At 66.5% G+C, this 56,095-nt stretch carries 48 protein-coding genes and 3 tRNA genes (2 of these 51 only partly in view); 28 read left to right on the top strand and 23 right to left on the bottom strand.

Annotation, left to right across the window (positions count from 1 at the left end; genetic code table 11):
• From J8I82_RS11295 to J8I82_RS11255, 9 genes are all read left to right on the top strand, one after another.
• Window positions 1-570, top strand: the 3' portion of a protein-coding gene (locus J8I82_RS11295; protein ID WP_209757289.1) for an RES family NAD+ phosphorylase. 183 nt of this gene lie to the left of the window's left edge; only the last 570 of its 753 coding nucleotides appear in the window; the start codon falls outside the window, past its left edge; its stop codon occupies window positions 568-570.
• 122 nt (window positions 571-692) lie between these two features.
• Window positions 693-769 (top strand) — tRNA-Met (locus J8I82_RS11290).
• A gap of 244 nt (window positions 770-1,013) precedes the next feature.
• The gene (locus J8I82_RS11285) at window positions 1,014-1,598 is read left to right on the top strand and encodes an NUDIX hydrolase (RefSeq protein ID WP_209757287.1); all 585 of its coding nucleotides are present in this window, start codon (window positions 1,014-1,016) and stop codon (window positions 1,596-1,598) included.
• Window positions 1,599-1,638: 40 nt separating this feature from the next.
• Window positions 1,639-2,391: a leucyl/phenylalanyl-tRNA--protein transferase gene (gene aat / locus J8I82_RS11280; RefSeq protein WP_209757285.1), complete on the top strand. Its 753-nt coding sequence runs from the start codon at window positions 1,639-1,641 to the stop codon at window positions 2,389-2,391.
• Between the two features lie 67 nt (window positions 2,392-2,458).
• Window positions 2,459-3,256, top strand: a complete 798-nt coding sequence (locus J8I82_RS11275) for an arginyltransferase (protein WP_209757283.1) — start codon at window positions 2,459-2,461, stop codon at window positions 3,254-3,256.
• A gap of 79 nt (window positions 3,257-3,335) precedes the next feature.
• Window positions 3,336-4,370, top strand: a complete 1,035-nt coding sequence (locus J8I82_RS11270) for a quinone-dependent dihydroorotate dehydrogenase (protein ID WP_209757353.1) — start codon at window positions 3,336-3,338, stop codon at window positions 4,368-4,370.
• A 440-nt stretch (window positions 4,371-4,810) separates the two neighbouring features.
• A complete protein-coding gene (locus tag J8I82_RS11265) occupies window positions 4,811-5,788 on the top strand; it encodes an ABC transporter substrate-binding protein (RefSeq protein WP_209757281.1) in 978 nt (325 codons plus the stop codon).
• 168 nt (window positions 5,789-5,956) lie between these two features.
• The gene (locus J8I82_RS11260) at window positions 5,957-6,853 is read left to right on the top strand and encodes an ABC transporter permease (RefSeq protein WP_209757279.1); all 897 of its coding nucleotides are present in this window, start codon (window positions 5,957-5,959) and stop codon (window positions 6,851-6,853) included.
• 1 nt (window position 6,854) lies between these two features.
• Window positions 6,855-7,649, top strand: a complete 795-nt coding sequence (locus tag J8I82_RS11255; protein ID WP_063238620.1) for an ABC transporter ATP-binding protein — start codon at window positions 6,855-6,857, stop codon at window positions 7,647-7,649.
• Window positions 7,650-7,732: 83 nt separating this feature from the next.
• On the opposite strand, the gene J8I82_RS11250 is transcribed toward J8I82_RS11255, so the two are convergent.
• The 3 genes from J8I82_RS11250 to J8I82_RS11240 form a co-directional block, all read right to left on the bottom strand.
• Window positions 7,733-8,767: a Bug family tripartite tricarboxylate transporter substrate binding protein gene (locus tag J8I82_RS11250; RefSeq protein ID WP_209757277.1), complete on the bottom strand. Its 1,035-nt coding sequence runs from the start codon at window positions 8,765-8,767 to the stop codon at window positions 7,733-7,735.
• 95 nt (window positions 8,768-8,862) lie between these two features.
• A complete protein-coding gene (locus J8I82_RS11245) occupies window positions 8,863-9,696 on the bottom strand; it encodes a phosphate/phosphite/phosphonate ABC transporter substrate-binding protein (RefSeq protein ID WP_209757275.1) in 834 nt (277 codons plus the stop codon).
• Complete coding sequence (locus J8I82_RS11240; RefSeq protein WP_209757273.1) at window positions 9,693-10,694, bottom strand: ornithine cyclodeaminase family protein; 1,002 nt, start codon at window positions 10,692-10,694, stop codon at window positions 9,693-9,695. Before J8I82_RS11240 ends, J8I82_RS11245 begins: the two co-directional genes overlap by 4 nt.
• A gap of 116 nt (window positions 10,695-10,810) precedes the next feature.
• On the opposite strand from J8I82_RS11240, the gene J8I82_RS11235 reads away from it, so the two are divergent.
• Complete coding sequence (locus J8I82_RS11235) at window positions 10,811-11,698, top strand: LysR family transcriptional regulator (RefSeq protein ID WP_209757271.1); 888 nt, start codon at window positions 10,811-10,813, stop codon at window positions 11,696-11,698.
• Between the two features lie 46 nt (window positions 11,699-11,744).
• Here J8I82_RS11235 and J8I82_RS11230 read toward each other — a convergent pair whose 3' ends face one another.
• The 3 genes from J8I82_RS11230 to J8I82_RS11220 are packed head-to-tail and all read right to left on the bottom strand — an operon-like array spanning window position 11,745 to window position 14,166.
• Entirely contained in the window at window positions 11,745-12,014 is a 270-nt protein-coding gene (locus tag J8I82_RS11230) for a hypothetical protein (RefSeq protein WP_209757269.1), read from the bottom strand.
• On the bottom strand, window positions 12,011-13,423 hold the full coding sequence (locus tag J8I82_RS11225) for a LutB/LldF family L-lactate oxidation iron-sulfur protein (RefSeq protein ID WP_209757267.1): 1,413 nt from the start codon (window positions 13,421-13,423) through the stop codon (window positions 12,011-12,013). Before J8I82_RS11225 ends, J8I82_RS11230 begins: the two co-directional genes overlap by 4 nt.
• A gap of 17 nt (window positions 13,424-13,440) precedes the next feature.
• Window positions 13,441-14,166, bottom strand: a complete 726-nt coding sequence (locus J8I82_RS11220) for a (Fe-S)-binding protein (protein ID WP_209757265.1) — start codon at window positions 14,164-14,166, stop codon at window positions 13,441-13,443.
• A gap of 235 nt (window positions 14,167-14,401) precedes the next feature.
• Between J8I82_RS11220 and J8I82_RS11215 the strand changes: the two genes are divergently transcribed.
• From J8I82_RS11215 to J8I82_RS11205, 3 genes are all read left to right on the top strand, one after another.
• On the top strand, window positions 14,402-15,187 hold the full coding sequence (locus J8I82_RS11215; RefSeq protein ID WP_029047693.1) for an IclR family transcriptional regulator: 786 nt from the start codon (window positions 14,402-14,404) through the stop codon (window positions 15,185-15,187).
• A gap of 144 nt (window positions 15,188-15,331) precedes the next feature.
• On the top strand, window positions 15,332-16,060 hold the full coding sequence (locus J8I82_RS11210) for a FadR/GntR family transcriptional regulator (protein ID WP_209757263.1): 729 nt from the start codon (window positions 15,332-15,334) through the stop codon (window positions 16,058-16,060).
• Window positions 16,061-16,074: 14 nt separating this feature from the next.
• Window positions 16,075-17,487: an FAD-binding oxidoreductase gene (locus tag J8I82_RS11205; RefSeq protein ID WP_209757261.1), complete on the top strand. Its 1,413-nt coding sequence runs from the start codon at window positions 16,075-16,077 to the stop codon at window positions 17,485-17,487.
• A gap of 64 nt (window positions 17,488-17,551) precedes the next feature.
• On the opposite strand, the gene pbpG is transcribed toward J8I82_RS11205, so the two are convergent.
• The 5 genes from pbpG to J8I82_RS11180 all read right to left on the bottom strand — a co-directional run bounded on the left by pbpG (window position 17,552) and on the right by J8I82_RS11180 (window position 22,144).
• On the bottom strand, window positions 17,552-18,766 hold the full coding sequence (pbpG, locus tag J8I82_RS11200) for a D-alanyl-D-alanine endopeptidase (protein ID WP_209757253.1): 1,215 nt from the start codon (window positions 18,764-18,766) through the stop codon (window positions 17,552-17,554).
• A gap of 251 nt (window positions 18,767-19,017) precedes the next feature.
• On the bottom strand, window positions 19,018-19,731 hold the full coding sequence (locus tag J8I82_RS11195) for a nitroreductase (RefSeq protein WP_209757251.1): 714 nt from the start codon (window positions 19,729-19,731) through the stop codon (window positions 19,018-19,020).
• A 25-nt stretch (window positions 19,732-19,756) separates the two neighbouring features.
• Window positions 19,757-20,203 carry an acyl-CoA thioesterase gene (locus J8I82_RS11190; protein WP_133096802.1) on the bottom strand — a complete coding sequence of 149 codons (447 nt, stop codon included), beginning with the start codon at window positions 20,201-20,203 and terminating at the stop codon, window positions 19,757-19,759.
• A gap of 97 nt (window positions 20,204-20,300) precedes the next feature.
• Complete coding sequence (locus J8I82_RS11185) at window positions 20,301-21,227, bottom strand: DMT family transporter (RefSeq protein WP_209757249.1); 927 nt, start codon at window positions 21,225-21,227, stop codon at window positions 20,301-20,303.
• On the bottom strand, window positions 21,224-22,144 hold the full coding sequence (locus J8I82_RS11180; RefSeq protein ID WP_209757247.1) for a histone deacetylase family protein: 921 nt from the start codon (window positions 22,142-22,144) through the stop codon (window positions 21,224-21,226). The genes J8I82_RS11185 and J8I82_RS11180 overlap by 4 nt, the downstream gene beginning before the upstream one ends.
• A 360-nt stretch (window positions 22,145-22,504) precedes the next feature.
• Here J8I82_RS11180 and phaP1 point away from each other — a divergent pair, with 360 nt between their 5' ends.
• Window positions 22,505-23,083 carry a TIGR01841 family phasin PhaP1 gene (phaP1, locus tag J8I82_RS11175; protein WP_133096799.1) on the top strand — a complete coding sequence of 193 codons (579 nt, stop codon included), beginning with the start codon at window positions 22,505-22,507 and terminating at the stop codon, window positions 23,081-23,083.
• A 346-nt stretch (window positions 23,084-23,429) separates the two neighbouring features.
• Here the strand turns inward: phaP1 and lpdA are convergent, their stop codons facing one another.
• The 4 genes from lpdA to aceE all read right to left on the bottom strand — a co-directional run bounded on the left by lpdA (window position 23,430) and on the right by aceE (window position 30,460).
• Window positions 23,430-25,211 (bottom strand): dihydrolipoyl dehydrogenase, encoded by a 1,782-nt coding sequence (gene lpdA / locus J8I82_RS11170; RefSeq protein WP_209757245.1) that lies wholly within the window; start codon window positions 25,209-25,211, stop codon window positions 23,430-23,432.
• Between the two features lie 33 nt (window positions 25,212-25,244).
• Window positions 25,245-25,874, bottom strand: coding sequence for an Ntn hydrolase family protein (locus J8I82_RS11165; RefSeq protein WP_209757243.1), 630 nt, complete (start codon window positions 25,872-25,874; stop codon window positions 25,245-25,247).
• A gap of 59 nt (window positions 25,875-25,933) precedes the next feature.
• A complete protein-coding gene (aceF, locus tag J8I82_RS11160; protein WP_209757241.1) occupies window positions 25,934-27,607 on the bottom strand; it encodes a dihydrolipoyllysine-residue acetyltransferase in 1,674 nt (557 codons plus the stop codon).
• A 165-nt stretch (window positions 27,608-27,772) separates the two neighbouring features.
• On the bottom strand, window positions 27,773-30,460 hold the full coding sequence (gene aceE / locus J8I82_RS11155; protein WP_209757240.1) for a pyruvate dehydrogenase (acetyl-transferring), homodimeric type: 2,688 nt from the start codon (window positions 30,458-30,460) through the stop codon (window positions 27,773-27,775).
• 423 nt (window positions 30,461-30,883) lie between these two features.
• On the opposite strand from aceE, the gene J8I82_RS11150 reads away from it, so the two are divergent.
• Window positions 30,884-33,469 (top strand): PAS domain S-box protein, encoded by a 2,586-nt coding sequence (locus J8I82_RS11150; protein WP_209757238.1) that lies wholly within the window; start codon window positions 30,884-30,886, stop codon window positions 33,467-33,469.
• 149 nt (window positions 33,470-33,618) lie between these two features.
• Complete coding sequence (locus J8I82_RS11145; RefSeq protein ID WP_029047707.1) at window positions 33,619-34,251, top strand: response regulator transcription factor; 633 nt, start codon at window positions 33,619-33,621, stop codon at window positions 34,249-34,251.
• A gap of 71 nt (window positions 34,252-34,322) precedes the next feature.
• Here the strand turns inward: J8I82_RS11145 and J8I82_RS11140 are convergent, their stop codons facing one another.
• On the bottom strand, window positions 34,323-35,003 hold the full coding sequence (locus tag J8I82_RS11140) for a hypothetical protein (protein WP_209757236.1): 681 nt from the start codon (window positions 35,001-35,003) through the stop codon (window positions 34,323-34,325).
• 194 nt (window positions 35,004-35,197) lie between these two features.
• On the opposite strand from J8I82_RS11140, the gene folD reads away from it, so the two are divergent.
• The 4 genes from folD (at window position 35,198) to J8I82_RS11120 (ending at window position 41,106) form a co-directional block, all read left to right on the top strand.
• Window positions 35,198-36,049: a bifunctional methylenetetrahydrofolate dehydrogenase/methenyltetrahydrofolate cyclohydrolase FolD gene (folD, locus tag J8I82_RS11135; protein WP_209757234.1), complete on the top strand. Its 852-nt coding sequence runs from the start codon at window positions 35,198-35,200 to the stop codon at window positions 36,047-36,049.
• A gap of 122 nt (window positions 36,050-36,171) precedes the next feature.
• Complete coding sequence (locus J8I82_RS11130) at window positions 36,172-38,265, top strand: M3 family metallopeptidase (protein ID WP_209757233.1); 2,094 nt, start codon at window positions 36,172-36,174, stop codon at window positions 38,263-38,265.
• On the top strand, window positions 38,262-39,092 hold the full coding sequence (gene xth / locus J8I82_RS11125) for an exodeoxyribonuclease III (protein WP_209757232.1): 831 nt from the start codon (window positions 38,262-38,264) through the stop codon (window positions 39,090-39,092). Before J8I82_RS11130 ends, xth begins: the two co-directional genes overlap by 4 nt.
• Before the next feature lie 169 nt (window positions 39,093-39,261).
• Window positions 39,262-41,106, top strand: a complete 1,845-nt coding sequence (locus tag J8I82_RS11120; protein WP_245179613.1) for a SulP family inorganic anion transporter — start codon at window positions 39,262-39,264, stop codon at window positions 41,104-41,106.
• A 217-nt stretch (window positions 41,107-41,323) separates the two neighbouring features.
• Here J8I82_RS11120 and J8I82_RS11115 read toward each other — a convergent pair whose 3' ends face one another.
• The gene (locus J8I82_RS11115; protein ID WP_029047712.1) at window positions 41,324-41,587 is read right to left on the bottom strand and encodes a DUF1488 family protein; all 264 of its coding nucleotides are present in this window, start codon (window positions 41,585-41,587) and stop codon (window positions 41,324-41,326) included.
• A 226-nt stretch (window positions 41,588-41,813) separates the two neighbouring features.
• On the opposite strand from J8I82_RS11115, the gene J8I82_RS11110 reads away from it, so the two are divergent.
• A tRNA-Lys gene (locus J8I82_RS11110) sits at window positions 41,814-41,889 on the top strand.
• Between the two features lie 144 nt (window positions 41,890-42,033).
• Here the strand turns inward: J8I82_RS11110 and J8I82_RS11105 are convergent.
• Both J8I82_RS11105 and J8I82_RS11100 read right to left on the bottom strand, forming a co-directional pair.
• Window positions 42,034-43,422 carry an 8-oxoguanine deaminase gene (locus J8I82_RS11105; RefSeq protein WP_209757231.1) on the bottom strand — a complete coding sequence of 463 codons (1,389 nt, stop codon included), beginning with the start codon at window positions 43,420-43,422 and terminating at the stop codon, window positions 42,034-42,036.
• A 120-nt stretch (window positions 43,423-43,542) separates the two neighbouring features.
• Window positions 43,543-44,451 carry a LysR family transcriptional regulator gene (locus J8I82_RS11100; protein ID WP_209757230.1) on the bottom strand — a complete coding sequence of 303 codons (909 nt, stop codon included), beginning with the start codon at window positions 44,449-44,451 and terminating at the stop codon, window positions 43,543-43,545.
• A 129-nt stretch (window positions 44,452-44,580) separates the two neighbouring features.
• On the opposite strand from J8I82_RS11100, the gene J8I82_RS11095 reads away from it, so the two are divergent.
• The 3 genes from J8I82_RS11095 to J8I82_RS11085 all read left to right on the top strand — a co-directional run bounded on the left by J8I82_RS11095 (window position 44,581) and on the right by J8I82_RS11085 (window position 46,682).
• Window positions 44,581-44,656: transfer RNA gene (locus tag J8I82_RS11095), tRNA-Lys, on the top strand.
• Window positions 44,657-45,016: 360 nt separating this feature from the next.
• Window positions 45,017-45,997, top strand: a complete 981-nt coding sequence (locus J8I82_RS11090; RefSeq protein ID WP_209757229.1) for a tripartite tricarboxylate transporter substrate binding protein BugE — start codon at window positions 45,017-45,019, stop codon at window positions 45,995-45,997.
• A 322-nt stretch (window positions 45,998-46,319) separates the two neighbouring features.
• Complete coding sequence (locus J8I82_RS11085; RefSeq protein WP_209757228.1) at window positions 46,320-46,682, top strand: hypothetical protein; 363 nt, start codon at window positions 46,320-46,322, stop codon at window positions 46,680-46,682.
• A gap of 63 nt (window positions 46,683-46,745) precedes the next feature.
• On the opposite strand, the gene scpC is transcribed toward J8I82_RS11085, so the two are convergent.
• Window positions 46,746-48,263: a succinyl-CoA:acetate CoA-transferase ScpC gene (scpC, locus tag J8I82_RS11080; protein ID WP_209757227.1), complete on the bottom strand. Its 1,518-nt coding sequence runs from the start codon at window positions 48,261-48,263 to the stop codon at window positions 46,746-46,748.
• Between the two features lie 413 nt (window positions 48,264-48,676).
• Here scpC and J8I82_RS11075 point away from each other — a divergent pair, with 413 nt between their 5' ends.
• Both J8I82_RS11075 and J8I82_RS11070 read left to right on the top strand, forming a co-directional pair.
• Window positions 48,677-49,273 carry a MarR family transcriptional regulator gene (locus J8I82_RS11075; RefSeq protein ID WP_209757226.1) on the top strand — a complete coding sequence of 199 codons (597 nt, stop codon included), beginning with the start codon at window positions 48,677-48,679 and terminating at the stop codon, window positions 49,271-49,273.
• 206 nt (window positions 49,274-49,479) lie between these two features.
• Window positions 49,480-54,348: an NAD-glutamate dehydrogenase gene (locus tag J8I82_RS11070; RefSeq protein WP_209757224.1), complete on the top strand. Its 4,869-nt coding sequence runs from the start codon at window positions 49,480-49,482 to the stop codon at window positions 54,346-54,348.
• A 44-nt stretch (window positions 54,349-54,392) separates the two neighbouring features.
• On the opposite strand, the gene J8I82_RS11065 is transcribed toward J8I82_RS11070, so the two are convergent.
• The 3 genes from J8I82_RS11065 to J8I82_RS11055 form a co-directional block, all read right to left on the bottom strand.
• Complete coding sequence (locus J8I82_RS11065) at window positions 54,393-54,728, bottom strand: hypothetical protein (protein ID WP_209757222.1); 336 nt, start codon at window positions 54,726-54,728, stop codon at window positions 54,393-54,395.
• A 109-nt stretch (window positions 54,729-54,837) separates the two neighbouring features.
• A complete protein-coding gene (locus tag J8I82_RS11060) occupies window positions 54,838-55,026 on the bottom strand; it encodes a hypothetical protein (protein ID WP_029047721.1) in 189 nt (62 codons plus the stop codon).
• A 45-nt stretch (window positions 55,027-55,071) separates the two neighbouring features.
• Window positions 55,072-55,461, bottom strand: a complete 390-nt coding sequence (locus tag J8I82_RS11055) for a hypothetical protein (protein WP_209757220.1) — start codon at window positions 55,459-55,461, stop codon at window positions 55,072-55,074.
• Window positions 55,462-55,720: 259 nt separating this feature from the next.
• Here J8I82_RS11055 and J8I82_RS11050 point away from each other — a divergent pair, with 259 nt between their 5' ends.
• On the top strand, window positions 55,721-55,993 hold the full coding sequence (locus tag J8I82_RS11050) for a hypothetical protein (protein ID WP_245179612.1): 273 nt from the start codon (window positions 55,721-55,723) through the stop codon (window positions 55,991-55,993).
• A 40-nt stretch (window positions 55,994-56,033) separates the two neighbouring features.
• Window positions 56,034-56,095, top strand: the 5' end (the start) of a protein-coding gene (locus J8I82_RS11045) for a cupin domain-containing protein (protein WP_209757218.1). It continues 445 nt past the right edge of the window; the window shows 62 of its 507 coding nt (coding positions 1-62); the start codon lies at window positions 56,034-56,036; its stop codon lies beyond the right edge, outside the window.

The raw sequence follows: 56,095 nt of genomic DNA, 5'->3' as shown, positions 1-56,095 counted from the left end.
GCACGTCACCTGCACTACCTGCTGTTCACCCCCTTTCGCTATCCCCCGTCTCCGTGGGGTTCGCGCTTCCGCGCCGCCCAGGATCCCGGCGTGTTCTACGGCGCCGCAGAGGTCCGCACCGCCTGCGCGGAACTGGGCTACTGGCGCTGGCGCTTCCTTAACGACAGCCCGGCGCTGCCGCGCATCGACGCCCGCGCGCAGACGCTGTTCGAAGTGCGCATCGCCACCGATGGCGTGGCGCTCGACGCCCCGCCCTTCGACCGCGACCGCGACGCCTGGACCGACCCCGACCAGCACGAACCCTGCCAGGCATTCGGCCGCGTCGCGCGCGAAGCCGGCCTCGGCATGATCCGTTACACCTCGGTACGCGATCCGCTTCACGGCCTGTGCGGCGCCGTGCTGACGCCGCGCGCTTTCGCCCACCCGCAGCCGCTGGCAACCACCACCTGGATGCTGACGGTGCGCCGCGACCGCGTGATCTGGCAGCGCGACGACCTCCAGCAGCGCGACAGCTTCGAGTTCGCCGCCACGCTGTGGCAGCGCACAAGCGATAGTCCGGACAAGGGCTGAACCTGTGCGCGCTCGCGGCGATCTAATCGTTGTGGCATGGGGGTTTTCGCCGCGGCTGGCGATATTTCCAGCCAAGTGTTGCAATGCGCAACCAGGTGCCCTATAATCTCTTCTTCGACGGACGCGGGGTGGAGCAGTCTGGCAGCTCGTCGGGCTCATAACCCGAAGGTCGCAGGTTCAAATCCTGCCCCCGCAACCAACCGCTTGATGATGCGGTTGGACACTGCAAGTCATCCGATCCGTTCGACAGACAAACCCGCCGCTGGCGGGTTTTTTGTTTGGCCGCTCCCGCCCCCTTCATGCAGACTCTGTGCAGGCCTGCGCAGCCGCCGATCGCATCATCCGTGCGGCATGCAACCGACCTCACCGCACTGGCCTGCTGACCCGCCGCGGCGCCCTCCGCGAGGGTGATACACTTTCGCCATTCCTCCCGGACGCCCCTCATGAAATTCTGCTCGAACTGTGGCCATGCGGTCGTGTTGCGTGTGCCTGACGGCGACAACCGCCCGCGCAGTGTCTGCGACAGCTGCGGCACCATTCACTATGTCAACCCGCGCAATGTCGTGGGAACGATTCCGGTCTGGGAAGACAAGATCCTGATTTGCAAGCGCGCGATCGAGCCGCGCTATGGCTTCTGGACCCTGCCCGCCGGCTTCATGGAAATCGGCGAGACCACCGCGCAAGCCGCCGCGCGCGAGACGCTGGAAGAAGCCGGCGCACGCGTGCAGGTAGGCGAGCTGTTCTCGATCCTCAATGTGCCGCATGTGCACCAGGTCCACCTGTTCTACCTGGCCACGCTGGACGACCTGGACATCGCACCGGGCGAGGAAAGCCTGGAGGTCAAGCTGGTGGGAGAAGCCGACGTGCCGTGGGACGAACTGGCGTTCCCGACCGTGATCCACACGCTGCGCTGCTTCTTCGCCGACCGCGCCGCCGGCCGGCTGCAGGACGGCAGCTTCCGGCTGCATAGCCTGGATATCGACAAGCCCATGCGCCCGCTGACCAGCCGGGCCACGGTCACGCCCTGAGCGCCCGGCCGGCGCGCGCGCAACACCCGGCACGGCCCCCATGATCGCCTGGCTGGAGCCGCACGACCCGTTTCCGCCGGTGGAGGAAGCGCTCGGGCCCGACTCGGACGCGCCGGGCCTGCTGGCGGCGAGCCGCGACCTGTCGCCCCAGCGCCTCCTGCTGGCGTACCGGCAAGGCATTTTTCCCTGGTATTCGAGCGGCCAGCCAGTGCTGTGGTGGAGCACCGACCCCCGCATGGTGCTGGCGCCGCACGCATTGCGCGTGTCGGTGACGCTGCGCAAAACGCTGCGCCGCGTGCTGCGCGATGCGCACTGGGAAATCCGCGTCGACGACGATTTCGCGGCGGTGATGCGCGCCTGCGCCACCACGCCCCGCGACGGGCAGGACGGCACCTGGATCACCAGCGACATCATCGCCGCCTATGGCACGCTGCATCGCAACGGCCTGGCGCATTCGGTCGAGACCTGGTATCGCGGCGAGCGTGTCGGCGGCTTGTACGGCGTGGCGCTGGGCCGGATGTTCTTCGGCGAGTCGATGTTCGCGCACCGCACCGACGCCTCCAAGATCGCGCTGGCGGCGCTGTGCGCCTTCCTCGGCAACCACGGCGTGGCGATGATAGACTGCCAGCAAGAGACCGACCACCTGGCCTCGCTGGGCGCCAGCCCGATCCCCCGCGCGCAGTTCGTGGCACATGTGCGCGCGGCGGCGGTGCAACCCGCGATCGACCCGTGGCGGTTCGACAAGTCGGTGCTGGAGTGCTGGGCCGGGACGCCAGCCGCGCCAGCCGGTTGAATCCGGGAAGGACGCCCGCTCTCGCCCACCGTCCGCCCGCATCGTCCCGTCCGGAGCCCCCAGAGTCATGAGCAAGCTGAAGGAACTACCGCTTTCTGCGCTGCAGTTCTACGCCACGGCGCCCTACGCTTGCAGCTATCTGGAAGGCCGCATGGCGCGCTCGCAGGTCGCCACGCCCGCGCACCTGATCAACGCCGACGTCTATTCGCGCCTGGTGCGCGCCGGGTTCCGGCGCAGCGGCATCTTCACTTACCGGCCGTATTGCGACGATTGCCACGCCTGCACGCCATGCCGCGTGCTGGTCGACCAGTTCACGCCCGACCGCTCGCAGCGCCGTGCCTGGCGCCACCATCAGCACCTGCAGGCGCTGGTGGCGCCGCTGACCTACGTCGAAGAGCACTACTCGCTGTACCTGCTGTACCAGTCGATGCGCCACGCCGGTGGCGGCATGGACCAGGACAGCCGCGACCAGTACGAGCAGTTCCTGCTGCAAAGCCGCGTCAATTCGCGCCTGGTGGAGTTCCGCGAGCCGCCGGGATCGCCCGAGGCAGGCCGGCTGCGCATGGTCAGCATGATCGACGTACTCGACGACGGGCTGTCGTCGGTCTACACCTTCTACGACCCGCTCGAGCACAACGCCAGCTACGGCACCTTCAACATCCTGTGGCAGATCCAGCAAACCCATGCGCTCGGCCTGCCGCATCTGTACCTGGGCTACTGGATCGCCGATAGCCGCAAGATGGCGTACAAGGCACGCTTCAAGCCACTGCAGGTGCTGACCGGCAACCACTGGCACGCCTTCGAGGAAAAGGACGCCGCCGCTGCGGCTCCCGACGCCCCCGAAACACCTCCCGCGCAGGAGTAGCAGCCACCGGCAAGCGGCCCAGCCGCTACAATGCCGGGCTGGAATTCACTCTGTGACGGCCCCGCCGGCCGGCTGCCCCGTGCTCAACGCGCTCTACCCCCTGTTTCGCCCCGCCCTGTTCTCGATGGATGCCGAGGACGCCCACCATTTCACGCTGAACAACCTGCTGCGCGCCCACCGCATGGGCCTGGCCGGCTGCCTCGGCAACAAGATCGCCGAGGATCCGCGCACCGTGATGGGCGTGCGCTTCCCCAACCCGGTCGGGCTGGCCGCGGGACTGGACAAGGACGGCGCCTATATCGACGGGCTGGCCGCGTTCGGCTTTGGCTTTATCGAGGTGGGCACGGTCACGCCGCGCGCGCAGCCGGGCAACCCCCGCCCGCGCATGTTCCGGCTGCCGCAGGCGGATGCGCTGATCAACCGCATGGGCTTCAATAACGGCGGCGTCGATGCCTTTGTCGCCAACGTCAAGGCGTCGCGCTGGAAGGCCGAGGGCGGCGTGCTGGGGCTAAACATCGGCAAGAACGCCGATACGCCGATCGAGCGCGCCAACGACGACTACCTGTACTGCCTGGAGCGCGTCTATCCGCACGCCAGCTACGTGACGGTCAATATCTCGTCGCCCAACACCAAGAACCTGCGCCAGCTGCAAGGCGCCAGCGAGCTGGACAGCCTGCTGTCGACGCTGAAGGACGCGCAGCAGCGCCTGGCCGACCAGCACAAGCGCTACGTGCCGCTGGCGCTGAAGATCGCGCCGGACCTCGACGCCGACCAGGTCGGCAATATCGGCGACGCGCTGGTGCGCCACAAGATCGACGGCGTGATCGCCACCAACACCACCATCTCGCGCGAGGCGGTCAAGGGCCTGCCGCACGCCGAGGAAGCCGGCGGCCTGTCGGGCCGCCCGGTGTTCGAGGCCTCAACGCGCGTGGTGCGCGCGCTCCACGCGGTGGTCGGCGACGCGGTGCCGATCATCGGCGTGGGCGGCATCTTCAGCGGCGCGGATGCGTGCGCCAAGATCGACGCCGGCGCGAAGCTGGTGCAGGTCTACAGCGGGCTGATCTACCGCGGCCCGGCGCTGGTGCGCGACTGCGCCGCCGCCTTGCGCCGCTGAGCCTTTTGTCATCGCCCCGCCGGTCCGGTCGCCAGCAGCACCATCATCGGCGCCACCGGCCCAAGCCGAGGAAAACCTCGACGCCCCGGAGCGCGCAATTGCATGAAGATGCGATCGCCGCAATCGGGGTAATCCACAAGGAAATCACGAATCCCGCGCAATAATATGCGCCTGTATGGCCGATAGCGGGCGTCTGACAGCATCGGATGCCGCGCTTTGGCATGATGACTACGCATTTCGTGCGCGAGAAGTGGTATCCTCGCAGGCTTATCGCTGTCGCATCCGACGCGCCCGCGCACGCTCCCTCCTGCCGCAGGAAGCCGCCGCGCACGCCCCGGACCGGCACCGTCCGCCAGCGCGCGGGCGCGCGCCAGGACAGCGGACCGAACCATCCGCGGCCGCATCCATCCAGAACCGAGCATTTCGGGGGAGAACAGATAATGAAGTCCATCAAGGGTCTCGCAGCAACCAGGTCGATCCTGGGCGGCGCCGTGGCGCTGGCACTGCTGTACGGCGGCACCGTGCAGGCCCAGACCGTCAAGGTGCTGTCGATCGTTGACCATCCCGCGCTGGACGCGATCCGCGACGGCGTGCGCGCCGAACTGAAGGCGGCCGGCTATGACGCCGACAAGAGCCTGAAGTGGGAGTACCAGAGCGCCCAGGGCAACACCGGCACCGCCGCGCAGATCGCCCGCAAGTTTGTCGGCGACAACCCGAACGCCATTGTTGCCATCGCCACCCCGTCGGCCCAGGCCGTGGTCGCCGCCACCAAGACGGTGCCGGTGGTGTACTCGGGCGTGACCGATCCGGTCGCCGCGCAACTGGTCAAGAGCTGGTCGCCGTCAGGCACCAACGTGACCGGCGTGTCGGACAAGCTGCCCCTGGACAAGCAGGTCGCCCTGATCAAGCGCGTGGTGCCGAAGGCCAGGAACGTGGGCATGGTCTACAACCCGGGCGAGGCCAACTCGGTCGTGGTGGTCAAGGAACTGAAGGAACTGCTGGCCAAGGAAGGCCTCACGCTGAAGGAAGCCGCCGCGCCGCGCACCGTGGACATCGGCCCAGCCGCCAAGAGCCTGATCGGCAAGGTCGACGTGATCTACACCAACACCGACAACAACGTGGTGTCGGCGTATGAGTCGCTGGTCAAGGTCGCCAACGAATCGAAGATCCCGCTGGTGGCGGCCGACACCGACAGCGTCAAGCGTGGCGCCGTGGCCGCGCTGGGCATCAACTACGGCGACCTGGGGCACCAGACCGGCAAGGTCGTGGTGCGCATCCTGAAGGGCGAGAAGCCCGGTACGATCGCTTCGCAGACCAGCGACAACCTGGAGCTGTTCGTGAACACGGGCGCCGCCGCCAAGCAAGGCGCCACGCTGTCGCCGGAGCTGATCAAGGAAGCCAAGACGGTCATCAAGTAATCAACGCACTGCCCGCCGCCGTCGCAACACGGCGGTGCCCTGGCGCGCCTACCCGGCGCGCCAGGCGCAGACCGGGGCGAGACAGCGGGCGGCTCCATACGGGCCGTCGTGCCGCCCGCCCCAAACCGGCGCCAGGGTAGCCGCCGGTCCCCGCAACAGGATTCCCCCATGTCCCTTTTCTCCCTTCTGGGCGCCCTGGAGATCGGCCTGATCTTCAGCCTGGTGGCGCTCGGGGTGCTGATTTCCTTCCGCATCCTCAACTTCCCCGACCTGACCGTTGACGGCAGCTTTCCGCTGGGCGGCGCCGTTGCCGCGACGCTGATCGCCGCCGGCCAGGACCCGTTCCTGGCGACCCTGGTCGCGATCGCCGCCGGTGCGCTGGCTGGCTGGGTCACCGGCTGGCTCAACGTGCGGCTCAAGATCATGGACCTGCTCGCCAGTATCCTGATGATGATTGCGCTGTACTCGGTCAACCTGCGCATCATGGGCCGCCCAAACGTGCCGCTGATCACCGAGCCGACCCTGTTCACCATCCTGCAGCCGGAGTGGATGCCTGATTACGTGCTGCGTCCGCTGGTGCTGTTCATCGTGGTGGTGATCGCCAAGCTCGGCCTGGACTGGTTCTTCAGCTCGCAACTGGGCCTGGCGATGCGCGCCACCGGCGCCAATCCGCGCATGGCCCGCGCGCAGGGTATTCCCACCGGCCGTGCCACGCTGGCCGGCATGGCGCTGTCCAATGCGCTGGTGGCACTGGCCGGCGCGCTGTTCGCCCAGACCCAGGGCGGCTCGGATATCTCGATGGGCATCGGCACCATCGTGATCGGCCTGGCCGCGGTGATCATCGGCGAAACCGTGCTGCCGGCGCGCCGCCTGATCTGGACCACGCTGGCCGTGGTGCTGGGCGCCATCCTGTACCGCTTCTTCATTGCGCTGGCGCTGAACAGCGACTTCATTGGCCTGAAGGCGCAGGACCTGAACCTGGTCACCGCCGCGCTGGTGACGATCGCGCTGGTGCTGCCGGCCACGCGCAAGAAGCTGTTTGCCCGCAAGAACGGAGGTGCCTGAGATGCTGCGCGCACAAGACCTGAAGCTCACCTTCAACCCGGGCACCCCGATCGAGACTCGCGCGCTGCGCGGCCTCACGCTGGAAATCCCGAGCGGCCAGTTCGTCGCGGTGATCGGCTCCAACGGCGCCGGCAAGTCGACCTTCCTGAACGCGATCAGCGGCGACCAGATGGTCGACTCGGGCCGCATCACCATCGATGACACCGACGTCACCCGCCAGCCGGCATGGGACCGTGCGCACCTGGTGGCGCGCGTGTTCCAGGACCCGATGGCCGGCACCTGCGAGGCGCTGACGATCGAGGAGAACATGGCGCTGGCGATGGCGCGCGGCGCCAAACGCGGTTTCCGCCCGGCGCTGAACCGCGCCTCGCGCGAGCTGTTCCGCGAGAAGCTGCGGCTGCTGAACCTGGGGCTGGAAAACCGCCTGACCGACCGCATCGGCCTGCTTTCCGGCGGCCAGCGCCAGGCGGTGAGCCTGCTGATGGCATCGCTGCAGCCGTCGCGCATCCTGCTGCTGGACGAGCATACCGCCGCGCTGGACCCGAAGACCGCCGCGTTCGTGCTGGAACTGACCGCGCGCATCGTCGAGGAAAGCAAGCTGACGACGATGATGGTGACGCACAGCATGCGCCAGGCGCTGGACTACGGGCAGCGCACGGTGATGCTGCACCAGGGCCAGGTGGTGCTGGATGTTTCGGGCGACAAGCGCAAGGGGCTGGATGTGCCGGATCTGCTGAAGATGTTCGAGCAGACGCGGCATGAGCAGCTGGACGATGATGCGTTGTTGCTGGGGTGATTTCCCTGGCGCAAAGAAAAACGGGGAGCTTCGGCTCCCCGTTTTTTTGCGCTCCGGTCAGCGCCTGAGTGTGATGCGATCGATCAGTCGATCGTGATGCGCCGCTGCCTGATCACCCCCGCCCACCGTGCGCTCTCCTTCTGGATAGCCGCCGCCAGTTGCTGCGGCGTGCCGCCCGCCGCCTCCATCCCCAGCGTCGCCAGCTTTTCCTTCAGCGTCGCGTCGGCCAGCACCGCGTCGACATGCTGGCTGAGTTTGCGCACGATCTCCGGCGACGTACCCGCCGGCGCCATCAACGCGTACCAGGACACCGCCTCGAACTTCGGGAAGCCCTGCTCGGCGATCGTCGGCACATCGGGCAGCACCGTCGAGCGTTTGGCGCCGGCCACGCCCAAGGCGCGCAGCTTGCCTGCCTTGATATAGGGCAGCGCCGCCGACATCTGGGCGAACATCATCGTCACCTGGCCGCCGACCACATCGGTCATCGCCGGGCTCACGCCCTTGTACGGCACGTGGTTGAGCTTGACGTTGGCATCGAGCTGGAGCAGCTCGCCGGCCAGGTGCGCCTGGCTGCCGGCACCGGGAGAGGCGAAGCTCAGTTCGCCCGGCTTCTGCGCGGCGAGCTTGAGCAGATCCGCCAGCGATTTGGCCGGCGTAGCGGCGTTGACCACCAGCACGTTTTCGGCGGTGGCCAGCATTGCCACCGGCGCCAGGTCAGCCTGCTTGTAAGGCAGGTTCGGCATCAGGGTGGGATTCACCGCGATATTGCCCACCGGCACCAGCGCGATGGTATAGCCGTCAGGCGCTGCCTTGGCCACCATGTCAACACCGATGGTGCCGGCTGCGCCCGCCTTGTTCTCGACCAGCACGCTTTGACCGGTGGCCTTGGCAATGCCTTCGCCGACGGAGCGGGCCAGCACGTCCGCCGGGCCACCGGCGGCGAACGGCACCACGATGCGCACCGGCCTGGCGGGATACGCCGGCGGCTGGGCATGCGCCGCCGACGCGCCCAGCCATGACGCGCAGGCTGCAGCGCAAGCTAACAGGCAATGCATGGCCAGGCGCCGGATATCAGGATTCACAAAGGGATTCACAGCGGCATTCACAGCGGATTTCATAACGGTTTCCCCAATTTGGCAGATCAGGTTTTGGCTCCTCCACCGCGCTGGCAGCCTGGTTATGTTCGATGGCCGTGCGCGGTCCGACGCATTGCTTACCCCATGGCCCGCTCTCCGGCGGCCGGGTCCGTCAGCGCAAAGCCGGCCAGGTCCGCTTCACGTGCCATCTCCGGCAAGCAGGCATAGTCGGCGGGCCGCACCGCGGCGAAGCGCGCCAGACCCAACGAGGCCAGCAGCGCGGTGCCCGCGGCATCCTCATGCATCTCCAGCAATGCCGCACGCACGCGCGCGCACTGCTGCGGATCGGCGCCCGCCGATGCAACCAGCACCGGAATCGGAGCAGGGGGCGTCAGCGCCAGCGTCTTCAGTTGCGCGGCAAGCCCGGGGTCATAGCGGCGCAGCAGGTCCATCACATAGCTGTCGATGACTCCCAGGTCGGCATCGCCGGCAAGCACGGCATCGATGACCTCGCGCGGCGTTGGCGTGGCCATCGCAGCGGGCCGGTACAGCGACGGCGTACCCGCCGGCGCCAGCCGCATCAGATAATGGCGCGGCGCGTTATAGCCCGAGTTTGACTCAGGCAACATGCATGCCAGCCACCCGCCGAAGGTCTGCGCCAGCGACTGCACCGGCGCATCGGCGCGCACGATGAACTCCGTGAAATAGACCGGCCTTCCGTCGTAGCGCGGATGGGACGGCACCGGCGCCGCCAGCAACTGCGGCGTTACCGGCGCGCTCGCGTACGGATAGCCGCACATGAACACGCAGCCGCAGTCCGGCCGCGCCCACAGCGCGCTGACCGGCGCAGGCGCGGGATGCTCGGCATACGGCAACGCCACGCCCGCACGCTCGGACACGCGCGCCAGCAATGCGCGCCATGATTCTTCGGCCTGTGGCGTCACCGCGTACATGCGGGCATTGGCAATCATGCGTACACCAGCTTCTGGCCCAGGCCGCGCTCACGGGCCTTCTCCAGGAGGGCGTGTCCCAGCGCGATGTCGCTCAGCGACAGGCCGCGGTGCCAGAACAGGTTGGTCTCGTCGTCGCTCTGGCGGCCCGGCTTGCGGCCAGCGGCGATCTCGCCCAGTTCGCCGTAGAGTGTCTGCTCCGACAGCTTGCCCGCTTCGACATGCGCGCGCAGCGAGCCGAACATGCCGCCCTTGCACTGGCCCCAGTCGTCCACCACCATCCGAGTCATGATGTCGGTCAGCGACAGTTCGACCGCGCTCATGGTGCCGTAGGGCACGACGAAGGCGCCGGGCTTGATCCATTCGGTCTTGAGCATCGGCGTCGGACGTTCCAGGCGCGACGCCTCGACCACGATATCGGCGCCGCGCACGCACGATTCCCAGTCCTCGGTCACCACGATCTTCTTGCCGAGATCGCGCTCCAGCCGCGCGGCAAAGGCATTGCGGCTTTCCGGGCGGCGCGAATGCACGCGGATCTCGTCGAAGTCATAGAGGCTGTCGAGCAGACGCACGTTCCAGTACGAGGTGCCGCGCGCGCCGATATGGCCCAGCACCTTGCTGTCGCGGCGTGCCAGGTACTTGGCGCCGAGCGCGGTCAGCGCGCCGGTGCGGGCGTCGGTGATGAAAGTGGCGTCGATCACCGCGACGGGCATGCCGGTGCGCGGATCGAACAGGTTCAGCATGGCCATTTCCGAAGGCAGGCCGAGCTTGTAGTTGTCGACGAAATCACCGACGACCTTGACGCCGGCCAGCCCCAGCGGGGCCACGTAACCGCGCAGCACGTTGAAATGGCCGTTGAAGGCGGGGTCCGGTATCAGGTGCACGCGCGGCTCGATCACGGTCTGGCCGTTGCCCTGCGCAACCAGTGCCTGCTCCACCGCAGCGATGATTTCGGCATCGGTCATTTCCAGCCGCGCAATGTCCCGGCCGTTGAGGTAGGTGAGAAGAATATCAGCCATATTGGTCCCCGCTCTCCAGATCAGTGTGTTGTGTTTCGATGGAGTCCAGTTTAGGTATGGCGCTATTGACTGTCATATGCTTATATGTCCGCCTGCCTTAACATCAGGTTAATGCCATGAAAATGAACCTGCGCCAGATCGAAGTCTTCCGCGCAGTAATGCTGACCGGTTCGATCAGCGGCGCATCGAAGCTGCTCTATGTGTCACAACCAGCGATCAGCCGGCTGATGTCGCATACCGAACAGCGCCTCGGCCTCGAGTTGTTTCGCCGCACCAAGGGGCGGCTCTATCCCACGCCGGAGGCGCGGCGGCTGCTGGGTGAGGTGAATGCGGTCTATGAAGGGATCGAGCGCGTCAACGAGATCGCCGAGGATCTTGCCGCCAACCGCACCGGCAGCCTGCGCATCACATGCAGCCCAAACCTGGGGCAGACGGTGCTGCCGCGCGCGATCGCCAGCTTCCGCGCCGCGCATCCGGCGGTGCGCGTGGTGGTGCGCACGCAGATTCCCGGCAACATGCTGCGCGCGCTGCTGTCGGGACAGGTAGACCTGGCGGTGTCGAACATGCCGCTGACGCACCCCAACCTTGAGGCGCGCCTGCTGGTGAAGAACGAGATCGTGGCGCTGGTGCCGGTCGGACATCGGCTCGCCACGCGCAAATGGGTGCGTCCGGCCGACCTGATCGGCGAAGACCTGATCGGCTATGGGCCCGATGTGCCGTTCGCGCTGCTGGTGCACGAAATGTTCGGCAACGATGGCGACCAGCCCGACATGCGGGTGCAGGTGGAGCAGGCCCATGTGGCGCGCGCGCTGGCGCAGGCCGGCGCCGGCATCGCGCTGGTCGATGCCATGACGGTATTCGGCGCGAACTGGCCCAATATCGTTGCCGTGCCGATCCGCACCAAGGTCAATGCCTCGGTGCAGATTTTCCATGTGCAGACGGAGCCGCTGTCGCGGCTGTCGCTGGAATTCGTCGGGACGCTGACGGGGATGATGAAGCGTTGAGCCGCATTAGCGACTGCGGTAGCGGCCGCGGCGAAGCGTTAAGTCCTCAGGCCGTCGCCGCCTTGTCCAGCCACCGCGCCAGCTGGTCCGTCACCGCGCTGCTCGAGAACGAGCAGCTGTCCTGCGCAAACACCGCGGACATCTCCAGCCTGCGCAGCAGTTCTTCCATCGCTTGCCCATAGACAGGCGGCAGCGTCAGCCCGCTGCCGGCATCGCGCCAGGCACGCACGAGGTCCTGTGCGGGCATCGACCCGGTGACGTGCCGGTCCAGTGTGGCGCGCATGCGCGCCAGCGTTTCCGTGTTGGCTGCGCTCATGAACGCGCCCTCCTTTCCTTGTAGAGTTCGCGGAACGTGCGGCCCGACGGGGCCGGCATGTCGCGGGTTTCGGTCCAGCCCTTGCCTGCCAGCGGCAGGCTGGTGATGAGCCGGTTGCCGCCGCCCATGCGGCCCAGCAGCCAGGCTCCGATGCGCGTGGCAAAGGCATACAGGTCGGGCCGCTTCGCCACGTAGCCCCAGGCCTTCAGCGCAAACCGCTCCTGCCACGGCCGCAGACCGCGTTCCATCTGCTTCTCGCGCAGCTTGCGCAGCAGATCCGACAGCGGGATCGAAGCCGGGCAGACCCGATTGCACTCGCCGCACATGGTCGCCGCCTGCGGCAGGTCCACCGCATTGGCAAGGCCAACGTAGCTGGGCGTCAGCACGCTGCCCATCGGCCCCGGATAGACCCAGCCATAGGCATGGCCGCCGATCTTCTGGTAGACCGGGCAATGGTTCATGCAGGCGCCGCAGCGGATGCAGCGCAGCATCTCCTGGAAGTCGCCGCCGATCAGGCCCGAACGGCCGCCGTCGACGAGCACAAAGTACATATGCTCGGGACCGTCGCGCTCGCCTTCGGCGCGCGGGCCGGTCAGCAGCGAGAAATAGTTGGAGATCGCCTGGCCTGTGGCCGAACGCGGCAGCAGGCGCATGACCGTGGCCAGGTCTTCCAGCGTCGGCAACACCTTCTCGATGCCGGTCACGGCCACGTGCACGCGCGGCATCACCGTGCACATGCCTTCGTTGCCTTCATTGGTGACCACCGCCACCGAGCCGGTCTCGGCGATGATGAAGTTGCCGCCGGTCACGCCCATGTCGGCCGACAGGAATTCCGGGCGCAGCACTTCGCGCGCCTCGCGGGTCATCTCCGGGATGTCGGTCAGCCGCGGCTTGTGGTGGACCCTGGCGAACAGGTCGGCGATCTCGTCCTTGTCCTTGTGCACCACGGGCGCAATGATGTGCGAAGGCGGCTCCGAGTCGTTGATCTGCAGGATGTACTCGCCGAGATCGGTCTCGATGCTCTGCACGCCCATCTCGCCCAGCACCTGGTTCAGGCGCATTTCCTCGGTCACCATCGACTTGCTCTTGATGACCTTCTTCACGCCGTGCTTCTGCGCGATCTCGGCGACCAGGCGCGCGGCGTCGGCGGTGGTCTCGGCGAACAGCACCGTGGCGCCGCGCCTGGTGGCGTTCTGCTCGAACTCCGCCAGCCAGACGTCGAGGTTTTCGAGCGCGCGGTTGCGGCGCTCCTTCAGCGCCTCGCGCGTGGCGTCGAAGTCAATATCGCGGATGGCATCGGCGCGCGCCGTGACGAACTTGGTCGAGAGCTTCTTCAGGTTCTGCTGCAGGCGCTGGTCGGCCAGCTTCTGGCCGGCGCGCGCCTTGAATTCCATGCTGTGGACTTGCATCGTGGCGTCTCTCGTTGTCAGGCGTCGCCGGCCAGCACCTGGGCGATATGCAGCACGCGGGTCTGGCTGTCGCCGGTGCGGCGCAGCCGGCCTTCGATATTGAGGATGCAGCCCAGATCGCCCAGCACCACCGCATCGGCGCCGCTGGCCTTGATGTTGGCGCACTTCTCGTCGACGATGGCGGTCGAGATATTGCCGTACTTGACCGAGAACGTGCCGCCGAAGCCGCAGCAGGCCTCGCAGTCCTTCATTTCGGTCAGTTGCACGCCGGGCAGGCGCGACAGCAGCTCGCGCGGCTGCTGCTTGACGCCCAGTTCGCGCAGGCCGGAACAGGAATCGTGATAGGTGATATGGCCGGCAAAGCCGGATGGCAGCGTCTCGACACGCGCCACATTGACCAGGAAATCGGTCAGCTCGTACACCCGTTCGCGCAGGCGCTCATAGCGGCCGTTCAGTTCCGGATCATCGCGCAGCAGGTCACCGTAGTGCTGGCGGATCATGCCGCCGCAGCTTCCCGACGGGACCACGATGTAGTCGAACATTTCGAATTCGCGCAGGAATTTCTCCGCCAGATCCCGCGACACGGCGCGCTCGCCCGAGTTGTACGCCGGCTGGCCGCAACAGGTCTGCGCCTCGGGCACCAGGACCTCGTAGCCGGCGGCTTCCAGCAGCTTCAGCACCGAAAACCCGATCTCCGGACGCATCAGGTCCACCAGGCAGGTGGCGAACAGACCGACTCGCATTTGTTGGCTTCTCCAGACCCCAAAACCCCGCAATTATGCGCGCCTTGGGCCGCGCGTGGCGCACAAACGGTTCATCACCTGGATGAATGCGGGCCAAGACACATCACTTTCCCGGCGACATCACGGCGCGATTCTTACCGTAATGTCATTTCACCTATTGAAATTTTCACGATGCGAGATAGAATCAGGCAGACACTTAAAAATGCCGCAAAGCAACATTTTCCTTCTTTCCGCTATGTCCGAAGCAGACAAGTCACCCGGCAAGACGTCCATCCAGGTCATCGAGCGCATGATGACGCTGCTGGACGCCCTCGCCCAGCACGCCGACCCGGTCAGCCTCAAGGAGCTGTCGCTGGCCACTGGCCTGCACCCCTCCACCGCGCACCGCATCCTTAACGACATGGTGGCCTGCCGCTTCGTCGATCGTTCCGATCCGGGCAGCTACCGCCTTGGCATGCGCCTGCTGGAACTGGGCAACCTGGTCAAGGCGCGCCTGTCGGTGCGCGATGCGGCGCTGGCCCCGATGCGCGCGCTGCACCGTGTGACCGGACAGACGGTCAACCTGTCGGTACGCCAGGGTGACGAGATCGTGTATATCGAGCGCGCCTACAGCGAGCGCTCCGGCATGCAGGTGGTGCGCGCCATCGGCGGCCGTGCGCCGCTGCACCTGACCTCGGTCGGCAAGCTGTTCCTGGCCGCCGACGAGTCGGCGCGCGTGCGCAACTATGCCACCCGCACCGGGCTGGCCGGGCATACCCGGACTTCGATCACCGACCTGACCAAGCTGGAGCGGGAGCTGAACTGGGTCCGCACCAACGGCTACGCCCGCGACAATGAAGAACTGGAACTGGGCGTGCGCTGCATTGCCGCCGGCATCTACGACGACTCGCGCCGGCTGGTGGCGGGCCTGTCGCTGTCGGCCCCGGCTGACCGGCTGCAGGACAGCTGGCTGCAAAACCTGAAGGAAACTGCGCTGCAGATCTCGCGCGGCATGGGTTACGTGTCGGAAGCCGCCGCCTGAGCGCCGGCTTCGTTTCCCAGCGCCACGACGCGCGGGCCGCCAGCAATGGCGCCCCGCGCGTTTTTGCATCCAGCCTCGGGCAAATTGCTTACTAAGGTTTACCCTTAGTTTTCAGATAACCAGCAAACATTATAATCGACAGCCATGCGAACCCGTGCCGTCACCCTCACCGAACTGGTCACCCGCCAGTTGCGCGCCGACATCGAAAGCGGTGCGTACCCGGTCGGCACACGGCTGCCGACTGGCAAGCAGCTCTCGGAGCAATACGGCGTCAGCGCCGCGGTGATCCGCGAAGTCACGGAACACCTGCGCTCGCAGGGCTTCGTCGAAACGCGCCAGGGGGTTGGCTGCACGGTGCGCTCGCGCACCGGCGCGGCGGGGTTCCAGCTGCCGCGCGAGCCGGATATCGACGCCGCCAGCCTCGCCGACCTGTACGACCTTCGCATCGACCTGGAAGGCGCCGCGGCCGCGCTGGCAGCCGTGCGTCGCACCGACGACGACGTTGCCGGGCTGGCGGCGCTGCTGGAGCGGCTGCACGCCCACCTCTACGACGGGCAGCCGGCAGCCGACATCGACGCGGCCTTCCATATCGGCATCGCCGCGGCGACGCATAACCCTTACTACCGCCAGTTGCTGCAGTACCTGAATCTGCAGCTGCACCAGGCGGTCGCCAGCGCGCGCGCCAACACGCTGCGCCAGCCCGGGCTGGCCGAAGGCGTGCAAGGCGAGCATGAAGCCATCGTCGACGCGATCCGCCGCGGCGACGCCGAAGCGGCCCGCACCGCCGCCGTCACCCACCTGCAGAATGCGGCGTGGCGTCTTGGCCTGACGCTGCGCACGCGCGCCGCCAGCCCTTCCCTCGCACAGCCCTGAGACCACGGAACACCATGCAAACCTCTCAATTCGCCCAACGCCTTACCGAAGCGCTCGGCCCCGACACTGTCCTGACCAACCCCGACGACATCGCACCTTGGCTGTCCGACTGGCGCGGCATCTATCGCGGACAGGCGCAGGCCGTGGTGCGTCCGCGCAGCGTGGAACAGGTTTCGCGCACGCTGGCGCTGTGCCAGCAGGCGGCGGTGCCAGTGGTGCCGCGCGGCGGCAATACCGGCCTGTGCGGAGGCGCCACGCCCGACGGTCACGCCGGCAACGTGGTGCTGAGCCTGGACCGCATGAATGCGGTGCGCTCGCTCGACACCATCGCCAACACCATGGTGGCCGAAGCCGGCTGCATCCTCGGCAACCTGCGCCGCGCCGCGCAGGAGGCCAACCGGCTGCTGCCCCTGTCCCTCGCGGCCGAGGATTCGTGCCAGATCGGCGGCAACCTGGCCACCAATGCCGGCGGCGTCAACGTGGTGCGCTATGGCATGACCCGCGAGCTGGTGCTGGGCGTCGAAGCTGTGCTGCCCAACGGCGAGGTGTTCAACGGCTTGCGCACGCTGCGCAAGGACAACACCGGCTACGACCTGAAGCAGCTGCTGATCGGCTCGGAAGGCACGCTGGGCGTGATCACGGCGGCGGCCCTGCGCCTGTTCCCACGCACCGATACCCGCAGCGTGGTGCTGGCGGCAGTAGCCTCGGCAGCGCAATCGCTGGAGCTGTATGAACTGCTGTTCGAGCAGTGCGGCGCGCGCCTGCAGGCGTTCGAGTTCTTTACCGGCGAGTGCCTGGATCTGGTGCTGACGCACGCGGAAGGCGTGCAGGAGCCGTTCGCGCAGCGCTACCCCGCCTATGTGCTGGTCGAACTGGCCGACACCACGGATGAGGACGCACTCAACGCGCTGCTGGAGCGCGTGATCGGCTCGGCGCTGGAGCGCGAACTCTGCCTCGACGCGGCGGTCTCGGCATCGCTGGCACAGCTGCAGGCGCTGTGGAAACTGCGCGAGGAAATCTCCGAGGCGCAGCGCGCCGATGGCCCGCACCTGAAGCACGACGTGTCGCTGCCGATCGAACAGATCCCGTCGTTCCTGACGTCAATGGAAAGCCGCCTGCGCGCCCTCGACCCGGCGATCCGGCTCTTTGTCTTTGGCCACTTCGGCGATGGCAACCTGCACTACAACCTGTCGCGCCCGGCCGGCGCCCCCAAGGACTGGGCCGCGACCCAGGGCGATGCCGTGACTGACGCAGTGCTGGATGAAGTGATGCGCTACGGCGGCAGCATCAGCGCCGAGCACGGCATCGGCCAGCTCAAGCGCCATGCCTTCCTGGCGGTCAAGGATCCGCTGGAGCTGCGGCTGATGCGGGAGATCAAGGCGGTATTCGATCCGGCCGGGATCATGAACCCCGGCAAGCTGCTCTGAGCGCCATTGCGCCGGCATAAAAAAACGCGCCGGGATTCGGCGCGTTTTCGTTGCAGGTCAGCGATCAGATACCACGCCCCTGCTGCGAAGCCAGGATCGCGTGCGCGCCGCCCGGACGCTGCGTCAAGTTAGGGGAAGAGGGAAAGCCCTGCGGGTGCGACGGCGAATGCTCCAGCCAGTCCTTGACCCGGTTGGCATCGGCGAAGCGCGACAGCTTGCCCGCCGAATCCAGGAACACCATCACCACGTTGCGGCCCTGCACGCGCGCCTGCATCACCAGGCACTGGCCGGCCTCGGAGATAAAGCCGGTCTTCTGCAGGCCGATGTCCCAGTTGCCGCCGCGCACCAGGCGGTTGGTGCTGACGTAGTGCTGCGTGCGGCCCAGCACGTTGACCTCATGCTCGGTCTGCGTCGAGAACTCGCGGATGGTCGGGTTGCGGTACGCGGCGTTGACCATGCGCACCAGGTCCATCGCGCTCGACACATTGCTGCTCGACAGGCCGCTCGAGTCGACAAAGTGGCTGTCGTTCATGCCCAGCTCGCGCGCCTTGCGGTTCATTGCCTGCACGAAAGACGGCAGCCCGCCCGGATAGTGGCGGCCCAGCGCCGAGGCGGCACGGTTCTCGGACGACATCAGCGCCAGCAGCAGCAGTTCCTGGCGGGTCAGCTGCGTACCGAAGCGCAGGCGCGAGCTGCTGTGCTTTTCGGTGTCGCGGTCTTCCTCGGTGATGGTCAGCACTTCGTCCATCGGCAGGCGCGCATCCATCACCACCAGCGCGGTCATCAGCTTGGTGATCGAGGCGATCGGCAGTACCGCGGAGGCATTCTTCTGGAACAGCACCTCGTTGGAGCCCTGGTCCATCACCAGCGCCACACTGGAGCGCAGTGCGAGCGCATCTTCGGTGTCGCGCAGACCCATTGCCTCGCCCAGCGACGGCTTGGCAGGCGTGAACACGGCGCGCACCGGCGCCGCGTGGTGAGCGGCCACGACCTGGCGCTTGCCGTTTCTCAGCACGATCACCTTGCGGCCGGAACCGGCCTCGCTCTTGGCAACCTTGCCGCTGCGCGACTTCGCACTGACAGCCTTGGAAGCGGACTTCTTGGTGACTTTAGCGTTTGTTGCCTGCTTTTTAGACGCTTTTTGCGTGCTTGCAGTTTTGCTGGCAGCTTCAGCGACGGGGGCTGCAACCATCGACACCGACACCAACACCGCGGCGGCAACGGCGGACAAGGGCGTGGAGCCGAAGAATCTGGAAAAAAGGGAATCAGACCGAAACATGATTCGTTCAGCGCATCAGGAATGGCGCTAGTGTAGGAAATTAAGAAATTGTTAGCAAGATTAAAGACTTACAGACGCTCCTTAAAGTTCGATTTGCAAACATTTCCACATGGTGGAAAAAGTTGACCACAGGTCACGTTCACAAACGAACTACATTCGCTCCGCCTTGCTCACCCCAGTAACAATCGTGGCCAATACGGCAACTCGCTCTCTATATCGGCAGCAATCGTTACACATTGATACAAACCTCTCTATGAGAGGAAACGCGCAAACCCGCTCACCGGCTCCCTTTCGGTGGCCAGGCGGTTTTCCGGCGCGTCCGGATCGGCAAACCCCAGCGACATGCCGCACACCACCATTTCCTCCGGCGGCAGCAGCAAGTGGCTGGCAATGACCTTGTGGAATTGCGTGAACGCCGCCTGCGGGCAGGTATCCAGCCCGCGCGCCCGCGCGGCAACCATGATGCTTTGCAGGAACATGCCGTAATCGAGCCAGCTGCCCTGCTCCATGATCCGGTCGATGGTGAAAATCATTCCCACCGGCGCATCGAAGAAACGGAAGTTGCGCGCGTGCTGCTCGTGCATGCGCGCCTTGTCCTCGCGGCTGATCTCAAGCAGGCCGTACAGGTCCCAGCCTACCTTGCGCCGCCGCGCCAGGTAGGGGTTGGCCCATTCGCGGGGGTAGTACGGGTACTCCTCCAGGTACTTGATGTCGCGCTCGGGGTCGTCGTAAGCGGCAAGCACATCGGCGCACAGCTTCGCCTTCGCTTCGCCGGACAGGACATAGACCCGCCACGGCTGCGTATTGGTGCCGGAGGGGGCGCGGCTGGCGACGGCCAGGATGTCTTCCACGGTCTCTCGCGGGACGGGCGTATCGAGAAAGGCCCGCACCGAGCGCCGCGTCAGGATCGCACGATCCACGCACGCCACGGCGTCCTGCGAACCCGGTTGCATCTCGAGGGACATCTTGTTCGCCTCCATTGCCCCGCCCTTACCCTTGCGCGCCCGCGACCGCCAGCGGCAGCAGCGCCTCGCGCAGCGGCGCCGGCAGCGGTACCGGCCGGCGCGTGGCGCGATCGACATAGACGTGAATGAAATGCCCCTGCGCGGCGGCAACCTCGTTGTCGCCGCTGAACAGGCCGACCTCATAGCGCACGCTCGACGTGCCGAGCCTGGCGACGCGCAAGCCTGCGACCACGGTCTCCGGGAAGCTGAGCGACGAGAAGTAGTTGCACTGCGTCTCGATCACCAGCCCGATGGTCTTGCCCGACTCGAGATCGAGCGCTCCCTGCCGGATCAGGTAGGTATTCACCACGGTGTCAAAATAACTGTAGTAGACAACGTTGTTAACGTGGCCATAGACATCGTTATCCATCCAACGTGTCGTGATCGGCTGGAAGTACGGATAGGCACTGCGCGGATCGGCTTGTGGCTTCATGGGGCGAGGAAGGAACCGGGCGAGATCGGAAAAGGGAAACGGAGTGCGCTGGTGCAACCGGTGACGCGTTCGCACCTGCGACACGAACGCACCAGCGCTACCTGCGGATGACCAGTGCCACCCCTAACGCAGCAAGCACCATGCCGGCGGCGGCGAGCGGCGGGAAGCGTTCGCCGAAGAGCAGCCAGGCCATCACGGCAGTGGTCGGTGGTGTCAGGTACATGAGACTCGACACCTTGGTTGCCGCGCCCTGGCGGATCAGCAGGAACAGCAGTGAGATGGCGCCGATCGACAACGCCACCACCGACCACGCCAGCGCGCCGATCATGGCGCCGGTCCACTGCACGTCGCGAGTCTCGAACAGGAACATGAACGGCAGGCAGGCCAGCGCGGCGGCACCGAACTGGATCACGGATCCCATGCGCAGGTCGAACACCGGGCAGAAGTGCTTCTGGTAGACGGTGCCGACGGTAATGCTGAGCAGAGCGCCGACCGCCAGCGCCAGGCTTGCCGGCGTCAGCGCGCTGGTGCCGAGTTTGTTGGCCACCACCAGCGCCACGCCGGCGATACCCAGCAGCAGGCCCAGCCACTGGCGCCCGCTGATGCGCTCGCCCAGCCGCGCGGCGATGAGGGCGGTCAGGATGGGCTGCATGCCCGCGATCAGCGCCGACACGCCCGCAGGCATGCCAAGCTTGATCGCCGCCCACACGCCGCCGAGGTAGCCGGCCTGCAGCAGCAAGCCGGCCACGGCAAGATGGCCGACCATGCGCCAGTCGGTATGCGTCGTGCGCCCCGCGCGCGGCAACGGCACGCCTGCCAGCAGCACGAACGGCACCATCAGCACCAGCACGCCGACAAAGCGCAGGAACAGGAATGTCATCGGTTCCGCATACGGCATGCCGTACTTGGCGACGATGAAGCCGGTGCTCCAGATCAGCACGAACAACCACGGCATCGCCGCCACCCATGCGGTCTGGCGGGGGCCGGTACCAGCCGCGCGGCCAGGTTCCGCCGCGGCGCTCATGACACCGCTGCCAGCGCGCCGTGGCGGGCATGGTATTGCGCGGCCAGGCGCACGGTCTGCACGTGGACCGCGACCGTGTCTTCGATCTGGTTGCCGTAGCCACCGGCCATCGCCACCGCCACCGGCAGCCCGCGCGCCATGGCGGCGTCAAATACCAGTTGGTCGCGCCGCGCCAGGCCAGCAAAAGTCAGCTTGAGCCGCCCGAGCCGGTCGCCTTCGTGCGGATCGGCGCCGGCCAGGTAGATCAGCAGGTCGGGCGCGAAACGGCTGAACAGCGTATCCAGCGCTGCCTGCAGCGCATTGGCATAGCTGTCGTCGTCACAGCCGTCCGGCAGGCCGACGTCGAGGTCGCTGGCTTCCTTGCGGAACGGGTAGTTCTTCTCGCCATGCAGCGACAGCGTGAACACGGACGGATCGCCTTGCAGGATCGATGCGGTGCCATTGCCCTGGTGCACGTCGAGATCGATCACCGCCACGCGGCGCACGTCGCCGTCGCGCTGCAGCACCCGCGCCGCAATGGCGGCGTCGTTGAACACGCAGAAGCCGCCACCCTTGTCGGCATACGCGTGATGCGTGCCGCCGGCGAGATTCACGGCAACGCCTTCGCGCAAGGCCGCCCGGCACGCCTCGATGGTGGCGCCGGCGGAGCGCCGCGAGCGCTCGACCATGGCTTCGGACCACGGGAAGCCGATTTCGCGCTGGCGGGCAGCATCCAGCGTGCCCGCGGATGCTGCCTGGACGTATTCCGGCGTATGCGCCAACAGCAGCGCATCGTCGCCGGCGCGCGGCGCCTCGGCCAGGCGCAGACCAGGAATCCGGGTTGAGACCGTGTCGCGCAGCATGCTGTACTTGCGCATCGGGAAACGGTGTCCCGGCGGCAGCGGCAACACGAAATGGTCGGCGTAGAAGGCGAGCATGGATCGGCCTGTGCGGTTCTGTTCGCGTCTTGTCGGTTTTCGCAGGCGGCGGCCAGCCGTGCAGCGAGGGCAAGCCGCGATGGTAGCATTGCTCACCGTACCTCGCCGCCCTGCCAAAATGGCTGCTGCGGCACAAAACCAGCGCGTCGCCACAATCTTTTTGTGCGACGCACAAAATGCGCTTGACATTCAACACGGCTTCCCTAGAATTGGAATTGTTGCGGCGCATCAAAGCACCGGGCGCGGCACACAACCACCCACATACGCCTGGGCTAGCCGAAACGGGACACACCGTCACGGCCTTGACATCTAGGCGGCTTATTTTTGCTTGACCTTGAAGTTCACCACTGGAGACCAGCAATGATCCTGACCCCGGAACAAGTCGCAGCAGCGCAAAAGGCAAACCTGGAAACGCTGTTCGGCCTGACTACCAAGGCATTTGAAGGCGTCGAAAAGCTTGTCGAACTGAACCTGCAGGTCGTGAAGACCACCTTCGCCGAAAACGTGGAAAACGCCAAGAAGGCGCTGTCGGCCAAGGACGCACAAGAACTGCTGGCCCTGCAGGCCGCAGCCGTCCAGCCGGTCGCCGAGAAGACCCTGGCATACACCCGTCACCTGTATGAAATCGCTTCGGAAACCCAGAGCGAGTTCACCAAGGTGGCCGAAGCCCAACTGGCCGAAGGCTCGAAGAACGTGCAGGCGCTGGTCGAGAACTTCGCCAAGAACGCCCCGGCCGGTTCGGAATCGACCGTGGCCATCGTGAAGTCGGCGATCTCGGCTGCCAACAACGCCTACGAGTCGGTGCAGAAGGCGACCAAGCAAGCCGTGGAAATCGCTGAAACCAACTTCCAGGCCGCTGCTTCCGCCGCCACCAAGGCTGCCCAGCAAGCCAGCGCCACGGCCCGTACGGCCACGGCAAAGAAGGCTACGGTTGCCTGATAGCTGTTTGCCTTGACGATGGACCGGCTCCGGCCGGTCCGTTGGCAAAGCGCATCGATGCGGCATCTTGCCGGTGCGTTTTGCCAACGATGATGGTGGTGTCCCGAGCGAGGATAGCGGCACTGCCTAGTCTGCCGATGTCTCCTCGGTACCGCGGTCTCCTTGTCCAAAGGTATCGTTAAAGCCTGGCCTGCAGAGGCCAGGCTTTTTTTTTGCCCGTTTTCCCGCTTGTACAGCGCCCGCCCCTGCTGGCTCCCTGTATGGTTGGGTTTAGCTGTCGGCGGTTAATTGCATTATTTGCCGAAAAAGAACCCGCCCGGAGGCGGGTTCTGCGCTTGTGGGACGCTCAGCGCTTGCGCGGCGGCGGCACGTCGGTACACGTGCCTTCGTAGATCTCCGCCGCCATGCCGATCGATTCGCCCAGCGTCGGGTGCGGGTGGATGGTCTTGCCGATATCCACCGCATCCGCGCCCATCTCGATCGCCAGGCATACTTCGCTGATCAGATCGCCGGCATGCATACCGACGATACCGCCGCCGATCACGCGATGCGTTTCCTCGTCGAAGATCAGCTTGGTAAAGCCCTCGTCGCGGCCGTTGGCAATGGCGCGGCCCGAAGCGGCCCACGGGAACACACCCTTGCTGTACTTGATGCCCTGCGCCTTGCACTCGTCTTCGGTCAGGCCGGCCCATGCCACTTCCGGATCGGTAAAGGCCACCGACGGGATCTGCTTGGCATCGAAGAAAGCCTTCTCGCCATGCGCGGCTTCCGCGGCAACGTGGGCTTCATGCACTGCCTTGTGTGCCAGCATCGGCTGGCCGACGACGTCGCCGATCGCGAAGATATGCGGCACGTTGGTGCGCATCTGCTTGTCGACGTTGATAAAGCCGCGGTCGGTCACGGCCACGCCAGCCTTCTCGGCGCTGATGCGCTTGCCGTTGGGCGCGCGGCCCACCGACACCAGCACCAGGTCGTAGCGCTGCGCCTCGGCCGGGGCCTGCTCGCCCTCGAACTTGACGTAGATGCCGTCCGGCCTGGCTTCCACCCCGACAGTCTTCGTATTCAGCATGACCTTGCCGAAACGGTCCTTGTTCTTCTTTTCCCAGACCTTGACCAGGTCGCGGTCGGCGCCACCCATCAGGCCCGGCAGCATTTCGACGACATCGATCTCGGCACCCAGCGTGCTGTAGACCGTGGCCATTTCCAGGCCGATGATGCCGCCGCCGATGACCAGCATCTTGTTGGGCACTTCCGGCAGCTCGAGCGCGCCGGTCGAGTCGACGATGCGCGGGTCTTCCGGGATGAAGGGCAACTTCACCGCCTGGCTGCCGGCGGCGATGATGGCCTTCTCGAAGCGGATCACGGTTTTCTTGCCGGTGCTCCGCTTGCCCTCGCCCTCGGTCAGCTCGACTTCCATGTGGTGCGGATCGAGGAAATTGCCGATGCCGCGCACCACCTGCACCTTGCGCGCCTTGGCCATGCCGGCCAGGCCGCCGGTCAGCTTGCCGACCACCTGGTTCTTGTAGTGGCGCAGGCCGTCGAGGTCGATCTTGGCTTCACCGAACAGGATGCCGTGCGCTGCCAGCGCCTTGGCTTCGTCGATCACGGCGGCGTTGTGCAGCAGCGCCTTGGACGGGATGCAGCCCACGTTCAGGCAGACACCGCCGAGCGTGCTGTAGCGCTCGACCAGCACGGTGTTCATGCCCAGGTCAGCGGCACGGAAAGCGGCCGAATAGCCGCCGGGGCCGGCGCCCAGCACCAGCATTTCGCACTGGATATCGGCACCGCCGCTATGCGTTGCGGCGGCCGGCGCAGCAGCCGGTGCCGCGGCAGCCGGCGCGGGAGCCGCGGCCGGAGCCGGAGCTTGCGCGGGTGCCGGTGCGGCGGCGGCCTGGGCCTCGACGGTGCAGATCACCGCGCCCTGGCCGACCTTGTCGCCCACCTTGACCTTGATCTCCACTACCTTGCCGGCAACCGACGACGGCACATCCATGCTCGCCTTGTCGGACTCCAGCACGATCAGGGACTGTTCCGTCTCGACCGTATCGCCAGCCTTGACCAGTACCTCGATCACTTCCACCGCGTCGAAATCGCCGATATCCGGCACCTTGACTTCGATCACACTCATATTTGCTCCTCAATACGCGCCCGCCTCTCGGCTTCAGGGCGCGCCGTCGTTGTTGGTTGCCGCATCCGCCGCCGGCGCTGCGCCATTGTCGGCTTCGTGCAGCCGCACCGTGTGGACCTCTATCGGCCCCGATGAGCTCTTGTCGAACTCGACGCCCGCATCGACGCCGATCCGCGCGATCTCGCCGGCATCCAGGTCCGGCCGGTCATATACCGCGTGCATTGCGCCCAGCGCGTAGTTGCGGCCCGAGCCGATGCCCCAGAAGCGGTCGAACGAAAACACCTCGCGATACGAGTAGACGCCGAAGATGCCCGCCGGATTGGCGATCAGGCATACGATCTGCGACGACTCGTAGGGATCGTCCTCGTCTTCCTTGGTGTTGACGAAGTAGTCCGTCTTCAGCTTCTCGTGCACCTTCAGGAAGGTGCGGAACACGTCGTCGCGCGAGCCCAGCCGGCACTCCTCGCCCAGGCCCGCCAGCAGCGTGCGCATGACCGGGAAGTGCGCGGTCGTCCCGGCCAGCGCGATAAAGCCGTCGCCGACCGGAAAGACCTTCTGGTTGCGCTCATACGCGCGCGACAGCCGCGTATCGCCGAAGGTGACCAGCGCGTCCGCCGCGATCGCCACCTCGGCGCCCTTCTTGACGACAACACAGGTAGTCATGGCTCGCCCCTATCGTCCGGCTTGGACGCACACCGGCAATGCCGGTGTGCGCTGCCGAGTTAGAGCAGGATACGGCGGAAGTCCGCCAGCAGTTGCGCGAAGTACGTGTTGAAGCGTGCGGCCTCGGCGCCGTCGATGACGCGGTGGTCCCACGACAGCGACAGCGGCAGCGTCAGGCGCGGCGCAAACTGCTTGCCGTCCCACACCGGCTTCTGGAACGACTTGCACACGCCCATGATGGCCACTTCCGGCGCGTTGATGATCGGCGTGAAGTACGTGCCGCCCAGGCCGCCCAGCGACGAAATCGAGAAGCAGCCGCCCTGCATCTGGTCCGGCTTGAGCTTGCCGTCGCGCGCCAGCTTGGCCAGCTCGCTCATTTCCTGGCTGATCTCCAGCACGCCCTTCTTGTCGGCGTCCTTGATCACCGGCACGACCAGGCCGTTCGGGGTGTCGGCGGCGAAACCGATGTTGAAGTACTTCTTCAGCACCAGGTTGTCACCGTCGAGCGACGCATTGAAGTTCGGGAACTTCTTCAGCGCCGCGACCGTGGCCTTGATCATGAAGGCCAGCATGGTCACCTTGATGCCGGACTTCTCGTTTTCCTTGTTCAGCTGCACACGGAAGGCTTCCAGCTCGGTGATGTCCGCTTCGTCATGGTTGGTGACGTGCGGGATCATGACCCAGTTGCGGTGCAGGTTCGCGCCGGAAATCTTCTTGATGCGCGACAAGGCCTTGTTTTCCACCTCGCCGAAGCGGGTGAAATCGACCTTCGGCCACGGCAGCAGGCCAAGCTCGCCACCGCCGCCGCCAGCCGCGGCAGCCTGGGCCGGCGCGGCGGCCTGGCCGGTCATCACGCCCTTGACGTAGTTCTGCACGTCCTGCTGGGTGATGCGGCCCTTGGGGCCGGTGCCGGCCACGCGCGACACGTCGACGCCCAGCTCGCGTGCGAACTTGCGCACCGACGGGCTGGCGTGGGCGGCCTTGCCGCTTACGCCAGCGACGGCCGGGGCGGCGGCCGCTGCTGCCGGAGCCGGAGCCGCCGCAGCCGCGGGCGCGGATGCCGGGGCGGGCGCGCTGGCAGCGGCCGGTGCCGGGGCCGCCGCGGCAGCCGGTGCCGGCGCAGCAGCAGCGCCGGCGGCGCCTTCCAGGAGCAGCAGCAGCGTGCCTTCGGACACGTTGTCGCCAACCTTGACCTTGACTTCCTTGACCACGCCGCCCTGCGGGGAGGGCACGTCCATGGTGGCCTTATCGGATTCCAGCGTCACCAGCGCGTCTTCGGCGTTGATGGTGTCGCCCGGCTTGACGTGGACTTCGATGACCGGCACGGCGTCGTAATCGCCGATATCGGGCACTTTGACTTCGATTGTGCCGCCACCGCCCGCCGCAGGAGCGGCAGGGGCTGCTGCGGGCGCAACTGCCGGAGCGGGAGCAGGAGCCGCGGCGGCCGGAGCCGGCGCCGCGGCCGCCGCGGGCGGTGCCGCAGAGGCCTCGTTGGCTGCTTCCAGCATGACCAGCACCGAGCCTTCGGACACGTTGTCACCTACCTTGATGCGGACGTCCTTGACCACGCCGGCCTGCGGCGAGGGCACGTCCATGGTGGCCTTGTCCGATTCCAGCGTCACCAGCGCGTCTTCCGCGTTGATGCTGTCGCCGGGTTTCACATGCACTTCGATGACGGGGACGGCGTCATAGTCGCCGATATCCGGCACCTTGATTTCAATTGCTTGACTCATTCAGTGTCTCCTGGGCAGGCCGGCGCGCACGACATCCGCAAGCGGCGAGATTACCTTCGCCGCCCGCTTCTGTCACGCCGCCATGCCGCAAGGCGCCAGCCGGCGTTGCCGGGGCGCCCGCGGCACGGCGTCGCCGTACTGCGGGGGTGGGTGCAGGCTGCCGGATCAGACCGACATCGGGTTGGGCTTGCTCGGGTCGAGGTTGTACTTCTTGATGGCCTCGGCCACCTTGTCGCGGCTGATGGCGCCCTCGTCGGCCAGCGCCTTGAGCGCGGCCAGCGTGACCCAGTGGCGGTCCACTTCAAAGAAGTGGCGCAGCTTCTCGCGGGTATCCGAGCGGCCGAAGCCGTCGGTGCCCAGCACCACGTAGCGACGCGGCACGAACGGGCGGATCTGCTCGGCGAAGGCGCGCACGTAGTCGGTCGATGCGATCACCGGGCCGCGGGCCGATTTCAGCTTCTGCGTGACAAAGGCTTCGCGCTGGGCTTCGGCGGGGTGCAGCAGGTTGAAGCGCTCGGTGGCCTGGCCTTCGCGGGCCAGCTCGGTGAAGCTCGGGCAGCTCCACAGGTCGGACTCGACGCCCCAGTCCTTCTTCAGCAGTTCGGCGGCAGCAACCACCTCGCGGAAGATCGTGCCCGAGCCCAGCAGCTGCACGCGCGGCGCATTGCTGTTCTCGACGCCCTTGCGGAACTGGTACATGCCCTTGACGATGTCCTGCTCTACGCCAGCCGGCATTTCCGGATGTTCGTAGTTCTCGTTCATCACCGTCAGGTAGTAGTAGACGTCTTCCTGCTCGGCGTACATGCGGCGCAGGCCGTCCTGCATGATCACCGCCAGTTCGTACTGGTAGGTCGGGTCGTACGAGATACAGTTCGGGATCGCCGCGTGGAACACGTGCGAGTGGCCGTCTTCGTGCTGCAGGCCTTCGCCGTTCAGCGTGGTGCGGCCGGCGGTGCCGCCCAGCAGGAAGCCGCGCGAGCGCATGTCGGCAGCGGCCCAGCACAGGTCGCCGATACGCTGGATGCCGAACATCGAGTAGTAGATGTAGAACGGGATCATCTGCACGCCGTGCGTCGAGTACGACGTGGCGGCGGCGATCCAGTCGCACATGGCGCCGGCTTCGTTGATGCCTTCCTGCAGCACCTGGCCAGTCTGCGACTCCTTGTAGAACATCAGCTGGTCATGGTCTTCCGGCACGTACTTCTGGCCTTCCTGGTTCCAGATGCCGACCTGGCGGAACAGGCCTTCCATGCCGAAGGTGCGCGACTCGTCCGGCACGATGGGCACCACGTGCTTGCCGATCTGCTTGTCCTTGAGCAGCGTGTTCAGGATCCGCACGAAGGCCATGGTGGTGGACACTTCGCGGCCTTCGCCGGTAGCCTTCAGCAGCGCGTCGAACGCGGACAGCTGCGGGATCTGCAGCGCTTCGGCCTTCTGGCGGCGGGCCGGCAGGTAGCCGCCCAGGTTCATGCGCGCCTGGCGCATGTATTCCAGTTCCTTCGAGCCTTCCGGGAAGGTGATGTACGGCACCTCCTCGAGCTTGTCGTCTGGCACCGGGAGGTTGAACTGGTCGCGGAACTTGCGGATCGCGTCCACCGGCATCTTCTTCTGCTGGTGGGCCACGTTCATGGCCTGGCCGGCGTCGCCCATGCCATAGCCCTTGATGGTCTTGGCCAGGATCAGCGTGGGCTGGCCCTTGTGCTCGCTGGCGGCCTTGTAGGCGGCGTAGATCTTGTGCGGGTCGTGGCCGCCGCGATTCAGGCGCCAGATGTCCTCGTCGGACCAGTCGGCGACCATCGCCTTCAGCTCAGGCGTATTGAAGAAGTGCTCGCGGACGTAGGCGCCGTCCTTGGCCTTCATGGTCTGGTACTCGCCGTCCACGCATTCCATCATGCGCTTCATCAGCAGGCCCTTGGTGTCGCGTGCCAGCAGGGAATCCCACTTGCTGCCCCACACCACCTTGATCACGTTCCAGCCGGCGCCGCGGAACTCGGACTCCAGTTCCTGGATGATCTTGCCGTTGCCGCGCACCGGGCCGTCCAGGCGCTGCAGGTTGCAATTGATGACGAAGACCAGGTTATCGAGCTTCTCGCGGCCGGCCATGCCGATCGCGCCCAGCGATTCCGGCTCGTCGGTCTCGCCGTCGCCCAGGAAGGCCCAGACCTTGCGGTCGCCGGCCTTGGCCAGGCCGCGGCTGTCCAGGTACTTCATGAAGCGGGCCTGGTAGATGGCCATGATCGGACCCAGGCCCATCGACACGGTCGGGAACTGCCAGAAATCCGGCATCAGCCAGGGGTGCGGGTACGACGAGATGCCCTTGCCGTCCACTTCCTGGCGGAAGTTGTCGAGCTGGTCCTGGCTCAGGCGGCCCAGCAGGAAGGCGCGCGAGTACACGCCCGGTGCCGAGTGGCCCTGCACGAAGACCAGGTCGCCGCCGCTCTGTTCCGAGGGGGCGCGCCAGAAATGGTTGTAGCCGACGTCATACAGCGTGGCCGCCGAGGCAAACGAGGAGATATGGCCGCCGACGTTGGTGTGCTTGTTGGCGCGCAGAACCATCGCCATGGCGTTCCAGCGGGTGTACGAGCGGATGCGGTGCTCGACGTCCTGGTCGCCCGGGATGCGGGCCTGCTGCTCCACCGGGATGGTGTTGATGTACTGCGTCTCGGCATGGAACGGCTGGGTCACGCCGTTCACGCGTGCGTACTCGATCTGCTTGTCGATCAGGAACGCGGCGCGCGCCGGGCCTTCGGCGGCCAGGACGCCCTGCAGGGCATCCAGCCATTCATGGGTTTCCTGGGGATCGGCGTCGTTGGCGCTGGATGCGCCGAGAATCTGCTCTGGTACGGCGGACATGACTGTCTCCTGGGTGAATTCGTGCTTCCGTGCCGGCGCTTCCGGCACCGGCCCTGGGGGCTCTACGGGTTGACTCGCACCGTTGCGGGGTCGGCGCTGCCGCGCCTTGCATCGGGGCCGCCGCCGGGGAACCTGTTCCGGCTCCTCCGCGCGGCAGGCGCATGGCTACCGCCCGCATTCTTGGGTCGAACCGATTCTATGGAAGCCCATTGGGCAACACAAGTGAAATTTTCAAATTGCGATATCGTTTTTTACTATGTGAAATAATGTCGCAATGCACCAAAACCCATGCCATGGCCCGTCCGGCGCCAGACGCAAGGGCGCCGGCACGGAAAGCGGCGGCCGGGGTTTCATTGGCGCTTTCCCCAAGCGACGCACCGCAATAATCTCGGTACACTGATCTGTCAGCCGTCAATCCCTCCCATGCCGTTCCTCGATCGCTTCCTCTCCCGCCTGCGTGCAGCCATGCTTTCTCCCGATGCCTCGGGCACAGCCAAGGCCGCCGGGGGCGATACCGGCCACGCTCCTCCTCCGGCAGCGGGGCTCGGTCCGATCGACGCACTCGGCTCCGACGACGGCGCGCCGGTGGCGGCCCCGCGCGGGCTGTGGTGGCTGCGCTGGCGCAACCTCGTCGCCACCAGCTGGTTCATGTTCATTCCGCTGGTCGCGATCGTGCTGTTCACGGTGGCGATGGGCGTGATCCTGTGGTCGCTGCACGAGACCGAACGCCAGCAGCAACGCGATGCGCTGTACCGCGACGCCGCCTGGGCGCAGCAACGCGTACGCCTGTCGCTGCTCAGCAACCAGGACCAGCTGGCCTCGCTGGCGCGCGATATCGCCGCCGCGCAGCTGGAGCAAGGCGCTTACCGTACCGCCGCCCAGGAAATCCTGCGCGAGAACCCCGAGATCGTCTTTATCAACTGGCTCGACGCCACCAAGCGTGGCCGCTGGTCGCTGCCGTCGACATCCGAGTTCGCGGTGCGCCTGCGCGAGAACCAGGACCAGCCGCTCGAGCCTGAAGTACTGGACACCTTCGATGCCGCGCGCGAAACCCAGCGCGTGGTCTACTCGCGCCCGCTGGTCAACGACCGTGGCGACAGCTTCATGCTGATGCAGGTCCCGATCGTGCGCGACAACGAGTTCCTCGGCACGCTTGGCGCGCTGTACTCGATCAACGGCATCCTGACGCACCTGCTGCCGCCGGAGCTGACCGAGCGCTACCGCTTCTCGCTGATCGACAAGAACAACCAGACCCGCGCCAGCACTTCGCTGCGGCCGGTGCCCGGCAACGCGCTGTCGTATGAAGTGCTGCTGGACCCGCCGGGCCACTCGCTGTCGCTGCGCGCGGACGCCTACCCGCCGCCGTCGAACCTGCCCAACAACATGCTGCTGTGGCTGGTGGTGGGCCTGTCCTGCTTCCTGCTGTGGAGCCTGTGGAGCATGTGGCGCCATACCAGCCGCCGCTCCGAGGCGCAGCGCGCGCTGCTGGCCGAGACCTCGTTCCGGCGCGCGATGGAAAACTCGATGCTGATCGGCCTGCGCGCGCTCGACCTGAACGGCCGCATCACCTATGTCAACCCCGCCTTCTGCCGCATGACCGGCTGGCAGGAGAGCGACCTGGTCGGCCGCCTGCCGCCCTTCCCCTACTGGCCGCCGAACGACCAGCAGGAAATGCAGAAGCAGATCGACCTGACGCTGCAGGGCAAGTCGCCCGCGGGCGGCTACGAGATGCGCACGATGCGCCGCGACGGCAGCAGCTTCTACGCGCGCATGTATGTGTCGCCGCTGGTCGACAGCCGCGGCCGCCATACCGGCTGGATGAGTTCGATGACGGACATCACCGAGCCCAAGCGCGCGCGCGAGGAACTGGCCGCCGCGCATGACCGCTTCACCACGGTGCTGGAGAGCCTGGACGCCGCGGTCTCGGTGCTCGCCACCGACAAGGCAGAGCTGCTGTTCGCCAACCGCTACTACCGCCAGCTGTTCGGCTGGGAGGCCGAGGGCCACCTGAAGCTGGCCGGCGACGAACTCGACAAGGACCAGGTCTCGAGCGACAACACCGATTACGTCGACGCCTTCGCCGGCCTGCCCGCTTCCGAGCTGATGCCCTATGCGTCGGACGCGCGCGAGGTGTTCGTGCCCGACATGCAGAAATGGTTCGAAGTGCGCCGCCGCTATATCCAGTGGGTCGACGGCCACCTCGCGCAGATGCAGATCGCGACCGACATCACCGTGCGCAAGGCCGCCGAGGAAATGGCGCGCCAGCATGAGGAACGCCTGCAGTTCACCAGCCGGCTGACCACCATGGGCGAGATGGCGTCGTCGCTGGCGCACGAGCTGAACCAGCCGCTGGCCGCGATCAACAACTACTGCATGGGCGCGGTGGCGCGGCTGCATTCGGGCCGCAGCACGCCGGAGGACCTGATTCCGGTGCTGGAGAAAACCTCCGCGCAGGCAGTACGCGCGGGCACCATCATCAGCCGCATCCGCGGCTTCGTGAAGCGCAGCCAGCCGCAGCGGCGCGAAGCGGCGCTGCACGATATCGTCGCCGACGCCGTGGGCCTGGCCGACCTCGAGGCGACCCGGCGCCGCGTCACCATCCTGACCCGGCTGCCGGCGCCGCCGATGGCCATCTATGTCGACCCGGTGCTGATCGAGCAGGTGCTGGTGAACCTGCTCAAGAACGCGGTCGAAGCCATGGCCGGCCTGCCGGCGCTGCGCGCCGGCGGCGTGGTGCGCCTGCATGCGCGCGTGGAGCCGGGCGAGTTCGGCGACAACGTCCATATCGATGTCATCGACCAGGGCCCGGGCGTCGACGAAGCCACCAAGGAGCGCCTGTTCGAGCCCTTCTTCAGCACCAAGTCCGACGGCATGGGCATGGGGCTGAATATCTGCCGCTCGATCATCGAGTCGCACCAGGGCCGGCTGTGGGTGGAGAACAATGTCGACGGCATTGGCTGCACCTTCAAGATCATGCTGCCGCTGCATCCGGTGATGGCCGAGCAATAATCCCCCGCTTTCCACCGCTGTCCGATTCATTCCGGACGCCCCCGGCAGGCCCGCGCAGACCCCCTACGCATGTGGGGAATCCGTCTCGCCACAGAGGCCCCGGGGCGGTTACACTTCGCAGCAATGAATTGTTGTCCCGAGGAGACTACATGACCGCAACGCCAAACCCCACGCCCCACCGCGGCGAGACCGTGTTCATCGTCGACGACGATGAAGCCATGCGCGACTCGCTGACCTGGTTGCTGGAGGGCAATGGCTACCAGGTTCGCAGCTTTACCAGCGCCGAGCAGTTCCTCGCCGCCTACGACGCCAGCCAGGTGTCCTGCCTGATCCTCGACGTGCGCATGCCCGGCATGAGCGGCCCGGAACTGCAGGAGCGGATGATCGCCGAGAACATCAATATCCCCATCGTCTTTATCACCGGCCACGGCGACGTGCCGATGGCGGTATCGACCATGAAGCGCGGCGCCATCGATTTCATCGAGAAGCCGTTCGACGAATCCGAACTGCGGGCGCTGGTCGAGCGCATGCTGCAGAAGGCCCGTACCGACCATTCCGCCGCGCGCGAGCAGCGCGCCGCCAAGGACCTGCTGGGCAAGCTGACCACCCGCGAGCAGCAGGTGCTGGAGCGCATCGTGGCTGGCCGCCTGAACAAGCAGATCGCCGATGACCTGGGCATTTCCATCAAGACGGTGGAGGCGCACCGCGCCAACATCATGGAAAAGCTCAACGTCAACACGGTCGCCGACCTGCTGCGCCTGGCACTGTCGCGCAACAGCTGACTTGCGGCGCCGGATGGCCTTCTCGAGCCATCCTGCCCGGCCTTTCCGGGCGCCACCGCCGGCGCCCGAAATCAATTCTTCAGGTAATCCTCGTCCCGGAACGTGACCACCCATTGTGGACGATAGACCACAAAGACGGCCACCAGCAGTCCGGTCAGGAACGCCTCGCCAAACGCCAGGATCAGCATTGCCGCCAGCGTATCGGCCAGGGTGAACGGCAGCCCCGGCGCCATCACATGCCGCCACGCGGCCTGCGCGGCGCTGGCGCCCAGCGCCGCCAGACCCGCGGTGAAATAGCCGTGCCCCAGGATAAAAACGAACGGGTGGCGCGGCAGCCAGCGCCGCATCAGCGCCTGCAGTCCGGCCGAGAGCAGCGCCGGCACCAGCGCCAGCCAGGTATAGCGCACCCATAGCGAAGGCCAGTCGAACAGCGCCCAGCTGTGCCCGGCCAGGTATTCCAGCCCGAACAGCGACACCAGGTCCGCCACGAACAGCGACAGCAGCGCCAGCGGCAGCCCGAACAGCGTCACCATCAGCGTGGCGCCCAGCAACTGGATCACGAGCCCTCCGACCAGCGTGGCACGCACCGTCCACAGCAGCGCCACCAGCACCATCGCCCCCAGCCAGGCGTGCTGCAGCGAATTGCGCCGCAGCAACCGCCACGGCCGGCGGGTCAGCGCCCACAGCAGTCCGGCGAGGGACACGACAACCAGCAGCGGATCTGACAGCAGGGACGGGAGCGCGGTGTGCATGCGGCCGATGCTACCAGCCCCGCACCCGTACAACCCTTGCATCCGGTCAAGCTGCGCGCGCCAGCCCGCACTGACCCTTTATAATTCGCCTTTGATCCGCATGCCCGCATGCCGGGCGCACGCCAACCGAGGCCAAAGCAATCGCCGGATCCGCCCGAATTCGCACAACCCCGCCCAAACCGGTCTTTTCCTCCATGTCTGCCCAACTGATCGACGGCAACGCCCTTGCCAAACAAATCCGCTCCGAAGCCGCCCAGCGCGCCGCCAGCCTGACCGAGCGCGGTCACCGTCCCGGCCTGGCCGTGATCCTGGTCGGCGAAGACCCGGCCAGCCAGGTCTACGTGCGCAACAAGGTCAAGGCCTGCCAGGACAACGGCTTCCACTCCTCGCTGGACCGTTACCCGGCAGACCTGTCCGAGGCGGAATTGCTGGCACGCATCGACGCGCTCAACCAGGACCCGAGCATCCACGGCATCCTGGTGCAGCTGCCGCTGCCCAAGCACATCGACAGCCACAAGGTGCTGGAAGCGATCGCCCCGGAAAAGGACGTCGACGGCTTCCACGTCGCCAACGCCGGCGCGCTGATGACCGGCGCCCCGCTGTTCCGCCCGTGCACGCCGTACGGCTGCATGAAAATGCTGGAATCGATCCAGTACCCGCTGCGCGGCGCGCGTGCCGTGGTGGTCGGCGCCTCCAATATCGTCGGCAAGCCGATGGCGATGCTGCTGCTGCAGGCCGGCGCCACCGTCACCATCTGCAACAGCAAGACGCGCGATATCGGCGCCCATACCCGCGAGGCCGACGTGATCGTCGCCGCGGTCGGCAAGCGCAACCTGATCACCGCCGACATGGTCAAGCCGGGCGCCGTCGTGATCGACGTCGGCATGAACCGCGACGACAACGGCAAGCTGTGCGGCGACGTGGACTTCCCCGGCGTGCGCGAGGTAGCCGGCTACGTCACGCCGGTGCCGGGCGGCGTCGGGCCGATGACCATCACCATGCTGCTGGTCAACACGCTGGAAGCAGCGGAACGCGCCGCGGGCTGAAGCACTCGCGCGCTCGGCGTATATCCGACGTACAGTACGCCACACGGGGTGCTGGAAATGCCCGCACCCCGCCCCCATCTGCGGGGCATCGACCTTTAAGGCCAGCCAACCGAGAACACGCCATGGACCAAGCCGCACAAGCCACCCCGGCCAACAATCCGCTGCTGGACTTTTCCGACCTGCCCCGCTTCGCCGAGATCCGGCCCGAGCACATCAGCCCGGCGCTGGACGTGCTGCTGGAACGTGCGCAGCAGGCCGTCGCCCGCGCCGAGGATCCTGCCACGCCGGCCGACTGGGCCAGCGCCGTGCAGGCGCTGGAAGCGGCCACCGAGCCGCTCGGCCGCGCCTGGGGCGTGGTCAGCCACCTGAGCGCGGTCGCCGACACGCCGGAGCTGCGCAAGGCGCACGCCGACAACCTGCCGCGCATGACCGAGTTCTGGTCGTCGCTCGGCCAGAGCCTGGCGCTGTATGAAAAGTACAAGACGCTGGCCGCCAGCCCCGAGTTCGCCTGCATGAGCGCCGCCCGCCACCAGCTGATCGAGAACGAACTGCGCGGCTTCCGCCTGGGTGGCGCCGAGCTGCCCGAAGACCGGAAGCCGCGCTTCGCGGAAATCCAGGAACAGCAGGCACAATTGTCCAAGGCGTTCTCCGACCACGTGCTGGACGCCACCAACACCTACGCGCTGGTCATCGAGGACGAGGCACGCCTGGCCGGTCTGCCCGACGATGCGAAGGAAGCCGCCCGCCACGCCGCGGAGAAAGACGGCAAGGCCGGCTGGAAATTCACGCTCCACTTCCCCTCATACTTCCCGGTGCTGCAGTACGCCGACGACCGCGCGCTGCGCAAGACGCTGTACGAGGCCAATGTCACGCGCGCCTCGGAACTGGGCGCGCAATACGGCCAGGGCCAGGGCGAGTGGGACAACACGGCCAATATGCGCGAGCAGCTGGTGCTGCGCCGTGAAGAAGCGCAGATGCTCGGCTACCAGTGCTACGGCGAAGTCTCGCTGGTGCCGAAGATGGCCGAATCGCCAGCCGAAGTGCTGAAGTTCCTCGACGAGCTTGCCATCAAGGCAAGGCCCTATGCCGAGAAGGACTGGGCCGAGCTGAAGGCCTTCGCCGCCGCTGAACTCGGCCTGTCCGACCTGCAACCGTGGGACGTGGCCTATGCCTCGGAAAAGCTGCGCCAGCAGCGCTACGCGTTCTCCGAGCACGAGGTCAAGCAGTACTTCCCGGAACCCAAGGTGCTGGAAGGCCTGTTCGGCGTGGTGCAGAAGCTGTTCTCGGTGCGCATCGAGGCCGAGCCGGCGCAGACCTGGCACAAGGACGTGCGTTTTTTCCGCGTGACCACCGCCGATGGCACGCTGCTGGCACAGTTCTACATCGACCTGTACGCGCGCGAAGGCAAGCGCGGCGGCGCCTGGATGGACGACGCCCGCGGCCGCAAGGTGCTGGAGCAAGGCGGCGTGCAGACGCCGGTCGCATACCTGACCTGCAACTTCTCCGCACCGGTGGGCAACAAGCCCGCGCTGTTCACGCACGACGAAGTGATCACGCTGTTCCATGAGTTCGGCCACGGTCTGCACCACATGCTGACGCAGGTGGGCGAGCTGGGCGTGTCGGGCATCAACGGCGTGGAATGGGATGCGGTGGAGCTGCCGTCGCAGTTCATGGAGAACTTCTGCTGGGAATACGAAGTGCTGACCGGCATGACGCAGCACGTCGACAACGGCGCGCCGTTGCCGCGCGCGCTGTTCGACCGCATGCTGGCCGCCAAGAACTTCCAGAACGGCATGATGACGCTGCGCCAGATCGTGTTCTCGTCGTTCGACATGCATCTGCACACGGACTTCGACCCGGCCGGCGCCGCCTCGGTGCTGGATCTGTCGCGCCAGATCAATGACCGCGTGCACGTGGTGCCGCAGCATCCGCTGTCGCGCTGGCCGAACACCTTCAGCCATATCTTTGCCGGCGGCTACGCGGCCGGCTACTACAGCTACAAGTGGGCGGAGGTGCTGTCGGCCGACGTCTACGCTGCATTCGAGGAAGCGGCACAGCTGTCCGGCACCGTGCTCGACAGCGAGACCGGCGCGCGCTACCAGCGCGAGATCCTGTCGGTAGGCGGCAGCCGTCCGGCAATGGACTCCTTCGTGGCCTTCCGCGGCCGCGCGCCGCAGATCGACGCGCTGCTGCGTCATGGCGGGATGGCAGCATGAGCGCGGTTGCACTGCCCACCAGCGGTCCGCTGCGCATCGCGAGCTGGAACGTCAATTCGCTGAAGGTGCGCCTGCCGCAGGTGCTGCAGTGGCTGGCCGAGCAGGACCAGGCCGGCGCGCCGGTCGACGCGCTGTGCCTGCAGGAACTGAAGCTGCCGGACGACAAGTACCCGCTGGCCGAACTGGAGAATGCCGGCTTCCACAGCATCTACACCGGGCAGAAGACATACAACGGCGTGGCCATCGTCGCCCGCGATGCCAGCATGCCCGGGCCGGTCGACGTGGTGCGCAACATCCCCGGCTTCGAGGATGCGCAGCAGCGTGTGATCGCGGCAACCTACGGCGACCTGCGGCTGGTCTGTGCCTACTTCCCCAACGGCCAGTCGCCCGAGTCGGAGAAGTTCACGTACAAGCTCAGGTGGCTGGAAGCGATGACAGCGTGGCTGCGCGACGAAATGCAGCGCCATCCGCGCCTCGCGCTGCTGGGCGACTTCAATATCGCGCCCGAAGACCGTGATGTGCACGACCCGGCCAAGTGGGTAGGCCAGAACCTCGTATCGCCGCCGGAGCGCGCCGCCTTTGCCGCTTTGGTGGAGCTGGGGCTGGCCGATGCCTTCCGCAGGTTCGAGCAGCCGGAGAAGAGCTTTTCCTGGTGGGACTACCGCATGCTGGCGTTCCGCCGCAATGCCGGGCTGCGCATCGACCATATCCTGCTCTCGCCGGCGCTGGTGGAGCAATGCTCCGCCTGCGTGATCGACCGCGTCCCGCGCACCTGGGAACAGCCCTCGGATCACACGCCGGTGGTCGCCACGCTGCACTGCGGCTGACGCCCGCCACGGGCTGCGGCCGCCGCCGGCATGCGCCGCCAGTCCACGCATTCACGCAAGCCCGGGCATGCCCGGCTCGCCTCGGCGGCGGGCTGCCCGCTACACTGCCGGCATGAACCCCTGAACGCGGCGTGACCGCGCCCGGGGGCGCCGAGGTTGTCCTGTTCCCATGTCCGCATCCACGCAAGGCTCATTCCTGCATCGCATGTTCCCGTGGCGCCAGCGCGTCGACCGCGCCACGCTGCGCGCCGACCTGGTCGCCGGCCTGCTCGGCGCGGTGCTGGTGCTGCCGCAGGGCGTGGCCTTCGCCACGCTGGCCGGACTGCCGCCGCAGTACGGCATCTACAGCGCGGTGGTGCCCTGCATTGTCGCGGCGCTGTTCGGTTCCAGCTGGCATGTGATGTCCGGGCCGACCAATGCCAATTCGCTGGCGTTGTTCGCCATGCTGAGCCCGCTCGCATTCGCCGGCAGCCCCGCGTATATCGGGCTGGCGCTGGCGGTGACCATCGTGGTCGGCGTGATGCAGCTCGCGGTCGGCACGCTGCGGCTGGGATCGCTCGCCAACTTTATCTCGCCCTCGGTGCTGCTCGGCTTCACCTGCGGCGCCGCGACACTGATCGGGCTCTATGCGCTGAAGGATGTGTTCGGCCTGCAGGTGCCGACCGGCACCAGTGCCTTCGGCGTGCTGCGCCACCTGGCCGAACACGCCGACACCATCAACTGGTCGGCAGTGGCCGTCGCCGCCGTGACGCTGGCAGTGACGCTGCTGTGCAAGCGGCTGTGGCGCAAGCTGCCGTTCATGCTGCTGGGGCTGCTGGCCGGCTATGGGGTGGCGCTGCTGCTGAACCAGGCCGGCGCCTTCGCCCAGCATGTGAACGTAGTCGGGCCGATCCCGTCGGCGCTGCCGCATTTCCATGTGCCCGACGTCGACTGGCGCAAGCTGCCCGACCTGCTCGGCATCGCCTCGGCGCTGACCATCGTCGCGCTGGGCCAGTCGATCTCGATCGCCAAGGCGGTGGCGCTGCGCTCGGGGCAGCATATCGACGCCAACCGCGAATTCATCGGCCAGGGCCTGTCCAACATCGCCGGCGGTTTTTTCTCCGGCTATATCTCGTGCGGCTCGCTGAATCGCTCGATGCCCAACTTTGAAGCCGGCGCGCGCACACCGCTGGCCAGCGTGTTCTCGGCGCTGTGGCTGCTGGCGCTGGTCGCGCTCAGCGCGCCGCTGCTGGCGCAGATCCCGATGGCGGCGATCGGCGCCATGCTGCTTCTGGTGGCGTGGGGACTGCTCGATCTTGCGCGGCTGCGGCGCATCTTCACGTTGAGCCGTACCGAGTTCGCGATTGCCATCGGCACCTTCGCCGCGACGCTGGTGATCCGGCTAGAAATGGCGGTACTGCTCGGCACCGTGCTGTCGCTGGTGGCCTACCTGTACCGCACCTCGAGACCGGCAGTGCGCAGCCTGGTGCCGGATGCCGACGATCCGGGCCGGCGCTTCACGCCGCTGGACGAACTGCACCGGCCGCAGCCGGAATGCCCGCAGCTCAAATTGCTGCGCATGGAAGGCGCGATCTACTTCGGCGCCGTGCAGTACGTGACCGACCGCCTGCACTGGCTGCGCACGGTCAATGCCGGCCAGACGCACTTGCTGGCGATGACCAAGAGCATGAATTTCATCGACCTGGCGGGCGCGGAGATGTGGGAAAACGAACTGGCCGAGCGCCGCGCTGTGGGCGGCGACCTCTACTTCCATCGCCCGCGCACGCAGGTGCTGCAGACGTGGGAGCAGACCGGCTTCAGCAGCAAGCTGGGGCCGGACCATATCTTCCCGACCAAGCGGCAGGCGCTGCACACGATCATCGGCAAGCTGTCGCCTGATATCTGCGCACAGTGCCACGCCAGGATCTTTGAAGAATGCGCGTCACGGCCGGGGGCATCGGATCACGATGCCGCCGATGCGCATGCGGCTGGCGCAGCGCAGCCGCAGGCATGCGCCACCGCGGCGGCACGCTGACGCGTTGCGCACAAGATGCCGTCAGCAAGAAAGCCTGCCGGGGACAGCATTAGACAATCGGAAATTGATAAAGCGGGGAAGACTTTGCTGCCTGCGCCGGCGTTGCCGGGCCGGGTACGCAAGGCCGGACGGCCTTAAGCGATGACTTAAGCGGTGATGCCTGATAGTGGATGGGCGCCCGCGGCATGCCGGCGGCTGGCCGGGGCATCCATCCTCATCAGATCGGCGCCACGTGGGCGCGCTTGACGACGATTGGCTGGGGCGCGCCCTGCTCGATCAGCACCACGGCGGCGCGTTCAATGGTTTCGCGGCCGGCACGGAATGCCTCTTCCAGCGACAGCACCTGATCGGCGCTGAAGCCTTCCCACAGTGCCTCGCGTGTCACTACGCAAGTCACTTTCTCGCCATTGACGATCGCCTGAAAGAGCAAGCCTTCGTTATTGATGTCGTAGCGCTCTTGCTCTTGGAATTTGATATCCATCGGTGCAGCCCTCCATATGCAAGTGGAGAAGAATCCTAACATGGCTCCGACCATATCGTGCGGATCCACCTTGTACGATTGCGCTCAATCCGAAGGCCAGCATGCCTGGCGTTCGGTTCCGTTCACCTGATGGTTGCCGGCATCGGCATGCGTGAAAAGCGTTGCGTCCGGTTGCGGGCAAACTGTTGACAGCGCCGAAAATCATGCTAGAATCTCGTTCTTCGTTGGGGCGTTAGCTCAGTTGGTAGAGCAGCGGACTCTTAATCCGTAGGTCGAGTGTTCGAGTCACTCACGCCCCACCAGCGAATATAGAAAGGCCGGAAGCAGCAATGCTTCCGGCCTTTTGCTTTTTCCTTTTCCCCTTCCCCCTGCGGTTTTTCCGTTCCGGGTGTTCCTAAAACTGCCGCAGGCGATGCATGGCCTGCGGCGCTCCACCTCTCAGGGAATCACGCGCCGACGCTGGCGCGCTCGAACAGCGTGCGCGCCAGCGCGCGATGCTGCGTCAGCACGTTGGGCAGGTCGGCCGTCAGCAGCACGCCATCGCGCACCACTTCGCGCCCGTTGATTACGCTCGCCGCGACATTGGCGGGGGCGCAGAACACCAGCGACGCAACCAGGTCGTGGCCGCCGCCGGCAAAGCCCACCCCTGACATATCGAAGGCGACAAAGTCCGCCGACATGCCCGGCGCGAGCGCGCCGATATCGTCGCGGTTGAGCACGCGTGCGCCGCCCAGCGTGGCGATCTCCAGCGCCTCGCGCGCGCTCATCGCGGCCGGGCCGTGGCCGACACGCTGCAGCAGCATGGCCTGGCGCGCTTCGCCCAGCATGTGCGCGCCGTCGTTCGACGCGCTGCCGTCCACGCCCAGCCCAACCGGCACGCCGGCATCGCGCATCGCCCGCACCGGCGCAATGCCGGATGCGAGCCGCATGTTCGAGCACGGGCAATGCGCCACGCCGGTGCCGGTACGCGCGAACAGCGCAATGCCTTCGTCGTCGAGCTTCACACAGTGCGCATGCCAGACATCGTGACCGACCCAGCCCAGGTCTTCGGCATACTGCGCCGGCGTCAGGCCGAACTTCTCGCGCGAGTACGCGATGTCGTTGTCGTTCTCGGCCAGGTGGGTGTGCAGCGACACGCCATAGTGGCGCGCCATCACGGCCGACTCGCGCATCAGGTCGCGCGACACCGAAAACGGCGAGCAAGGCGCCAGCACCACGCGCAGCATCGCGTGGCGCGCGCCGTCGTGGTACCGCTCGACCAGCCGCTGGCTGTCGCGCAGGATCGCGGCCTCGTCCTCGACCACCACGTCGGGCGGCAGGCCGCCCTTGCTGCGGCCCACGCTCATGGAGCCGCGCGCGGCGTGGAAGCGCATGCCCATCTCCTGCGCGGCGGCGATCGAATCGTCCAGGCGCGAGCCGTTGGGGAACAGGTAGAGGTGATCGCTGGTGGTGGTGCAGCCGGACAGCATCAGCTCGGCCATCGCGGTCCTGGTCGACACAGCGATCATTTCCGGCGTCAGGTGCGACCACAGCATGTACAGGTTGGTCAGCCACGAGAACAGCTCGGCATCCTGCGCGGCGGGGACGGCGCGCGTCAGGCTCTGGTACATATGGTGGTGCGTGTTGACCAGGCCGGGCGTCACCACGCGGCCACGCATATCCAGCACCTGCGCGCTGCCGTCGTCGACCATGCGGCGGTATTGCGGCGGCAGTTCGGCGGTCGGACCGACCCATTGCACCGCAGCCCCTTCGGCGACCAGCGCGCCGTCGCGGATCTCGCGGCGCTGCGCGTCCATGGTGACGAGTACGTCGGCGTTCAGGGCAATCAGGGTCATGGCGGCATTCCTCAGGTTCTCGGGATGGATGCCGCCAGTCTAAGGCGAAGGCATGCTCGCGCCTAAGCATCGAATTCCGAGCACAGTGTCCACAAAAAGTGGACACCTTCGCCATCCCGACTAGCGGACCTGGGCGAACAGCGTGGCCAGCGCTTCGCCGATGCGTTCGGCCATCAGTTCCGCGGCCGCGCTGAGGGTGCCGCGGGCACGCGCCACCAGCGTCAGCGTCTGGCCCTGCAGGTGGCGGTCGCGCAGCGGCACGTACACCAGCGCCTGCCGCGCGCGCTCCTCCATCACGTCGAGCGGGTTCAGCAGCGCCACGCCGGTGCCCAGCATGACCAGCTGGCGGATCAGCACGGTCGAGGTCGATTCCGCCACCGGCGACACTTCGATGGCATTGCGGGAGAAGGCGGCATCCAGCAGCGCGCGGATGGATAGAGACGTAGCGGGCAGGATCAGCGGATAGCCGACGCATTCGCTCAGCAGCACGGACGGCTGCGCCGCCAGCGCATGACCCGGCGGCACCACCGCGCCGATCTGCCAGTCGCTGCTGGCCAGCGCACGAAAGGCGGGAAGTTCAGGCAGATCGTAGCCAAGCCCGAGATCGGCATCGCCCTGCTCGACCGCCGCGACGATATCGGCAACCGGCAGGTCATTCACGCGCACCACGATGCCCGGATAGCGCTGGCGGAAGTCATGCACCAGCGACGGCATCAGCGAGCCGGCCAGTCCCGCGGTGACCGCCACGGTGACGTCCCCGCGGCGAGCGCCCTTCAATTCTTCGATTCGCTCGCGCAGCGCGTCATGCTCGCGCAGCGTCTGGCGGACGTGGGCCAGCACCATCTCGCCCAGCGGCGTCAGGCGCAGCCGCTTGTTGATGCGCTCGAACAGCGGTGCGCCCAGCTCGGCTTCCAGGTCAAGGATCTGCCGGTTCACGGCCGTCGGCGCCACGTGCAGGTGCTCGGCCGCCTTGCGGATCGAACCGCGGCGTACCACCTCGTCGAGATAGCGCAGGACTCTGGCGTGCATGGGCTGGCAGTGTATCGGGGCGTGCCGAATTGTAGCGGCGTGCGCGAGCCCGGCTGCTGCCCCCTTCGCAAAAAGGGCGGAGGGGTATTGCGCAGTATTCGATACCTTGCTACAATCTTTTTCTTCGTTGGGGCGTTAGCTCAGTTGGTAGAGCAGCGGACTCTTAATCCGTAGGTCGAGTGTTCGAGTCACTCACGCCCCACCAGCGAATTCAGGAAAAGCCGGAAGCTTGCTTCCGGCTTTTTCATTTCGACGCACCTTTCCCGCCCCTCTTCCAAGCCCGCCCAAGCTGCGTTCGAGCGCACGGCACGACCGCCATTTTCTTGATACGCGGGTTCTCACCAATTCCTTTCCACGCGCTTTCCCGGTTGAATCGCTTCCGCGCACGTTGTGGAACATGGTTCCGTATCGCGGAATTACAACGTGCAGGCCGCTACCGCACCCCGGCGCGGCCGGGTCAGCCGAGCAGGAAGACTGACGGCGCGGGGCGCACGCGTTGCGCCCGAGAGAAACGCCTGCAGCCCGCCCGGCAAGCAATCAGTGAAAGAAGAACGGAGGCATCCCCTTGAAAGCAGTCCACAAAGCAGGCGCAGCCGCCTGCGTCGCAGCCATCGGCCTGGCATACGCCGGCTTTGTCCAGGCGCAGTCCTACCCCACCAAGCCGATCCGCCTGATCGTTCCGTTCGCGGCCGGCGGCACCACCGATATCGTTGCGCGCGCAGTCTCCGACGGCCTGGGCCGCGAGCTCGGCCAGCCGGTGGTGGTGGAAAACCGCGGCGGCGGCGGTGGCGCGATCGGGGCCGACGCGCTGGCCAAGTCCGCGCCGGACGGCTACACGCTCGGCATCGCCACGGTCAGCACCATGGCGACCAACCCGGCCACCAATCCGAAGAACCCGTACGACCCGCTCAAGGACTTCGCGCCGATCACCAACCTGGTCAACGTGCCCAACGTGCTGACGGTGAACCCGAAGGTGCCGGCCAAGACGCTGAAGGAATTCGTCGCGCTGCTGAAGGCCAACCCCGGCAAGTACAGCTACGCTTCCGCCGGCAAGGGCAGCATCTCGCATCTGGATGGCGAGCTGTTCAAGGACATCACCAAGACCGACATGGTCCATATCCCCTACCGCGGATCGGGCCCGGCGCTGAATGACACGCTGGCCGGCCAGGTCAACGCGCAGTTCGACAACCTGCCGTCGTCGATGCCGCATATCCAGGCCGGCAAGCTGCGCGCGCTGGCGGTGGCGGCACCCAAGCGCGTCGAGGGCCTGCCCGACGTGCCGACCTTTGCCGAAGCCGGCATGAAGGACATGAACAACATGGCCTGGTATGGCCTGGTCGCGCCGGCCGGCACGCCCGCTGCCATCATCACGCGCGTGCACGACGCCGCGGTCAAGGCTCTGCAGGACCCGAACGTGAAGCGCCGCCTGGCTGAAAGCGGCGCCTACACCGACGGCAATACCTCGGCCCAGTACGCCGCGCAGATCAAACGCGAACTCGACCTGCGCAAGAAGATTGCGCATGACCAGAACATCACGCTGGAATAATCGGCGCTCTACACGAAGAGCTCAGCAAACGGCTGCCCAATGGCAGCCGTTTTTTCGTCTGGACGTCACCAAACGTACCGATAACGGCACTGCTGCTGGGAAATTTCCATCCCCTCAACTGAATCTTGATCCTGAACAGGACGCAAGGCCCGCCCAAGCGTTTCAATATCCCTAGAAGAAACTTTCACTTTGCGGACACGCGCCAACTCGGTACATTAGCTGGGTGATCCGCCACACGGCCGGCACCGCATGCCGGTCCACGCTCGGCCCCCAACCCGGCATCGTGCAGGCGCTGCGATGCCGAATTCGAGAGGATAAAGAGATGCTGAAGAAGACCGTTTCGACCCTGATCGTTGCAGCGTTCGCCGCTGTGGGCGCGACGCAGGTTTATGCACAGAAGAACTACACCGAGGGCGGCGACCTCTACGGCGGCAGCCACACCAAGAAGCAGGCCAGCCCGAACCAGAACCCGGCGAAGTCGGGCAAGTTCGATCCCTACACCGATGGCGCCAAGCAGTCGACGCGCTCCGACCTGACCAACTCGGGCAAGAAGGTCGACCCGAACACCGACGGCGCCAAGGCCGGCAAGTACGATCCGTACACTGACGGCGCCAAGACCGGCAAGTACGACCCATACACCGATGGCGCCAAGGCGCCCGCCAGCCAGGGCAGCAAGGCGCAGTAAGCCCGCAACCTCCAGGCAAGACAGCCCGCTTCGGCGGGCTGTTTGCATTCTTGTGTACGGGATTCAGGCGGCCAGAGCCTGCGCCGGCTGTACGCGCCGCATCGTGCCGCGATCGCGAAAGCCCACGTGCCAGGACAGCGCTTCTTCCAGCAAGTGCGGCGTCTGGCCGCCGTGGGCGCTGGCGCGGCGGAAATAGTCGCCCAGCAACTCGCGGTACTGCGGGTCGGCGCAATTGGCGATGACGGTGAGCGCACGCTCGCGCGGCGCCAGGCCGCGCAGGTCGGCCAGGCCATGCTCGGTGACGATGATGTCGACGTCGTGCTCGGTGTGGTCCACATGCGCCACCATCGGCACGATGCTGGAGACATCGCCGCCCTTGGCCACCGACTTGGTCACGAACACCGACAGGTGCGCATTGCGCGCAAAATCGCCGGAGCCGCCGATGCCGTTCATCATGTGCGTACCGCCCACGTGCGTGGAATTGACGTTGCCGTAGATGTCGCACTCCAGCGCGGTGTTGATGGTAATCAGCCCCAGCCGACGCAGGATCTCGGGATGGTTGCTGATCTCCTGTGGGCGCAGCAGCAGCCGCGAACGGTAGCGGTCGAGGTCAGACAGGAAGCGCTGGTACACCTCGCGCGTCAGCGTCACCGACGAGGCCGAGGCAAACGACAGCCGGCCTGCATCGAGCAATTCGATGGTGCTGTCCTGCAGCACCTCGGAATACATCTTCAGGTCGCGGAACGGCGAGTCCACCAGCCCGTGCAGCACCGCGTTGGCGATGGTGCCGATGCCGGCCTGCAGCGGCTGCAGCGCCGGCGACAACTTGCCCGCGCGCACTTCGCGCAGCAGGAAGTCATTGAGGTGGCCGGCGATGCTGCGGGTCTCGCCGTCCGGCGGCAGCGCATTGGAGGGGCTGTCGTCCTTGGCAGTGATGACGATGGCAGCAATCTTCTCAGGATCGATCGGGATATACGGCAGGCCGATGCGCTGTTCAGGCGCGATCAGCGGGATCGGCTGGCGATACGGGCGCTGGACCGGGAAATAAATGTCATGCAGCCCTTCCAGCTCCAGCGGCATGTTCATGTTGATCTCGACGATCACCTTGCGCGCCAGCATGGCAAAGCTGGCCGAATTGCCCACCGAGGTGCTGGGGATGATGCCGCCCTGCTCGGTGATCGCTACGGCCTCGACCACCGCCACGTCGACCGGCGCGATCTGGCCGGAACGCAGCTGCTCGACGGTTTCGGACAGGTGCTGGTCGATGAACATGACTTCGCCGGCGTTGATCTTGCGGCGCAGCGTGCCATCGGACTGGAACGGCAGGCGGCGCGCGATCACGTCGGCTTCGGCCAGGACACGGTCGATGTCGTTGCCGAGCGAGGCGCCCGTCATCAAGGTGATGCGCAGCGGCTCGGTCGCCGCGCGCCGCGCCAGTGCGAACGGGACTTCCTTGCAGTCGCCCGCGCGGGTGAAACCGCTCATGCCCACGGTCATGCCGTCGCGGATCAGCGCGGCGGCTTCGTCGGCCGCGACTACCTTGTCATGCAGCCTGGCCAGGCGAATGCGTTCCTTGTACATCGTGATCTCCGGTCTGGCGGCGCAGGCCCTTCCCCGTGCCGCTCGCCCCGTGCCTTGGTTGCCGAAAGGCTGGCGTTGTGGGGTCTCCGGCTGGCAGTGTAGCCAGCCGACCCCCATTCCGGCTGTGATTTAAAGTCATGAACAGCAGTCGCATTCTTCATAGCAATTACCAGTGCCAGCGACCTTCGCTCCACTAACCGCAGCCAGAGTCTCAGGGCATACCCGCAATGTCACGAAAATGGCAAAAGTTTCTGGTAGTGTCTCGCCCTATCGGTTGAACGGGCCCGCCAGAGAGGTTCAGCAACCGTGCCGCCCGGGCCGGCCATGCTCGGCCCATTAACCCGTTGCACCAGCGTGACGGGTGCCTGCAGCATCGTAGTGGCGGCAAATTTGAAAATCAGGAGACGCCATTCATGCAGCCCAGACCTCTCGAACCCAACGAGCCGGTCGTCCTTGCACTGGTCGACGCCGTCACCGCCTGGCAAGACGCCCTGGAACAGACCCTCTCCGCCTCTGGCCTGAATTACGCCAAATGGCTGTTGCTGCGCGCGATCAGGCGCGGCGACTTCGTACGCGGCACCCCGTTGCCGGGCCCCATGCTGATCGATGTATCGCAGTCCGAACTGCTGCTGCATGAGCTGCGTCGCGACGGCTGGATCGAGCATGCCGAGGCCAATGCGCCGCGCATGCCCCGCATCGCCGACACCGCCGCGAGCCGCCTGGAACGCGTTTCGCAGGCGCTCAGCGCGCTGCACAGCGTGTCGGTGGCACCGTTCAGCCCGCAGGAGCGCGTGGCGCTGGGCAGCCTGCTGGAACGGATGAAGATCCGGCTGAACGACCACACCACGCGCCAGATCCGCGTGGGCGGCGAAGCCGCGCGCCAGGACAAGCTGGCAGGCGGGGCTGCAACCCAGGCCGGCACGCCGGCGTCCGCAGTCCCCTGCACGGGACTGCCCCCGGTTGCGCATCGCCCGGCCTCTTGTCCCACCCTCGCCAGCGCGCGCTTCTGACGCGCGCGCCAAGGCCGGTGACCGCCTCCTTGCAGGCGGACCGGCCGCACTGTCCGGATCCCTCGCTTTCTTCGCGACTTTGTCCCGCCAGGTGCGCTGATTTTTCCTAAAGTATGAGCATGCCCCGGCACATGCCGGACCGGGCGGCGTAATTCCCGCACTGGCCGTGTGGGCCGCGTCGTCCATCGATACCGCGAGGAGGGATCATGCCGCAGGAGAACGAAGACAAAGTCGCGCACCTGCTGGACGAACTGCTTGCCTTTGCGCGGGAGCGGCTGCCGGCGGCCATGTTCGGCGCCGCCGAGCCCTTCCTGCGGCACTACTACGACCAAGCCGACGCCGACGACCTGCTGCACCGCGAAGTCGCGGACCTGTACGGCGCCGTGATGGCGCACTGGCAGACCGCGCAGAAGTTCGTCCCGGGCAGCGCGCGCATCCGCATCTACAACCCCACCCTGGAAGAGCATGGCTGGCACTCCGACCATACCGTGGTCGAGATCGTCAACGACGACATGCCGTTCCTGGTCGACTCCGTGACCATGGAGATTAACCGGCAAGGGCTGGCGTTGCATTCCGCGATCCACCCGGTGTTCCGTGTCTGGCGCAGCGCCGCCGGCGGGATCGAGCGCATCGCCCTGGGCGGCGCCGGCGAGCCCGGCGACAATTCACGCCTGGAATCCTTCATCCACTTCGAGGTCGACCGCAGCGGCGAGGCCGCCCGGCTGGACGCGCTGCGCAGCGGCATCGCGCGCGTGCTGGGCGACGTGCGCGCCGCGGTCGAAGACTGGCCCGCGATGTGCGACATCACCCAGGCCACCATCGCCGCGCTGGCGCAGGCGCCTGACGCCGCCTCCCCCGACAGCACCGAGGCCCGCGCCTTCCTGGAATGGATGATGGACAACCATTTCACCTTCCTCGGCCAGCGCGACTACCAGCTGGTGGCACAGGAAGGGCGCTATTTCCTGCGCGGCGTGCAGGGCTCGGGGGCGGGCATCCTGCGCGAGAGCCTGCGCGAGCCGGACGCGCAGGACCTGACGCCGCTGCCCGCCGCGGCTACCGCCATCATCGAAGGCGCCTCGCCGATCTTCGTCACCAAGGCCAACTCGCGCGCCAGCGTGCACCGGCCGGGGTATCTCGACTATGTCGGTGTCAAGCTGCTGGATGCACAGGGCCAGCTGTTCGGCGAGCGCCGCTTCGTGGGCCTGTACACCTCGACCGCCTACACGGCGCCGATCGCCGAGATCCCGCTGGTGCGGCGCAAGTGCGCCAATATCCTGGCGCGCGCCGGCTTCCTCACCAAGGGCCACCTGTACAAGTCGCTGGTCACCATCCTCGAACAATACCCGCGCGACGAGCTGTTCCAGGCGAGCGAGGACGAACTGTTCAACATCACCACCGGCATCCTGCGCCTGCAGGAACACCAGCGCACGCGGCTGTTCGTGCGGCGCGACCGCTTCGACCGCTTTGTCTCGTGCCTGGTGTTCGTACCTCGCGACAAGTACAACACCGACCTGCGCCAGAAGATCCAGAAGCTGCTGACCGCCGCCTTCCACGGCACCAGTTGCGAATTCACGCCGCTGCTGTCGGAATCGCCGCTGGCGCGCATCCAGCTGACCGTGCGCGGCGAGCCGGGCACGATGCCGCATGTCGATACCGCCGAACTGGAGCAGCGCATCGTCCACGCCAGCCGCCGCTGGCAGGACGACCTTGCCGAAGCGCTGCACGAAAGCCACGGCGAAGAACAGGGCAACCGGCTGCTGCAGCGTTACGGTGGCTCCTTCCCCGCGGGCTACCGCGAAGACTACCCCGCCCGGACCGCCGTGCGCGACATCGAGCTGATGGAGCATGCGCTGCGCGCCCACCACAGCGCGCGCGGCATGGCCATGAACCTGTACCGGCCGATCGAGGCCGCGCCGGGCGCCTTCCGCTTCAAGGTCTACCGCGCCGGCGAGCCGATCGCGCTGTCGCACAGCCTGCCCATGCTCGAACACCTGGGCGTGCGCGTGGACGAAGAACGCCCCTATCTGATCGAGCCCGACAGCGGCGCGCCGGTATGGGTGCATGATTTCGGGCTGGAGATTGCTGACAGCGGCGGTGCGGCGGACTTCGATATCGCGCGTGTCAAGGCACTGTTCGAAGATGCCTTTGCGCGCGCCTGGCATGGCGAAATCGAGAACGATGACCTCAACCGGCTGGTGCTGCGCGCAGAGCTTGCCGCGCGCGACGTCACCATCCTGCGCGCCTACGCACGCTATTTGCGCCAGGTGGGCTCGACCTTCAGCGATGCCTATATCGAACGCGCGCTGACCTGCAATGCGGGCATCGCGGCGATGCTGGTCGCGCTGTTCGTCGCGCGCTTCGATACCGTCAGCCAGGTGGCTGCGGACACCGCGCGCCAGGCACGCTGCGACAAGCTGCTGGCCGAGATCGAGGCGGCGCTCGACAAGGTGCCGAACCTCGACGAAGACCGCATCCTGCGGCTTTTTCTGGGCGTGATCCAGGCCACTGTACGCACCAACTATTTCCACCGCAGCGACGACGGCCAGCCACGCCCCTACGTGTCGTTCAAGTTCAACCCGGCGCTGGTGCCGGGGCTGCCCGAGCCGCGGCCGATGTTCGAGATCTGGGTCTATTCGCCGCGGATCGAGGGCGTGCACCTGCGCGGCGGCCGCGTCGCGCGCGGCGGGCTGCGCTGGTCCGACCGCCGCGAAGACTTCCGCACCGAGGTGCTGGGGCTGATGAAGGCGCAGATGGTGAAGAACACGGTGATCGTGCCGGTGGGCTCCAAGGGCGGCTTCGTGGTCAAGCGCCCGCCCCCGCCGACCGACCGCGATGCGTTCCTGCAGGAAGGCATCGCCTGCTACCAGACCTTCCTGCGCGGGCTGCTGGACCTGACCGACAACCTTGTCGGCGGCCAGCTGGTGCCGCCGCCCGACGTGGTGCGGCATGACGACAACGATCCATACCTTGTGGTCGCGGCCGACAAGGGCACCGCGACGTTTTCCGACTTCGCCAACGCGATTTCCGCCGAGTATGGTTTCTGGCTCGACGATGCCTTTGCTTCGGGCGGCTCGGTCGGCTACGACCACAAGAAGATGGGCATCACCGCGCGCGGCGCGTGGGAATCGGTCAAGCGGCATTTCCGCGAGATGGGCGTCGATATCCAGACCACCGACTTCACCGTCGCCGGCGTCGGCGACATGTCGGGCGATGTGTTCGGCAACGGCATGCTGCTGTCGCCGCACATCAGGCTGGTAGCCGCCTTCGATCACCGCCACATCTTCCTCGACCCCGACCCGGATCCCGCGCGCACGCTGGAGGAGCGCACGCGGCTGTTCAATCTGCCGCGCTCGAGCTGGGCCGACTACGACGCCACGCTGATCTCCGCCGGCGGCGGCATCTTCCCGCGCACGGCCAAGACCATCGCGCTGACGCCGCAGGTGCAGGCGGTGCTCGGCATCACGGCCAGCGCGCTGTCGCCGGCCGAACTGATCCACGCTATCCTGATGGCGCCGGTCGATCTGCTCTACAACGGCGGCATCGGCACCTACGTCAAGTCGAGCCATGAAACACACCTGCAGGCCGGCGACCGCACCAACGACGCCGTGCGCGTCAACGGCAACGAACTGCGCTGCAAGGTAGTCGGCGAAGGCGGCAACCTGGGTTTCACCCAGCTGGGCCGCATCGAGTTCGCGCGCAAGGGCGGCCGCATCAACACCGATGCCATCGACAACTCCGCCGGCGTGGACTGCTCCGACCATGAGGTCAATATCAAGATCCTGCTGGGCCTGGTGATGGCCGATGGCGAGATGACCGAGAAGCAGCGCAACAAGCTGCTGGCCGAGATGACCGACGAGGTCGGCCTGCTGGTGCTGCAGGACAACTACTACCAGACCCAGGCGCTGTCGGTGGCCGGGCGCCATGCCGCGCCGCTGCTCGACGGCGAGGCGCGGCTGGTGCGCTGGCTGGAGCGCGCCGGGCGCCTGAACCGGGCGCTCGAATTCCTGCCTTCCGACGAAGAGATCGCCGAGCGCAAGCTGGCCGGCGAAGGGCTCACATCGCCCGAGCGCGCGGTGCTGCTGGCGTACAGCAAGATGTGGCTGTACGACGCGCTGCTCGATTCCGACGTGCCGGAAGACCCGCTGGTCGGCGGCCTGCTCTCCGATTACTTCCCGGTGCCGCTGCGCCAGCGCCATGGCGAAACCATGCATCGGCACCCGCTGCGGCGCGAGATCCTGTCGACGCACCTGACGAATATGCTGGTCAACCGCATCGGCGCGACCTTCGTGCACCGGATCATGGAAGAAACCGACGCGCGCCCCGCTGACATCGTGCGCGCCTGCCTGATTGCGCGCGACGTGTTCGGGCTGACCGCGTTGTGGCAGGAGATCGATGCGCTGGACAACCGCGTGCCCGATGCCGAGCAGGCGCGCATGTTCGGCGAGGTGGCCGTGCTGCTGGAGCGGGCCTGCCTGTGGTTTATCCGCTATCTGCGCAGCGGCAGCCAGGCCGGCGCCGAACTGGCGCGCTTTACGCAGGCGGCACAGTGGCTGCTGCCGCAGTTGCCCCATCTGCTGCCGCCAGCCGATGCGACGGCGCTGGCGGAACATGCCAGGACCTTCACCGATGCCGGTGTCGACAAAGCGCTCGCCTTGCGCGTTGCCGGCAGCGAGATTTCCGCGGCGGCGCTGGATATCGCCGAAGTGGCCAACGCGTGCGAGCGCACCCTCGACCTGGTTGCGGGGGTGTATTTCGCGCTGGACAGCCACCTGAGCTTCAGCTGGCTGCGCGAGCGTGCGCTGGCGCTGCCTTCGGACACGCACTGGGACCTGCTGGCGCGCACCACCACGCTGGAAGACCTGGGCCGGCTCAAGCGTGCGCTGACGGTCAGCGTGCTGTCTCAGCAGGGGGAACTGGAATCGCCGGAAGCGATGATCGATGCCTGGCGTGCCAGCCGCCATGGCGCGCTGGAGCGCTTTACGCGCATGCTGGCCGACCAGCGTGCATCGGGTGCGGCGGGACTGTCGATGCTGTCGGTCGCGGTGCGCGAGATCGGGATGCTCGAGCGCGGCTAGCGCGCCATCCCTGACACGGTGAGGCGACAGCGCGGGCGGAGAGATTATTCGTCGGCGCCCGCGTCAAGGCCGCCGTCGTCCTGGCGGGCGCGCAGTTCCAGCCCGAGCAGCACCAGCAGCTCGAAGGCATCTGACAGCAGGTGCTTCTGCCGGGGCAGCAGGCTGGCATAGGGCATGTCGTAGATCGACTGGTGCGCGGCGCGCTGCCCCTTGAGGCCGCGGTCGCGCGCGATGTCCGACAGCAGCGCGGCAAACCCGGACAGGTCCTGCGCCGCCAGCGCCGAATTCAATACCTTGGCGATGACTTCCGGGGAAGCGTTCGCCCAGCCCATGCGTTCAGCATTGGAAGCGGAATTTTGAGGGAAGTCGGCAAAGTCCATTTTGTGTTTAACGGTCTCGCCCGAACGAGCTTAAGTCGGCAGCCATGTGAATTTGACCCCACATGCGTGGGGTGCTGCACAGGCTTGCGGCGCCAAAACGGATAGCGGGCTAGCGCGCTGCCGGCTTCGCGGCTACCTGCCGATAGACCGTGGTGCCGTCGCGCGCGGTGCGGGCTTCGACATGGTTGCGGGCGCCGCATTGCGGGCAGCGGAATACCGGCCCCTGCCCTTCATTGCGGATCTGCACCTCGTCCGGCTCCCATCGCGCGCCGCAAGCCTGGTTCCCACAAACAAACATGAACTCTCCTGAAAATTGAAAATTAGGGCCTCGATAGCGGCCCGCTCAACCATTGCGTTGCACCCACTGCCGCGCCCATGAAATCGCCGCAGCGCGGGCATCCTCCGGCCTGGCATGCGTGGTCGGCGGCCCGCCGCCTTCCAGCACGACGGCGCCAGACTCCCAAATATCGCACAACGCCTTGAAACGTCCCGGCCCCAGCGCGTGGCAGAACACGTGGACGACAAAGCCGCGATACTCGACCACGTCGGTGGCGTCATCGGTCAGCGCACGGTCGGCGCTGGCATTGGATGGCACCACCGGTGCGTCCGCACGCGGGTCCGGCCTGCCTCGCGCCGGACTTGCCCGCAGCAACATCGCGCAGGTAGCGCCCAGCGCCGCGCCAAGCGCCACGCCCAGGCCAAACCAGCAAGCCCTGCTTCCACACTGCGCCATCGGCACCCCCTGTCAGCGGCCGCCTGCGGCCATCCTGTCACCTGCGCAAGACCGTCGGCAGCTTGCGCCGTTCAGTATTGCTTTCAGAAGGTTATACCAATCCGGAAAGAGGCCCTTGGCGGCGCGCGGCGCACTGAAATAAGAATCCGGGACGTGACCACACCGCGGGAGGCGGCTATACTGTATATCCATACAGTATTCCAGCGGCGTTCTGCATTCGGCCGTACTGCCGCATGGCGCTTGCCATATGCCCCTGTATATGTCCCTGTATATGCTCCTGTACAAGTCCGATTCCATCCTGCTAGAGGCCTTCTATTTCGGCGACGATTCCGAATCCCTGCGCCTGCCCTGCGGCAGCGTCAGCATTGACGCCGGCGCCATCATCGTCCACGGCATCGAGCCCAGCGTGCTACGGTCGCTGCGCTGGACGCCCGATTTCCTCTCCTTCGAAGCGCACGGCACGCGCCACCGCTATCCGGTCAGCCGCCCTGCGCTGGTCGGCCCGGCGCAGGCACGCTTCGCCCTGCTTTAAGCTATCGCTTCCGCCCGCACCCATGCCCTGCCGACACGACATGCCAGACCGCAGCCCTGCAGCCAACGCACTGATCCGCACGCTCGAACTGATGCCGCACCC

This window comes from Cupriavidus consociatus, assembly GCF_017814975.1.
GTDB lineage: Bacteria > Pseudomonadota > Gammaproteobacteria > Burkholderiales > Burkholderiaceae > Cupriavidus > Cupriavidus consociatus.
Note: the sequence above shows the minus strand (reverse complement) of the source record. Positions and strands in the feature narration are given on the sequence as shown.

What these genes read in the sequence shown, in the direction of transcription:
- J8I82_RS11285 (WP_209757287.1), top strand. Translation starts at nt 1,014, where the DNA reads ATGAAATTCTGCTCGAACTGTGGCCATGCGGTCGTGTTGCGTGTGCCT.
- aat (WP_209757285.1), top strand. Translation starts at nt 1,639, where the DNA reads ATGATCGCCTGGCTGGAGCCGCACGACCCGTTTCCGCCGGTGGAGGAA.
- J8I82_RS11275 (WP_209757283.1), top strand. Translation starts at nt 2,459, where the DNA reads ATGAGCAAGCTGAAGGAACTACCGCTTTCTGCGCTGCAGTTCTACGCC.
- J8I82_RS11265 (WP_209757281.1), top strand. Translation starts at nt 4,811, where the DNA reads ATGAAGTCCATCAAGGGTCTCGCAGCAACCAGGTCGATCCTGGGCGGC.
- J8I82_RS11260 (WP_209757279.1), top strand. Translation starts at nt 5,957, where the DNA reads ATGTCCCTTTTCTCCCTTCTGGGCGCCCTGGAGATCGGCCTGATCTTC.
- J8I82_RS11255 (WP_063238620.1), top strand. Translation starts at nt 6,855, where the DNA reads ATGCTGCGCGCACAAGACCTGAAGCTCACCTTCAACCCGGGCACCCCG.
- J8I82_RS11250 (WP_209757277.1), bottom strand. Translation starts at nt 8,767, where the DNA reads ATGAAATCCGCTGTGAATGCCGCTGTGAATCCCTTTGTGAATCCTGAT.
- J8I82_RS11245 (WP_209757275.1), bottom strand. Translation starts at nt 9,696, where the DNA reads ATGATTGCCAATGCCCGCATGTACGCGGTGACGCCACAGGCCGAAGAA.
- J8I82_RS11240 (WP_209757273.1), bottom strand. Translation starts at nt 10,694, where the DNA reads ATGGCTGATATTCTTCTCACCTACCTCAACGGCCGGGACATTGCGCGG.
- J8I82_RS11235 (WP_209757271.1), top strand. Translation starts at nt 10,811, where the DNA reads ATGAAAATGAACCTGCGCCAGATCGAAGTCTTCCGCGCAGTAATGCTG.
- J8I82_RS11230 (WP_209757269.1), bottom strand. Translation starts at nt 12,014, where the DNA reads ATGAGCGCAGCCAACACGGAAACGCTGGCGCGCATGCGCGCCACACTG.
- J8I82_RS11225 (WP_209757267.1), bottom strand. Translation starts at nt 13,423, where the DNA reads ATGCAAGTCCACAGCATGGAATTCAAGGCGCGCGCCGGCCAGAAGCTG.
- J8I82_RS11220 (WP_209757265.1), bottom strand. Translation starts at nt 14,166, where the DNA reads ATGCGAGTCGGTCTGTTCGCCACCTGCCTGGTGGACCTGATGCGTCCG.
- J8I82_RS11215 (WP_029047693.1), top strand. Translation starts at nt 14,402, where the DNA reads ATGTCCGAAGCAGACAAGTCACCCGGCAAGACGTCCATCCAGGTCATC.
- J8I82_RS11210 (WP_209757263.1), top strand. Translation starts at nt 15,332, where the DNA reads ATGCGAACCCGTGCCGTCACCCTCACCGAACTGGTCACCCGCCAGTTG.
- J8I82_RS11205 (WP_209757261.1), top strand. Translation starts at nt 16,075, where the DNA reads ATGCAAACCTCTCAATTCGCCCAACGCCTTACCGAAGCGCTCGGCCCC.
- pbpG (WP_209757253.1), bottom strand. Translation starts at nt 18,766, where the DNA reads ATGTTTCGGTCTGATTCCCTTTTTTCCAGATTCTTCGGCTCCACGCCC.
- J8I82_RS11195 (WP_209757251.1), bottom strand. Translation starts at nt 19,731, where the DNA reads ATGTCCCTCGAGATGCAACCGGGTTCGCAGGACGCCGTGGCGTGCGTG.
- J8I82_RS11190 (WP_133096802.1), bottom strand. Translation starts at nt 20,203, where the DNA reads ATGAAGCCACAAGCCGATCCGCGCAGTGCCTATCCGTACTTCCAGCCG.
- J8I82_RS11185 (WP_209757249.1), bottom strand. Translation starts at nt 21,227, where the DNA reads ATGAGCGCCGCGGCGGAACCTGGCCGCGCGGCTGGTACCGGCCCCCGC.
- J8I82_RS11180 (WP_209757247.1), bottom strand. Translation starts at nt 22,144, where the DNA reads ATGCTCGCCTTCTACGCCGACCATTTCGTGTTGCCGCTGCCGCCGGGA.
- phaP1 (WP_133096799.1), top strand. Translation starts at nt 22,505, where the DNA reads ATGATCCTGACCCCGGAACAAGTCGCAGCAGCGCAAAAGGCAAACCTG.
- lpdA (WP_209757245.1), bottom strand. Translation starts at nt 25,211, where the DNA reads ATGAGTGTGATCGAAGTCAAGGTGCCGGATATCGGCGATTTCGACGCG.
- J8I82_RS11165 (WP_209757243.1), bottom strand. Translation starts at nt 25,874, where the DNA reads ATGACTACCTGTGTTGTCGTCAAGAAGGGCGCCGAGGTGGCGATCGCG.
- aceF (WP_209757241.1), bottom strand. Translation starts at nt 27,607, where the DNA reads ATGAGTCAAGCAATTGAAATCAAGGTGCCGGATATCGGCGACTATGAC.
- aceE (WP_209757240.1), bottom strand. Translation starts at nt 30,460, where the DNA reads ATGTCCGCCGTACCAGAGCAGATTCTCGGCGCATCCAGCGCCAACGAC.
- J8I82_RS11150 (WP_209757238.1), top strand. Translation starts at nt 30,884, where the DNA reads ATGCCGTTCCTCGATCGCTTCCTCTCCCGCCTGCGTGCAGCCATGCTT.
- J8I82_RS11145 (WP_029047707.1), top strand. Translation starts at nt 33,619, where the DNA reads ATGACCGCAACGCCAAACCCCACGCCCCACCGCGGCGAGACCGTGTTC.
- J8I82_RS11140 (WP_209757236.1), bottom strand. Translation starts at nt 35,003, where the DNA reads ATGCACACCGCGCTCCCGTCCCTGCTGTCAGATCCGCTGCTGGTTGTC.
- folD (WP_209757234.1), top strand. Translation starts at nt 35,198, where the DNA reads ATGTCTGCCCAACTGATCGACGGCAACGCCCTTGCCAAACAAATCCGC.
- J8I82_RS11130 (WP_209757233.1), top strand. Translation starts at nt 36,172, where the DNA reads ATGGACCAAGCCGCACAAGCCACCCCGGCCAACAATCCGCTGCTGGAC.
- xth (WP_209757232.1), top strand. Translation starts at nt 38,262, where the DNA reads ATGAGCGCGGTTGCACTGCCCACCAGCGGTCCGCTGCGCATCGCGAGC.
- J8I82_RS11120 (WP_245179613.1), top strand. Translation starts at nt 39,262, where the DNA reads ATGTCCGCATCCACGCAAGGCTCATTCCTGCATCGCATGTTCCCGTGG.
- J8I82_RS11115 (WP_029047712.1), bottom strand. Translation starts at nt 41,587, where the DNA reads ATGGATATCAAATTCCAAGAGCAAGAGCGCTACGACATCAATAACGAA.
- J8I82_RS11105 (WP_209757231.1), bottom strand. Translation starts at nt 43,422, where the DNA reads ATGACCCTGATTGCCCTGAACGCCGACGTACTCGTCACCATGGACGCG.
- J8I82_RS11100 (WP_209757230.1), bottom strand. Translation starts at nt 44,451, where the DNA reads ATGCACGCCAGAGTCCTGCGCTATCTCGACGAGGTGGTACGCCGCGGT.
- J8I82_RS11085 (WP_209757228.1), top strand. Translation starts at nt 46,320, where the DNA reads ATGCTGAAGAAGACCGTTTCGACCCTGATCGTTGCAGCGTTCGCCGCT.
- scpC (WP_209757227.1), bottom strand. Translation starts at nt 48,263, where the DNA reads ATGTACAAGGAACGCATTCGCCTGGCCAGGCTGCATGACAAGGTAGTC.
- J8I82_RS11075 (WP_209757226.1), top strand. Translation starts at nt 48,677, where the DNA reads ATGCAGCCCAGACCTCTCGAACCCAACGAGCCGGTCGTCCTTGCACTG.
- J8I82_RS11070 (WP_209757224.1), top strand. Translation starts at nt 49,480, where the DNA reads ATGCCGCAGGAGAACGAAGACAAAGTCGCGCACCTGCTGGACGAACTG.
- J8I82_RS11065 (WP_209757222.1), bottom strand. Translation starts at nt 54,728, where the DNA reads ATGGACTTTGCCGACTTCCCTCAAAATTCCGCTTCCAATGCTGAACGC.
- J8I82_RS11060 (WP_029047721.1), bottom strand. Translation starts at nt 55,026, where the DNA reads ATGTTTGTTTGTGGGAACCAGGCTTGCGGCGCGCGATGGGAGCCGGAC.
- J8I82_RS11055 (WP_209757220.1), bottom strand. Translation starts at nt 55,461, where the DNA reads ATGGCGCAGTGTGGAAGCAGGGCTTGCTGGTTTGGCCTGGGCGTGGCG.
- J8I82_RS11050 (WP_245179612.1), top strand. Translation starts at nt 55,721, where the DNA reads ATGTCCCTGTATATGCTCCTGTACAAGTCCGATTCCATCCTGCTAGAG.